Genomic DNA, 40,887 nt, shown 5'->3' with positions numbered 1-40,887 from the left:
GGTCACCACTGATGTTGCTGCTGGTGCCGCTGAACACTGGCGTGGTGTCGTTGGTTTCTACCGTGTCATTGATGCCGATCGTGGCATCCGTGGTGGTGTCCGGTGCATTTGTCGTTGTTGGTTGCGATTCACCGCCATCATCGGACGCAGTGACTGAAATCTGTTCGCCGTCGACCAGGGCTGGGTTCAGATCCACCGTGTAGTTACCGTTGTCGTCTGCTGTGGTGGTCAGTTCATTACCGTTGGGTAAAGTGACGGTTACTAAAGCGTTCGCTTCTGTGGTACCGCTGACGTTCGAGCCGTCTGCAGCAACCGTTGCTGTCGGCGCGTCAGGCGCATTCAAATCTGGCGCATTGGTCGTGACAGCTTGCGATTCGCCGCCATCATCGGAGGCAGTGACTGAAATCTGTTCGCCGTCCACCAAGGCTGGGTTCAGATCCACCGTGTAGTTGCCGTTATCGTCCGCCGTGGTGGTCAGTTCATTGCCGTTGGGTAAAGTGACGGTTACTGAAGCATTTGGTTCTGTGATACCGCTGACGTTCGAGCCGTCCGCAGCAACCGTTGCTGTCGGTGCGTCAGGCGCATTCAAATCTGGCGCATTGGTCGTGATAGCTTGCGATTCTCCGCCATCATCGGAGGCAGTAACCGAAATCTGTTCGCCGTCCACCAAAGCTGGGTTCAGATCCACCGTATAGTTGCCGTTATCGTCCGCCGTGGCGGTCAGTTCCGTACCGTTTGGCAAGGTCACGGTAACCGAAGTGTTCGGTTCTGTGGTGCCACTGACGTTCGAGCCGTCCACAGCAACCGTTGCTGTCGGCGCGTCAGGCGCATTCAAATCTGGCGCATTGGTCGTGACAGCTTGCGATTCGCCGCCATCATCGGAGGCAGTAACTGAAATTTGTTCGCCGTCGACCAAGGCTGGGTTCAGATCCACCGTATAGTTGCCGTTATCGTCCGCCGTGGTGGTCAGTTCATTGCCGTTGGGTAAAGTGACGGTTACTAAAGCGTTCGCTTCTGTGGTACCGCTGACGTTCGAGCCGTCTGCAGCAACCGTTGCTGTCGGCGCGTCAGGCGCATTCAAATCTGGCGCATTGGTCGTGATAGCTTGCGATTCGCCGCCATCATCGGAGGCAGTGACTGAAATCTGTTCGCCGTCCACCAAAGCTGGATTCAGATCCACCGTGTAGTTGCCGTTATCGTCCGCCGTGGTGGTCAGTTCATTGCCGTTGGGTAAAGTGACGGTTACTGAAGCATTTGGTTCTGTGGTGCCGCTGACGTTCGAGCCGTCCGCAGCAACCGTTGCTGTCGGTGCGTCAGGGGCATTCAAATCTGGCGCATTGGTCGTGATAGCTTGCGATTCGCCGCCATCATCGGAGGCAGTAACTGAAATTTGTTCACCGTCCACCAGGGCTGGGTTCAGATCCACCGTGTAGTTGCCGTTATCATCCGCCGTGGTGATCAGTTCATTGCCGTTGGGTAAAGTGACGGTTACTGAAGCATTTGGCTCTGTGGTACCGCTGACGTTCGAGCCGTCTGCAGCAACCGTTGCTGTCGGTGCGTCAGGGGCATTCAAGTCTGGCGCGTTGGTCGTGATAGCTTGCGATTCGCCGCCATCATCGGAGGCAGTAACTGAAATTTGTTCGCCGTCGACCAAGGCTGGGGTCAGGTCCACCGTGTAGTTGCCGTTATCGTCCGCCGTGGTGGTCAGTTCATTGCCGTTGGGTAAAGTGACGGTTACTGAAGCATTTGGTTCTGTGGTACCGCTGACGTTCGAGCCGTCCACAGCAACCGTTGCTGTCGGTGCGTCAGGGGCATTCAAGTCTGGGGCATTGACACTGGTTTCTGAGCTATTGCCTGCTTCATCACTGATATCAACCGCAACAGTTTCACCATCAACAAGCGCCGGGGATAACTCAGCTGTGAAGTCTCCGCTTTCATCTGCAATGACCACAATCGGAGTTACTGCACCAGGGACCGTAATCGTTACCGTCGCGCCAGATTCTGTACGCCCTGTGACTGCATCACCATTGTCAGTGATAGTGACATCACCATCATTAATTTCAGGGGCCGTAGTATCCGGTGCATCGGCAGTTACGGACGGGGATGTTCCGACTTCATCGCTTGCGGTGACTGAAACGGTTTCGCCGTTGGTAAGAGCCGGCTCCAACGTCGCCTGGTAATTGCCGTTCGCATCCGCCGTTGTTTCAATCACAGCACCACCAGGCAACTCAATAACTATGGTGGTATTCGCCTCAGCGGAACCACTGATGGTTGAGCCATCGTCCGAAATCACAGCGCTCGGTGCTTCAGGAGGCAAAGTGTTTTCTACGGTAATAACGTAGGTTTGAAGAACAGTATTTCCCGCACCGTCACTCACAGCAACGGTAAACTCGTAATCGCCTGGAATCGTTGGGCTACCAGAGAGCGTGCCATTTTCAGTCAACGTCAGCCCTGCAGGTAAATCACTGCCAGCGGACACTTCAAAGGTCAGCTGGTCGTTCTCTTCGTCCGTGAAATCGGTTGTTAGACCAATGGATAAGTTTGCAGCTTCATCAAATGACCCAAGATTACTTTCACCGATAAACACAGGCGCGTCGTTCGTTGCTTCAACAACCGTCAGCGTTAACTTGGTTTCGGTTGAGTTACCGGATTCATCCGTTCCCACGACAACAAATTCATAGTCACCAGGTACAGAAGGTTCGCCCTGCAAAAGGCCAGACTCAGAGATGGTCAAACCTTCCGGTAAATTTTGTCCATCCTGAAGCGTGATCGTAATGGCTTCACCATCGACTTCCTCAAACAAGTTATTGAGATCAATGGTGGTTTGAGTACTTTCATTGATGGAGCCTAAGTCGGATTCCTCGTCTGCTCGAGGCGCATCGTCCACGGCATTCACCGTAACATCAATGACTTGCGTCGTCTGATTGCCTTGGCTGTCCGTCACTATGATTTCAAACTGATCGCTGCCGTTATAATCTGCGGTAGGTGTATAAACAAACTCACCATCGGGATTAAGCGCAACAGAGCCATTTTCAGGAACAGAACCTAACTCAAAGGTGACGCTGCCGCCGTCCGGGTCTTCAGCGTCAAAACGTCCTGTAAATGCAGTGTCTTCATTGACACTGAATTGATTAGCAGAGGTTAATTCCGGGTTGGCAATCAGAGGATCAAGTTCAGAAATATCGGGCGACTGGAGAGAATCTACCCGAGAATCCTGGCCTGGCAAAGTAAGATTCGCGTCTGAATTAACGTTATATAGGAGATCATAGTCATGATGAAGAATGACAGGAACGGACTTAAAACCACCAGCGGATTCACCACCAGCAGCCGTAGCTTCTAATTGAGAGGGGTCGAAGTTTGGATCTTCAAGTAACTGGCGCTGAATCAACTCGGCTTTGGCAAGTTCATCTTCGAGGCCATAACTGCTCAAATCCAGGAGGTCTTGATCCAACAATGCTTCGCTTTGGCGACCTAACGCTAAGCTCTCACCATTAGACAGACCAACCATAACTTGGCTGCCTTCACCTTGAGTGACAATTTTCTCACCAAGATAAACCGAATCACCGAGCTGTAGTTGACGCTCATTGCCCGCCGCATCAACAGCAATCACTGTTCCAATAATAAAGGTAACGTTACCAATAACTTGTGCCATGTCTGATCTCTCAATAGTTCTCCAATTGAGAGCCAACATAACAGATTCATCAAGTTATACTATTGTACCTAGGTACATACCTTAAAGAATTTAAGTAACCGTTTGTTAACAGTATTTTTAGTCGTAATTACGGCTAAATCTGCTCTTCGCCGTCCTCACCTTCATCTTTAGGAATGAGTGATAACCCGTTCAGAGAAAAGGAGGTTTGTTCCTTCGATTTTTCTTTTGGAGCTTCTTTAGTATTTTCAGTGGTAGATTCGGGCTTTGGTGCCTGAGGCGCAGCAGCTGGAGACGGTTTGTCATCGTCCAGGCTGATTTTAAGACGAAGGTTATTTCGGGAGTCGGCATTCTTCAACGCTTCCTCTTCGGTAATCAACCCTTGTTTGTATATCTTTAACAGCGCGGAATCAAACGTTTGCATTCCGATGTTTTCGGACTTATTCATGACTTCCTTAATGGCTTCCACATCGCCTTTTTTAATCAAATCAGCAACACGCGGCGTGTTGAGCAACACCTCAATGGCCGCCGCACGTTTTCCGTCTTTAGTCGGAATCAGTCGCTGAGAAACAATCGCCTGAAGGTTTAATGACAAATCCATGAACAACTGCTTATGTCGCTCCTCCGGGAAAAAATTAACAATCCGGTCAATGGCTTGGTTAGCATTATTCGCATGCAAAGTGGACAAACACAGGTGACCGGTTTCCGCAAATTCCAAAGCATGTTCCATGGTTTCTTGTGTTCGAATTTCACCGATTAAAATCACATCCGGTGCTTGTCGTAAGGTATTAACCAGGGCATCTTCATAGCAATTGGTATCCACCCCGACTTCACGCTGATTAACTATTGATTTTTTATGACGATGAACAAATTCCACCGGGTCCTCAATGGTAATAATGTGGCCTGAACTATTGATATTACGGTAGTCAATTAAAGACGCCAATGAAGTGGATTTACCCGAACCTGTTCCTCCCACAAACAGTATTAAGCCCCTTTTCTGCATAATCAGTTTTGGCAGGATTTCCGGTAAGCCTAACTCCGTAAAACTTGGAATGTCGGTCTTGATGGTACGAATGACCATCGAAAATTGATTTCGCTGTAAAAAAACATTGACCCGAAAGCGGCCAATCCCAACCTCAGAAATGGCCAGATTCGCTTCTGGTTTGGTTTCAAAGTCCCGCTTTTGATCGTCATCCATCATCGAATAAGCGATTTTCTTAACAGCGCCTGCTGGTAGCGGTTCTTTGGATAAGGGAACGAGTTTTCCGTAGATTTTTGCGCTGATTGGGGCCCCAGTGGATAGATACAAGTCGGAGCCGTCTTTTTCCACCATGATTCGCAAATAATCTTTAAATTCCACAATAACGTTCCTTTCTGACAATAATTAAGATGCTCTGTTAGGTGAAGGCATTCGCTTCACGCAACCAAAGTATAGTCAGAAATTAAGAGAGCATAGTTTAAAAACAGGGACTTTAATCACGATATTAATAAAAACTGAAGCCTCGTCGAGAAACCCAAGAAACAATATGAGTTTCAATCAGTTACTAGAATTTAAAGGCAGAGGGTTTCAACTTAAAAAATCGTTAATATTGATGCCATAGTTAACAGGATCAGAAGGTCGGACAATCTGCTCACCAGTAGACTTACGCGTTAGGTCGATCAACTCAACTTTAATAAAACGTTTAAATTTCGTGTGATAAATGGCTTTCACCATCGGTTGTTTCTGATCTTGAGCATTAAGCTCGATCACCACTGCTAATTTCCCACTGGTTAACTCAACCAAGGAGCCAACTGGGTAGATCCCCATCGCTCTTATAAAGGTGTGTAAAATATCTTTATCTAGGTGACTGCCTGTCCATTCCAGCATCCGCTTTAAAGCAATGGTGGGTGGTAACCCTTTGTGATAGCAGCGATCCGCAGTAATCGCATCATAAACATCCACCACCGCTGCCATTTTTGCTTCCAAACTTATGGTGTCTTTATTAAGACCTTGAGGGTAGCCAGTCCCATCCAAACGCTCATGATGTTGATATGCAACATTGAGTGACGCTTGCGGAAGCCCTCCCGATTTAACAAGAATATCCCGGCTGAATGTCGAATGTTTCTTCATTAGACCAAACTCTTCTTCGGTCAGTCTGCCAGGCTTATGCAGCACCTCATCCGGAATCAGAATTTTACCGATATCATGAAGAATGGCACCCAAGACATTTTCAAACAAAGATTGACGATTCAGGTTCATAGCTTTACCCAGGATCGACATCAACACCCCAACGTTAATCGAGTGCTCCAATAAGTAAGCGTCTTTTTCCCGAATACGGCTCAAGCAAGCCAGTGCATTTTGATTGCGGGTAACAGAGTCGATAAAGTCATTGGCCAGTTCTTTAAAGCCATCCACATCCACATCTTCACCGTGCAATGCTTTTTGCATGGCCGTTTCAATCATGCCTTTCGCCCGAGAATGAACTTCACGTGCTTTAATAAGCTCTTCTGATGTTGAGACTTTTTTGTCTACCGCCGGTTTTTCATCCGCATATGCGGCAAAGGTTTGATCGCCTTCACTTTCGATCTGATCTTGAGAAACGCCGGCTTCAACATCCACGCCCCGCTCTGTATCAATGAAAAGTTCTTTGACACCCCGTTTTTTAATCAGCTCAACCGTTTTCCAGTCAGGTATGCGACCTTCTTTTTGATACGATGATTCAACGTCCTGATCCCAGTGAAATCCAGACACATACATTTCAGGCGTTAGGTAAGCAATGGAAATCTTTTTGATCATAAAAAGCCGATACAACTTTAGCGTCAGAAGAAGTTTTATAATTATTTAATCACATCAAACTCAGCGGTTCTGTTTCAATTTGCTTTCAACTGTTTCAAACGTTTTAACATAAACAACCAATGTTTCTTGTGCTCTTCAGTATTGCCGGCAGCTAAGTCACCGTAAGTCAGTGCTTCATATCGTTGAGACAACCAATCCACCAGCGCCTTTTCTTCAGGATAGTTGCTTTTTAGCATATCAAACAATTTTCTGGGGGATAATTTTAGCAGCGCCTGCTGCTCGGGTTCGTTATCATCGTCCGTCAGCAAGCAAAGCAACTGTTGTTCAAATCGTAATTTCCCGGAACGGCGCACAGTGAAATGTCGAAATTGTCGAGCCAATAGCCATAAAACCAAAGGACCCGCAATCGCCGAGGCAATCAGCAGACCGACCATCAACCAAACATGACTGCCCCAAGTTTTCAGCAAATCCGCCCAGAATGAAGACTGCTTTTGAACATCATAGCCAACAACATTTAACGACCATTGATAACTCAGATAGTCCATGGTTTGTCGCATGTCGTTCAACCACTCCACAGCCTTATAGCGATGAGGAGAAAAGAATGAGTCTTCTAAAAAGGTATTCTCTTCACTGACGGCTTCCTGTAACCCCTGTTGAATTCTTTCCGGCGCAACCACTGAAGTCGGGTCTACATTTACCCAGCCTCGACCGGATATCCAAACTTCCGTCCAAGCATGCGCATCGTACTGCCGAACCGTTAAATAACCGGCCTGTTCATTCCATTCCCCACCTAGATACCCCACCACAACGCGCGCAGGAATCCCCGCATACCTCGCCATCAATGCAAGAGCTCCGGCGTAATGAGCACAAAAACCTCTTTGAGTATCAAACAAAAATTCGTCGTTCGCTTTCTCACCTAAAGTGGGTGGCTTCAAGGTATAAACAAAGTCATTTTTGATGAAGTATTTCAAGGCATTATCGATGAACTGCTGAGGCGTTTCTGAGCTGCTTTTGATCTGAAGCGCCAATGCTTCGGTTTTGGGGTTGTGATTATCAGGCAGTTGAAGCTCACGCCTCAGACGCCACTGAAATAACTCAGGTTCGCGAGTCAACGCTGTCGGCATCGAAGACTGATAACGTAACGTTTGCCGAATAGGCTTATCGTATTTTAGTGTAAAGTCCTGAGTCAGACCCACATGCGGTTGTTCTGGCAAGCTTCCATCGAGACTGAACAACCAGAATTGATTGGTCGGCTCCAAAATCACCTCATACGGCAACGTCTCTTCTGAACGTTTTAACAACACCTGCCAAGCAGAGCTTTGATCGCCATACCAGTCTACAATAGCGCCAGCGTAGTTGGCATTGGAATGCGCTTTCCAGCCTCGGCCATCGGTATTATCCAGTACAATCGCTCGCCAATACAATGAGGAAGGAGAGGCAGGTACACCGTCCAAAAACCGGGCCCTGAAAACCAGCTTGTCTGACTGACTCAGTTTCGCAATGTCACCCGGACTTATTTTATCGCTGATGCCGGTGACCGCCCCCTGATTAACATCAATCGACCAAAACGGCGACATTCTCGGAAAAAACACAAAGAAAATCACCATCAAGGGCACAGCAGACAACCAGTACAAAACCGACTGTTTTAACAGAACGGACGCCCGCTGGGTAATACGACTGTGCATGGCAATCAAAGCTGCGGTAATAATCACTGCATTGGCCAATACCACCGACGCCGCAATGATCTCGGTGTAAAACAAAAAGAACAGCGCCGATACTAAAAACGACAAAAAGAGCGAAATATAAGCGTCTCTTCGGGTATGCAACTCAATTAATTTCAGACCATAAGCCAGGATCAGAAAATTAACAGCCGCCTCAACAGAAACTTTCTGAAACGAGACAACAATGCCAACCATACCACCGACGGCTAACCCGGTTTTCAACAATGCACTGGGAAAACGCCACCGGCCCACAATGATTTGCCAACGCCAGACAATGCACACCAACATGAAGGCGGTCAGCCACCACGGCATTCTTGGCAAGTGAATCGAGATAGAAGCGAATTGAGCAAACAACATCCACCGTAAAGCCGATAAATGCAGAGACATATCCAAAGTGCTTTTCATTGGTTTGCCTCAAACAACGCTAGAGCCCGTAAACAATTATTCTGATGAAGCACACCGTTATCCGGCCCGATATCCTGACCGGATAAAACAAGGCCGAATGTTTTTTGCTCTTCAGTCCACCGAATCACCCAGCCTGCCAGTGCAGACAACCTCGTCTCTGTATCCAGATTTGCAAAGTCATCCTCCCTGAGCCAACGGTCATCACTCGACGGCATGATAAATTCTTTAGTTACCAATTCCTCAGTCTTAGCGTAACGCTTCCAATCCACCTTGCTAAGAGAATCACCTTCAACATAAGGCATCAGACTGTAAAAATCACTGCCAGGCTGAAGCTTTTGGGGCTGAGCGTCCTGATCAAACTCATCATCCCCTTCTCCTGCATACTGGGCAGGCAACACATCAAAAATCGGCTTAGGGTATCCCAAAACCGGATGTTTTAACTGCACAACAGACCAGGCCGTCAAAATGCCCAACGGATACTGAGTTCTTATTTCCAGTTTTGGGGTTCTGTTCCATCCTCGGTGCAGGCTTGAAAACGGAAGACGCTCCGTCTTCAAAGCCGAATCCAAATCAAACGACACCTTGGCTTCAGATTCTCGCCAGAGAAGCTCTATTGAGTGGTGAAAACGTGCATCTTTCGCCATCACGTCGGTAGGAATCTGAACGGTACCACCAACAAAACCACTCACCTCTTCCGAAACCGAAAGCTCTATCGACGCCAAATTCCGCCAGGTATGCCAAATCACCACAGCAAAAACACTACCCACCCAAAAACATAGCCCGAAAATCAAACTGTTCTGGTAGTTAATCGCAGTCAGCAGCATCACCAGTAATACGCCAGCCAATAGCCACCCCGCCCGAGAGGGAATAATGTAGATATTTCGATTGGAAAGCAGAGACCGATCCGTAAGAGGTGACCGACTAGAAAACCATCGCTCAATTGCCCGTTTTAAAACTGACATCAACACCTCATAGTCAAACCGGATGATTTAAGGAACACAATCAGATAACCAAAGGCTACCTGGAAGCCAGACACCAAGAAATCAGACACCAAGAAATCAGACACCAAGCAGCCAGCCACTAGATGGCGGCTACTTGTTCCAACATCAGTGAAGAAATTAAAGCATTTTCAGAAGAGACCACTCTATGATCCACCACCGAAGCCAAAACCGACTGAACGTCGTCCGGGATCACATAGTCCCGCCCTTCCAAAAACGCCCAGGCTTGCGCACTTCGTAACAGGGACAAACTCCCTCTCGGTGATAAGCCAATTGAGGCATTTCGTTTTTGGCGGCTGAATTCAACAAGACGCTGAATATAATCCAACAACGCCTCAGACACTTTGACTTGCTTCACAGAGTCCTGAAGCGACATTAATTCATCCGGAGTAAACACAGGAGGCAAATTCGTGGCCATCTGCCTTCTGCTCTGCCCCTTAAGTAATTCCCTTTCTGCTTCCGCAGGCGGGTAGCCCAAAGTCACTCTCATCAAGAAACGGTCCAGCTGAGATTCCGGCAGCGGGTATGTACCGGCCTGGCTCATTGGATTCTGAGTGGCGATGACAAAGAAAGGCTCAGGCAAATGATGTGTTTCACCCTCCACACTGACCTGATGCTCCTCCATGGCTTCCAGCAGCGCACTCTGAGTCTTGGGGCTGGCCCGGTTAATTTCATCGGTTAACACCACTTGTGAAAATACCGGCCCCTTATGAAATTCAAAGGTGTGTTCATCACGATTAAAGATGGTTACACCGATGACATCCGAAGGCAGCAGGTCACTGGTAAACTGAACCCGGTTGTAACTTAGCCCCAGAACATTCGCCAAAGCGTGCGACAAAGTGGTTTTCCCCATTCCCGGCAAATCTTCAATTAACAGATGTCCTTTTGCCATCAAGCAGGCAAACGCCAACTTTAATTGCGTTTCTTTGCCGAGAATAATGCGATTCACATTCTCCAGCGCCAATACTAGCTTCGTTTGTAATTCATTCATTAAGCAATCGCCTGAATGCCTCTTAATAAGTCGGCCTTAATGTCTTCAACATTTTCCAGCCCCACAGAAACACGAACCAAACCCGGTACAATGCCAGCTCGCTCTTTCTCTTCGTCCGATAAACGACCGTGAGTGGTGGTTGCCGGATGAGTGATTGTCGTTTTAGTGTCACCAAGGTTGGCCGTAATTGATAACATCCGGGTATTATCGATCAAAGTCCAGGCTGCATCTTTGCCCCCCTCCACCTCAAACGATAGCACACCACCAAAACCACTTTGCTGCTTTTCAGCCAGTGTATGCTGAGGGTGACTATCCAGGCCACCATAATGTACTTTTGCAATATGCGGTTGTGACTCCAGCCAGGTGGCAATCGCTAATGCAGATTCACAATGCGCTTTCATTCGAATAGACAAGGTTTCAAGGCCTTTTAAGAAAACCCAGGCATTGAAAGGACTCATCGTCGTCCCCGCTGATCGAAGGAAACCATAAACCTCATCCATTTCCTGCTTTCTTCCGGCAACCACGCCCCCAACACAACGGCCCTGACCGTCCAGATACTTGGTTGCGGAGTGCACAACAATGTCTGCACCTAACGCGAGCGGCTGCTGTAATACCGGCGTGCAAAAGCAGTTATCCACAACCAATAAGGCATCATGCTCATGCGCCAGGTTCGCAAGGCTCTGAATGTCGGCCACTTCACCCAGCGGATTAGAAGGCGTTTCTAAAAACAACAGCTTGGTTTGTGGCTCAATCGCAGACTTCCACACGTCAATGTTGGTTAAATCCACAAACGTCGTTTTGATACCAAATTTCTTAAAGTACTTTTCAAACAAGACATTGGTCGTGCCAAATACCGACCGAGAACAAACCACATGATCACCGGATTTCAATAAGCCTGCGACCGTACTCAAAATAGCAGCCATACCGGAAGACGTAGCCACTGCCATTTCGGCCCCTTCCATCGCAGCCAAACGCTTCTCAAACGTCGCCACAGTCGGGTTAGTGAAACGGGAGTAGATATTGCCAGGTTCATCGCCACCGAAACGAGCCGCCGCTTCCGCCGCACTGTTGAATACATAACTGGATGTCGTAAAAATTGGCTCACTGTGCTCGGCTTCAGCCGTCCGAATCTGGCCACCTCGAACAGCGTAGGTTTCGATAGATGAATCAGTAAGGTCTGATTGAATTCGGGAACGATCAGTCATTGTTCTTCCTTAACCTGCTTGAAAAGGTTTCAAAAAGCGTGCTTAAAAAATTAAAAAGCCGAACGATTAGGTTCGGCTTTTCTAATAAAGTTCCAGGCTCAGTAACCCGGAAAAGAATCTTAAGTCAAAGACTAAGATACTTCGTTATGAATACCTACGGTAGCATCATCACTGCTGTCGGCTTCATCTTCATTATCATCCGAGACATCCACTACAATATTAGCTTTCTTATGCTTGGATGCATCATTTCTGGCCTGCTCCAATTTCGCAAGGTACTCAGGAGTTACATCGTCAGTAATGTACTCGCCATTAAATACCGCGCAATCAAACGCTTCAATGCCATCATTAACTCCGCGTGAAGCAACGATCAAATCATCCAGATCTTGATAGATTAAGCCGTCTGCCCCGATCAGTTCGCATATTTCATCAACCGTACGGCCTGAAGCGATCAACTCGCTGGCAGATGGCATGTCAATACCATACACATTCGGGTAACAGACTTCCGGAGCTGCAGACGCCATATAAACTTTATTGGCTCCCACGTCCCTTGCCATTTCAATGATCTGACGACTGGTTGTGCCGCGCACAATAGAATCATCCACCAACAAGACATTCTTACCGGCAAACTCCAGTTCCACCGGATTCAGCTTTTGACGAACGGATTTCTTACGCTCGTTTTGGCCAGGCATAATGAAAGTACGGCCTATGTATCGGTTTTTCATGAAGCCTTCGCGATACTTAACACCCAGACAGTGAGCAAGTTGCAACGCAGATGTACGGCTGGTATCCGGAATGGGAATAACCACATCAATGTCGTTATCAGGCCACTCTCGTTTGATTTTTTCTGCGAGCATCTCACCCATTTTCAAACGCGTTTTATAGACGGAATTACCATCCATGATGCTATCAGGGCGCGCAAAATACACGTATTCGAATATACAAGGGCGTAACTTCGGAGATTCTGCACACTGCATGCTATGAAACTCACCCGCTTCTGAAATAAAGATGGCTTCACCCGGAGCAATATCACGCTCAAGCGTAAATCCAAGCGAAGACAAGGCCACACTCTCAGAAGCAATCATGTATTCAGTGCCTTCCGGTGTTTCCCTTTTACCGAATACAGCAGGACGAATGCCGTTCGGGTCTCTGAAACCCACCACGCCCTGACCAGCAATCATAGCAACCACGGCATAACCACCACGACAGCGCTTATGTACACCTTTAACGGCTTCAAAGATATCATCCGGAGTGGGGGTTTGTTTGCCTTGCTTTTGTAAACCGTGAGCAAACACATTCAATAACACTTCAGAATCAGAAGTAGTATTAATATGACGCAAATCGGTTTCATACAGTTTTTGACCAATCTCTTGAGAGTTAGTCAAATTACCATTATGGGCAAGCGTAATACCATAAGGCGAGTTTACATAAAAAGGCTGAGCTTCGGCCGAAGAGGAAGAGCCCGCTGTTGGATAACGAACGTGACCAATCCCCATGTTACCAATGAGGCGATGCATATGACGGGTTCGAAAAACATCCCTCACCAGCCCATTATTTTTTCTAAGATGGAACCGGCCATTATGGCTGGTAACGATCCCAGCGGCATCCTGCCCTCTGTGTTGTAGTACGGTTAACGCATCATACAAAGTCTGATTTACGTTAGTGAAGGAAACGACGCCAGCAATGCCGCACATGGATAAACTACCTCATTAGCCTTAAGTTAATTTTCTACCTGAATGACTTCTTCTGCGCCATCCATCCATTTCTCAGTGGAAACAGATTCAGTTGTATCTGGAATTTCTGATAAAGCATCCCCGGCTTGCTGGAGTGCTTCACCTGCAACAGCAGGGTCCACCAGACCAGACATGTCCATTTCGGACAGCTGCTCTGATAACAATTTAGTGGTTTCTTTAGTCCAGGCTTCGACTTGAGCAAAATGAGGGACAATTTGAGAGGACTGCCAAACAGGCGAATCAACAAAGGCAGTCAGGCTCAGCAAACCAATGGCAACCACAATAACCAGCGCACCACGAACAACGCCAAAAACCACGCCTAATAACCGATCCCACATCGATAAGCCAACCGCTTTCACAAACTGGCTAATAATGAAATTTATAAACGAACCAACAATCAAAACACCCACAAACAAAACAAAAAAAGCCAGCACAAGTGCTGACTTTCCATCATTTGCAAAATCACTTAGATAATGCGAGAAATCATATGCATAAATACGGGAAATCAATAACGCCGCCACCCAAGTAACAAGCGAAAAAAGCTCCTTCATGAAACCGCGCTTTAAACTGATGAGCGCCGAAACAGAAATTACACCAACTATAGCCCAATCAAACCAATTCATTCTTGCTTCCTATTCTCAGGGCTGCGAATTCTACCAGAGCAATCCAAACTGCAAAACCCATGTTCTTCAATCAATCCAATAAACTTAGTTTTCATTTGTAAATTACAAAACACAAACCAAAATATTAAGGTCGGTATGGCTTGATAAGACCATCTTTCAACTTAAGTTTAGCCGCCAATTGCTTCTTGACGGCCATTAACTTCTCTTTCTTTAATTCTGGCCCGACAAATACCTGGTAGCGAGTTTTACCGGAGGAATCTCTTAATAATTTATTGTAAGAGTTGAAACCTGCCTTCGTTAATTTTTTGCGTAACGCCTGCGCGTTTTTAGGTTGGCTGAACGTCGCCAGCTGCAACGTCCAACCAGGCTCCTGAGCCTGATTCGCAGCCGAAACCAAGGCCTCAGGTTCAGCCGCTTTGGCCAACGTTGTTCGAGGCACCATTGGCTGATCGTATGGCTCCGTTTCTACACTGGCAAATCCGGTTCCTTTAGGGGATGGAGGTTTTAAAATAGGTGCTGGAGGAACTTCCGGGCGATCAGGGATCTCAACAATCGGCGTTGTGTGTATACGTCCACTGCCATCTAATATTTCCGGGCCAAACAAAGCAATTAAGACAAACGTAACCACCGCCCCAAGCAGCCGGTATTTAATCAATTCAGGCGCGTCATCCTGGGTCTGTTTAGCCTTCTGCTCTGCTTTCGGTTTTTTCACATTATCGCTCATAATAAGAGATTGCTTCGGCTACCGTAAAAAATGAGCCTAAAACAACCACCTTCCTTGTTTCTTCTGGGGAGTTTCGGGTTTCCTCAGCTACCGCTTCAAAGGCTTGTTGAAAGTCAGAAAAAGCCGTTGCTGCCTGTCCGCAATTTATCAGCTTATCCTTCAGTTCAGAGGAAGATAGCGCCCTATCAATGGGAAGATCAATACACAGCCAACGATCAAACACAAACTCCAACTGCTTAATAACCCCCGAGATATCTTTGTCCGACATACAACCAATAATGGCAACCGGTTTTCGGGGCAAGTTCTTATGGGTTAGCTGTTCGGCCAAATACGCTGCGGCCTGCGGGTTATGAGCAACATCCAACCACCCCTCGACGCCGTTAAACTCAAACGCTTCCATCCGACCACGAATTGAAACCTGTTCAACCGCCCGGTTAGCTGTTTCCCGATTCAGCGACCAATTTAATGTAGCCATCGCACAAAGCGCCGCCGCCACATTCTGCACCGGAAACCCCGGATAACTCAGCCCCACAAGAGAGCTTCCGTTTTTCATTGACCAGGTCCAATGCCCTTCCGCCGGATCAAACTGATAAGCATTGCCCGCTTGATAGAATTCCGCCCCAATTTGAGTCGCATGCGCCCCGACGGAAGCAGGCCCGTCGCTGGCACCAAAAACGGCAGGACGCCCAGATCTAAAAATACCCGCCTTTTCATAACCGATAACGTCTATATCAGACCCCAGCCAGGACTCATGATCAATGCCAATCGAAGTCACCACAGACACATCCGCATCGACAATGTTCACCGCATCCAGGCGACCACCAAGCCCGACCTCTAGGATTGCAACATCTAAGTCAGCTTGTTTAAACAACCAAAACGCAGCCAACGTCGTAAACTCAAAATAGGTTAAAGAAATTTCTTTTCGGGCCGCTTCAACACACTCAAATGCCTTTAAAAGCGGTTGATCACCAACCTCTTCATTGCGGATTCGAATCCGTTCATTAAAGCGTATTAAGTGCGGAGAAGAATAAACACCTGAGGACTTACCTAACTGTGAAGCATAAGACTCAATATACGCGCAGGTTGTCCCCTTGCCGTTAGTCCCTGCCACCATAATAACTTCACGAGCCAATGGAAATAAACTCAGCCGATCTGCAACTTGTTTTATTCGGTCCAGACCCAGATCAATTTCAGTGGGATGCATGCTCTCAAGATAAGAAAGCCATTCATCTAGTGTATTCATTTTTATCATAAAGAACGTTCGGAAGGAGGCTGCATATGCCACGTTAAATTAGACAACAAACGGGAAATCTTAGCTCTTAACTGCTGACGATGAACAATCATATCCACCGTTCCGTGCTCCAATAAGAACTCACTGCGCTGAAAGCCTTCAGGCAGTTTTTCACGAACGGTTTGCTCTATCACCCGAGGACCGGCAAATCCGACCAAAGCATTCGGCTCTGCAATATTAATATCACCCAGCATCGCCAAACTGGCCGATACGCCCCCAAACACGGGGTCTGTCATGACAGAAACAAAAGGAATGCCCTTACGTTTCATCCGTTCCAAAACCGCAGAAGTTTTCGCCATTTGCATCAAAGAAATCAGCGCTTCCTGCATCCGCGCCCCGCCACTGGCAGAGAAACAAATAAACGGAATATTATGATCCATTGCCAATTTGGCCGCCCGCACGAATTTTTCACCGACAACCGCCCCCATGGAGCCACCCATAAACTTAAACTCAAACGCAGCAACCACAATCGCCTTACCTTCAAGGCGGCCATGCATAGCGACCAAGGCATCGTTTTCACCCGTTTCTTTCTGGGCCGAACTCAGTCTGTCTTTATAACGCTTAGAGTCTTTAAATTTAAGACGGTCTTCTGGCTGTACATCGGCAGCGATTTCAACACGATCTTCCATATCCAAAAATAAATCGATACGACGACGCGCACTGACTCGCATATGGTGATCGCATTTAGGGCAAACATCCGAGTTTTTCTCAAGTTCAGGGCGATAAAGAATAGCATCACACTTAGGACACTTTTTCCACAGCCCCTCAGGAACGCTGGACTTTTTTTGGGTATCCGAGCGAACAATGGAGGGAACAATCTTATCTAACCAGCTACTCATTTATCGTATAACCCTGAACCTGAAATAAAACTTAAGATTTATCCATAGCGATGCGCATTTCTTCAATGATCGCAGAAACTTTTTGACAAGTTTCTTCAATGCTCAGTTCCTTAGAAGCACACTCAGCAATTGTATTCACCAATACAGAACCCACAATGACACCATCGGCAACGGCAGCAACACTGGCGGCGGTATCTCCGTCTTTAATGCCAAATCCAACACCCACAGGCAATTTCGTTTGCGCCTGAATTGCACCGACTTTCTGAGCCACCTCTTCGGTGTTCAAAGCGGATGAACCCGTCACCCCTTTTACAGACACATAATAAACGTACCCCGTGCCTTGCTCACAGATCAGTTTAGTTCGTGCTTCAGACGTTGTCGGAGCCAACAGAAAGATGGAATCAATGCCCTGCTCATCAAACAACGGTTTCACATTAACGGCTTCCTCCGGAGGCAAGTCAACCAGCAGCACACCGTCTACACCCGCCAACGCTGCTTTTTTTGCAAATTCCGGATAGCCCATAGCTTCAACCGGGTTCAGATACCCCATTAGCACAACCGGCGTGGTGCTATTGCTCTCACGAAATTGAGCAACACAATCCAACACATCATTCAGACTTGTGCCATGAGCTAAAGCTCGTTCGCACGCCAACTGAATCGCTGGGCCGTCCGCCATCGGATCTGAAAAAGGAACCCCCAACTCAATAATGTCTGCGCCCGCATCAACGAGACTATGCATCATTGGCACTGTATGCGCCAACGATGAATCCCCTGCCGTGATGTACGGGATAAGCGCCTTTTTACCGGCTTGATTCAAACTTTCAAAATAAGAATTAATTCTGCTCATTAGTCTTCACACTTATACAGTTATGCCGTCGATGCCGGCAATGGTATGAATATCTTTATCACCACGTCCTGACAGATTTACAATAATCATCTGATCCGGAGACATGGTTTTTGCTAGTTTCTCTGCATAAGCAAGCGCATGACTCGACTCCAACGCAGGCATGATACCTTCAATACGCGTTAGCTTACGGAAAGCATCCAGTGCCTCATCATCCGTAACCGCAACATAAGTAGCCCGGCCAGTATCTTTCAAATAACTATGCTCCGGCCCAACACCAGGGTAATCAAGCCCTGCTGATACCGAGTGAGTACCGATGATCTGACCATTCTCATCTTCCATCAGGTAAGTTCGGTTTCCATGCAACACGCCTGGCTTACCAGCGGATAGTGGCGCTGCGTGTTCACCTGTTTCCAAACCGTGACCACCCGCCTCGACGCCGTACATCGCAACCGACTCATCTTCAAGGAATGGATGGAACAAGCCAATAGCGTTCGAACCACCACCAACACACGCCACCAAGGCATCCGGCAATTTACCCGCTTGCTCCAGAGACTGACGACGAGCTTCACGACCAATAACCGAGTTAAAATCACGCACCATCATTGGGTATGGGTGAGGGCCTGCTGCTGTGCCAATGATGTAGAACGTCGAGTCCACATTCGTCACCCAATCTCTCATTGCTTCGTTCATCGCATCCTTCAATGTGCGCGTACCGGCTTCAACAGGAACCACCTCGGCCCCCAAAAGCTTCATTCGATACACGTTAAGTGTCTGGCGCTGAACATCTTCTGCCCCCATAAACACTTTACACTCAAGACCCAGTCGAGCTGCAACCGTAGCCGTTGCTACACCATGTTGTCCTGCACCAGTCTCAGCAATAACACGAGGCTTACCCATATGCTTTGCAAGTAACGCCTGGCCGATGGTGTTATTTACCTTATGCGCACCTGTGTGGTTTAAATCTTCTCGCTTCAGGTAGATCTTTGCGCCACCAACTTCTTTTGTCCAACGCTCAGCAAAATACAAAGGCGAAGGTCGCCCTACATAATGAGCCAGGTCATGATCAAATTCAGCCTGAAAATCGGCATCATTTTTCAATCGATCATAAAGTGCTGTTAAATCATCCAGAGCACTCATCAACGTTTCGGAAACAAAACGGCCACCGTATACACCAAAGTGACCATTCTCATCTGGCAATTGAGCCTTATCTGTCATTTCAAAACCTCATTCATAAACGCGATCATTTTTTCGTTACTTTTAACCGCTTTTTGCGCCTCAACTCCGCCACTTACATCAACCGCATATGGGTTAACCTGGCGAATAGCAGACGCTACATTCGATGCATCCAGACCACCAGCCAAAATAACTGGAACGCCAAGATCATCGGGAATCAGAGACCAATTGAACTTCTCTCCTGTGCCACCCGGCACCCCTTTTTTATAGGTATCCAATAGCAAAGCAGACGCTTTATCATACCTTTTGGCTTCATGGTAAAGGTCTGTATCGTCTTTCACTCGAATGGCCTTAAACCACGGCAAACGGAACTGTTCGCAATACTCCGGCGGCTCATCCCCATGAAACTGAAGGCAAGTCAGCCCGGCCTCCTTAATAGTTTGTCTAACCAAATCGGGTTCTGCATTGACAAACAACCCGACCACAGAAACAAAAGGAGGGAGTTGTGATGTTATTTCGCCAACCACAGCCGACTCAACAAACCTCGGGCTTGGAGGATAGAAAACAAAGCCCAGCGCATCGCAACCAAACTCTATTGCCTTTAACGCATCCTCTGTCCGGGTAATACCGCAAATTTTGGCTCGTGTTCTTAACACAAGACCTCCATGGAAAATCCCAAATACTAACAGAAAGACATTCTAAGCTACAGAGAGTCCGGTTTAAAAAGATGATTTGCAGGTGAAACCAATAACGGGCCTAAACTATCCGCCATGACAGGCAGGCCATACTTGCCATCATAATCCACATCAACAAAGTACAAACCATGAGGCGGCGCTGTAATACCCGCCTGAACCCGGTCTCTGGCAGCCAAAACTTCAGCAACCCATTCCACGGGTCGTCGCCCATCACCCACCTCGCACAAAACACCGGCAATGTTTCTGATCATGTGATGAAGAAATGCATTCGCCTTCACATCTATCACCACCAAAGGCCCGACTCGTCTCACCATCAAATGGTGAATATTTCGCATTGGCGTGTTTGATTGGCATTGTTTAGCCCTGAAAGATGTGAAATCGTTTTCACCAAGCAATGCCTGTCCAGCTTCATGCATAGCCTGTTCATTTAAAGGCACATGATGCCAGGTAACCCCATATTTATTAATCACTGGTGCTACCGGGCTATTATCAATCACATACCGATATCGCCGAGCGGTTGCAGAAAACCTAGCATGAAAAGAATCATCGACTCGCCGAACCCACTTTACACCGATTTGGTCTGGCAACAGACTGGTGACACCGCGAACCCAAGAATTATCATTCCTATACACCGGGCTATCAAAGTGCACAACCTGATGAACTGCATGAACACCTGCATCCGTGCGGCCAGCACAAGTAATTTCAATAGGGCTATTAGCAATACGACTGAGCGCAGTTTCGATTTCTTCTTGAATGGAAGGTTTGGCAGAAGGTTGGCGCTGCCAACCTTTAAAGCCATAACCAAAGTATTCGATGCCGAGCACGATTCGCTCGGCAGTAGAACTGTTTGACAAGTTAGTATCCTTAGAAAGCTTATCTAATATGCATTAGCGCCTATGATAAACTATTTAAAAGATCCCCTGCCTCACTTTTTTGCTCCTCACTCCCTTCAAGCACCACTTCTTCCAGGATATCACGAGCACCATCAACATCGCCCATGTCAACGTAAGCTCGGGCTAAATCAAGCTTGGTTGCAACCTCATCAGTTCCCACAAAGAAGTCCAGTTCGTCCTCTGCCAAGCCAGAACCCACTGATTCATCCAACGTAGCAGCCGCTGCAGGAATCTCATTGACATCCTGAGATACTTCCTCAGCCACAGAGGTATCCACTTCTTCAGCCATATCCAGCGAAGGCAGGTCATCAGAAGAGGCTGTTGGCTCAGAGGTCACATCAACATCAAGCGACAAGTCTTCTTGTGCCTCTTGCTCATCAACAGCCGGCTTTGCTGGCTCAGCGGCTACAACCGGAACATCGGTCGCTGATGCCAACTCTGCATCCAAATCCACTTCATCAACAGAGTCCACACCAAGCGACTTAGCAAGATCCTCAAGATCAACCCCTACATCAAGAACCTCACCAAGCTCATCTTGCGATAGCTCAGCTGAAGCTGTCTCCGTCTGTGTCTCAGAATCTAAAGAAATCTCATCCAGCTCTGGTTCGATGATAGACTCATCCTGAATTGAGTCTTCAGAAACGTCATCACCCATATCAAATTCTGAAAGAACATTATCTTCCGTCGCTGGCAGTTCAAATGAATCCAGTTCATCAGCCACTTCATCCAATTCAAGACCAGAATCCAATTCAACAGGTTCCTGTGCCGCACTTGAAGAATCACCTTCTAAATCCAGGCCAATTCCCGCACCGGCATCACCAAGGTCGGTATCCAGATCATCCAGATTCAGATCATCAAGAGCATCGACTTCAGAAGCATCCAAAGCACCGTCGACTTCCATATCCAACGAGAACTCATCACCTGCGCTCTCTTCATCCAATGAAGCTTCTGACACTGCATCATCAGTAATGCCTAGTTCTTCTTCAAGGTTAAAGTCCAGATCATCCAGAGCATCAGACGCAGGGGCAACATCTCCACTCAAGTCACTTGCCAGTTCCGACTCCAGATCTTCCAGGGAATAACTAAACTCATCGTCTTCTTTATTGCCTGAAGACAGATCAAAGTCAGCATCACCCATCAAGGGCTTGCCACCCACCAAGCTCTCATTACTGTCAAAGGCATTAACCGAAGCCTCACCCATATAACCTGGCAGTTTCTGCTCCAGAACTTCAATCTGAGCCAATACATCATCTGCACCAAGCCCAAGTATTTCTTGTTTCTGGCGAGCAAAGCCCTGGCTATCTTGCATCTCAGAGTAGACTTCCAACATTTTCAAGCGAAGATCTACTCGCCCTGCTTCTTTATTGATCGCTTCATTCAACAACACCACCGCATTATCAAACTGGCCATAAGCAATAAAGCTGTCAGCACGGGCCACGATATCGTCTGGCTGCATGGCATCTTCGCTGTCTAGAGACACCTGACCAAAACCCTGACTCTCAAGGTCAAGACCATCAAGCTCCTGCTCGATATTATCCATTTCAGCCTGAACGTCTGAACTTTGCTGGTCTGCTTTATTTTCTTGTTCTAAAACGTCAGACAACTCGCTTTCACGCTGATAACTTCTTCTGGACAACATGAACAACAAGATGACAAAGAACAACGAACCCGCACCAATGGCCACCAGCCAGATTGGGTTACCGGTAATAGACTCAAACAAGCTAGGTTGTTTCGGTGCAGTAACACCAACAGCATCAACTTCGGGTTTGACAATTGGCTTGTCTGCAGGCGGCGGAACCTCCGCAACAACGGGTTCCTCTATCACTTCAGCAACGCCTGGTTCCTCAAGAGCGACAGAGGGTTGTTCGACCTCCCCCGCTATGCCTTCCTCATTGGCAATATCAGCGCCATCAACTTCGGCACCATCAATTTCAGCAGACAGTTCAGATTCAGCACCATCAGTGCTTTCCGCCATCGCAGGCGACTCGCCCATAACTTCCGAATCAGTCGCCACTTCATCAACCATGGCGTCTGCCGGGTCCTCACCAGACATGGCCATACCAGTCTGCAATTCAGCCATCTGGGTATCTTTCAACGTCACCAAACGAGAGAGCTTTTCAACTTGCTCCTCAAGAGAAGCCAGCTTGCTGTTCAGCTTTTCATTCTCACGACTGGCTTTATCCAAATTCTCCTGAGTAATTGCCAACTCATTCTGTAACGACTCAACATTAGATGAACTGGATTCATCACCGCTCGCTGAACCACCAGAAGATGCAGAAACATCGGATCTAACAATCTTCAAACGAGCCGATTCAGGAGCCTGTACTTCTGACTGAACCTGCTGATCAACCGCACTCAACTGAACCTGACTGGTTGAATCACTCCCCGGAGTAATAGAATCTTTGTAGCGCTTATTATGAGCGGCAACCTCTTCTACAGCAGAACCATGCTGCCAGTTTTCAACCTGATCCAATGTAGGGACACGAAGAACAGATCCCTTCTTAATTTTATTAATGTTACCGGCAACAAATGCATTCGGGTTTAACTCTCGAATGGCCATCATTGTCTGCTGAATGGTCACAGAGCGTGAAGGCCTGACTTCCGTTGCTATGTCCCAAAGGGTATCACTTGCGCCAACCGTTCGGGTATCACCACCCTCATACGTACTGGCTGAAGGCGTAACCGTTGCGGAGCTATTTCTTTGGGGAGCTGACTGTCTGACAGGCGTCACAGAAACCTGAGATTCAGGCTGAGCTGTAGTCCGCGTAGGAGTAACCACAATCCCCGGAGCTTCATCTTCATAAACCGGAGGATCAAGAAGCACCGTGTACTCCCGTAAAACCCGACCAGTTGGCCAGTTCACTTCTACCAAGAAGTTTAGGAAAGGTTCCTGAATGGACTGTTTAGTAGTAAGTAACAAGCTGCCTTTACCATTGCCTGTCAATTCTACGTCAAAAGAAATATCACTTAAGAAAAAGAATCGCTCAACGCCTGCCCGATCAAATTCTTCTTCACTCGCCATCGACGGAAGTATTTCCTCTGTCACCAGTTCACGAGTTTGTAAGAGTTGTATCTCAGCCTGCAAAGGTTGGTTAAGTGCAGACTTTAATTTTAAGTCTCCTAACCCCAATCCTAATGCAAAAGGAGAAGTTAGTACGCCAGCTGCAACTAAAGCAGAGGTGAGTTTACGAAGCTTCATGCGTCGATCCTTTGTTGTTATTTGCCCGCAGCGGCATCTGAATCCAACCATCCAGAGCACCAAACAACGTCAAAACAATTCATTAAAAGTCAAAAGTTCATTTAACACAGTTTAGACGTTTTTAGCCCACTATCAGCCATTATTAATTAATTGAAAAAGTATCGAACATAAATGCTGATTTATCAACAGCTTGTCATCCTGAATTATCAAACAACTTCAAAAACAGAAGACAAAAAAAGGCCGAATACCAAAGTATTCGGCCTATATGTGATCTTCTTCACATTTACTTCAGGCTTCAGGTAAGAAGAATAGCCTACTTTTCTAATAAGATGCGCAACATTCTGCGAAGCGGTTCTGCCGCCCCCCAAAGCAACTGATCACCCACAGTAAACGCTGAAATATACTCAGGCCCCATCGAGAGTTTACGAATTCGGCCAACCGGAATACTCAATGTACCCGTAACTTTTGCCGGCGTTAATTCTTCCATTGTCGCATCACGATCATTCGGAATCACTTTAACCCAATCGTTATGCGCAGCCAGAATCGACTCAATCTCTTCCACAGGCAAATCTTTCTTCAACTTAATGGTCAGTGCCTGACTGTGACAACGCATCGCCCCAACCCGAACACAAATACCATCAATCGGCGTAGCGTTCTCAGAAGTACCTAAGATCTTGTTCGTCTCCGCCTCGGCCTTCCATTCTTCACGACTCTGGCCTGATTCAAGCTGAGTATCGATGTATGGAATTAAGCTTCCAGCCAAAGGGACGCCAAACTGATCTTTAGGGTAATCATTGCTGCGAATGAATTCTGCCGTTTTCTTGTCTATATCAAGAATTGCAGAGGCCGGATCATTTAATAAATCCTCAACGTTATCACGAACCGCGCCCATCTGAGCAATCAGCTCTCGCATGTGCTTAGCGCCTGAACCCGAAGCCGCCTGATACGTCATCGGACTAACCCAATCCACCAGGTCTTTCTCGAACAAACCGCCAATTGCCATCAACATTAAGCTGACAGTACAGTTACCACCCACGTAGTTTTTAGTGCCAGCATCCAGCGCACGCTTAATTACGTCCTGATTAACCGGATCAAGTACAATTACCGCATCATCCGCCATACGAAGTGATGATGCTGCATCAATCCAGTAACCATCCCAACCACTTTCACGCAATTTAGGAAACACAGCTTTAGTGTAATCACCACCTTGGCAGGTGATAATCACATCCATGGTGCTTAGAATACTAATATCTGTCGCGTCTTGTAGTTTCGTTTCTTGCGCAGGGGTCGCTTTACTAATAATAGGAGCGTCCTGACCTGCCTGAGAAGTGGTAAAAAACACAGGCTCGATCAGATCGAAATCTTTTTCTTCCTGCATGCGTTGCATAAGCACGGAGCCTACCATGCCGCGCCAACCTACTAGACCGACTTTCACTTTAATATTCCTCTCTACCTTAGGATCACGGAACAGCCCTGCTCAGTAATTCGTAGCAACATGCCTCAAAAGCCATAATTACAACTTACTACCACACCTGGCGTTCCAAAAATTTAGGAACCCTGAATGACAAGGTTCTGGCGACAGTATATCGAATCTTAAAAAAAGAATCAGGATATAAGTCAACAAAGCCACAAGTCTGTCATTACCCCCAAAAGCAACGACAGAATGCAGCACTTCAACCATTAAGACAGCGCTTTTACAACCGCTTCACCCATCTGCTCAGTGGACACTTTTTCCATTCCATCAGAGTAGATGTCTGCTGTGCGCAAACCCTGATCAAGCACCTTACTGACCGCTTCTTCAATTGCATCCGCCGCAGCCACTTCATTCAGCGAATAACGTAGCATCATTGCTGCAGACAGAATAGTTGCCAGCGGGTTGGCAATCCCCTGACCAGCGATATCCGGCGCAGAGCCATGACACGGCTCATACATACCTTTATTGTCTTTGTCCAAAGACGCTGATGGCAACATACCAATGGAACCGGTCAGCATTGCCGCAGCATCAGAAAGAATGTCGCCGAACATATTGCCTGTTACCATAACATCAAATTGCTTAGGCGCACGAACCAACTGCATGGCCGCGTTATCTACATACATATGAGATAATTCAACATCAGGATAGTCTTTAGCAACCTCCTCCATGATTTCACGCCACAACACAGTCACTTCAAGCACGTTTGCTTTATCTACTGAGCACAACTTCTTGCCGCGCTTCCGTGCGGATTCAAATGCAACTTTTGCAATTCGGCGAATTTCAGATTCAGAATACACATACGTGTTGTAACCTTCGCGCTCACCGTTTTCCAGAGTTCGAATGCCCCGAGGCTTACCAAAATAAATGCCACCTGTTAGCTCACGAACAATCAGAATATCAAGACCAGAGACAATCTCCGGTTTCAGGCTAGACGCATCCGCCAACTGAGGATAAAGAATCGCAGGACGCAGATTACCGAACAACTCCAAACCAGAACGAAGCCCCAACAACCCCTTTTCAGGACGCAGCTCACGATCTTCCAGGTTATCCCACTTAGGACCACCCACAGCCCCCAACAAAATGGCATCAGACGCTCTTGCCTTACCCATTGTCTCTTCTGGCAACGGTGTACCGTGTACATCATAGGCGGAACCACCAACCAAGCCTTCTTCCAACGTCAACCCAAGATCAAATTTGTTGTTCACTGTATTTAAAACTTTAACCGCTTCAGCAACGATTTCAGGACCAATACCGTCACCAGGCAAAATCAGAACATTCTTTGACATTTTTTCACTCCCACCTGAAGGTGTTTCTCACCCTCAAAAACTCATAATAAATACGGAAGAGCTCAGCCCTTCCATCTTGCCGTTTTCAATAGCGAATAAAGTAACTACTTTACCGCATCAAACAACCAAGGCTGAGATGCCCTGCGTTTCTCTTCATATGCACGAATATCGTCCGCATCTTGCAACGTCAAACCAATATCATCCAAACCGTTAATCAAACAATGTTTACGGAAAGGATCTACCTCGAAAGCAATTTTTTCGCCATTTGGCTGAATCACGTGCTGGTTTTCAAGGTCGATCGTCAATTGATAGCCTTCCTCATCCGACACCGCCTTGAATAACTGGTCAACAACGTCTTCATCAAGAACGATAGGCAGCAAGCCATTTTTAAAACAGTTATTAAAAAAGATATCAGCATAGCTTGGGGCAATGACCGCTCTAAAGCCAAAGTCCTCCAGTGCCCACGGAGCGTGCTCGCGGCTAGAACCGCAACCAAAGTTCTCACGAGCCAGCAAAACAGAAGCCCCCTCATACCTTGGCTGATTCAAAACAAAATCCGGGTTCAAAGGACGCCCGCTGTTATCGGCATCCGGCTGACCTTCATCCAAATAGCGTAATTCATCAAATAAATTAGGACCAAAACCACTGCGTTTGATCGATTTCAAAAACTGCTTCGGAATGATCATGTCGGTATCAACATTGGCACGATCCATTGGGGCCGCAATACCCTGATGAGTAGTAAACTTTTTCATTTTTAATCTCCTTAGGTATCCGGCTTAAGCACTTACCGATGCTTCATTCATAAAAGTATTTACATCCACAAAGTGACCTGCAATCGCAGCGGCTGCCGCCATCGCCGGACTCACCAAATGCGTCCGACCACCATACCCCTGGCGACCCTCAAAGTTACGGTTAGAAGTAGATGCACAATGCTCACCATTGCCCAGCTTATCCGCATTCATTGCCAGACACATTGAACATCCAGGCTCACGCCACTCAAGGCCAGCTTCAATAAATACCTTGTCCAACCCTTCTTTTTCCGCCTGCTCTTTTACTAAGCCCGACCCCGGTACAACCAATGCCTGCTTTAAGGTGGAAGCAACCTTCTTACCTTTCACGACATCAGCGGCTGCGCGTAAGTCTTCAATTCGGGAGTTAGTACATGAGCCAATGAAAACACGATCCAATTGAATGTCCGTAATTTTCTGGCCCGCTTGCAGCCCCATGTACACTAACGCACGCTCAATTGCCGAGCGCTTCACCGGATCAGATTCACTTTCTGGTGCTGGCACCGTATCATCAACAGACACTACCTGCTCAGGGGATGTCCCCCAAGTGACTTGCGGCTTAATGTCTTCCGCTTTAATTTCCACGACCTTATCAAACACAGCATCATCGTCAGAAACCAAGTCTTTCCAACAATCCACAGCCTGATCCCACTGCTCTGCGTTAGGCGCATAAGCACGACCTTTTACGTAATCGGCAGTAATGTCATCGAACGCCACCATGCCTACGCGTGCACCAGCTTCAATCGCCATGTTACACATAGTCATACGACCTTCCATGCTCATCGAGCGAATCGCACTGCCACCGAACTCCATTGCGCAGCCATTGCCACCCGCCGTACCAATCACACCGATCACATGAAGCACCACATCTTTACCAGTAATACCGGCCCCTAGCTGGCCATCAACCCGGATCAGCAGATTCTTCATTTTGCGCTGAATCAAGCACTGGGTAGCCATCACGTGTTCAACTTCGGAGGTTCCGATACCATGAGCCAAAGCCGCAAACGCACCATGCGTGGCCGTGTGTGAATCACCACACACTACAGTCATACCCGGCAAAGTTGCACCTTGCTCTGGCCCAACAACATGCACAATCCCCTGACGCTTATCCTGCATTTTGAATTCAACGATTCCGAATTCATCACAGTTCTCATCCAGAGTTTTAACCTGAATTTTAGAAACAGGATCAACAATCCCTTCAATACCTACTTCACGCTCATTGGCTGTTGTTGGAACATTATGATCAGGCGTAGCAAGGTTAGCGTCCAAACGCCATGGCTTACGACCTGCAAGTCGTAAGCCTTCAAATGCCTGTGGAGAAGTCACTTCATGCAGCAACTGACGATCAATATAAATCAGCGCAGTCCCGTCTTCGCGCTCTTTAACAACATGTGACTCCCACAATTTGTCATATAACGTCTTGCCCGCCATTTTATTTCTCCTCATCTTTATCAATAACCTGGCTACAAATCGACCAACACAGTTACTTATATGTTTAAGTTTTCACTGCCTGGTGCTCATCAATAAGCGCATAGTAACCACCCACATAAATAAAATAAATTCATATTTTTTATACATTGAATTACTTTATGTTATAGATTGAGATTATTCTGAAATCCAACCCAGCAAAAGAAAGAGCCATGGATACCAACACACTGAAAGCCTTCATCGTAGTCGCCAAACATCAATCATTTTCTGAAGCCGCTGAAGAACTCCACCTGACACAGCCTGCCGTCAGCAAACGAATCATTTCATTAGAAGGGCAATTAGGAACCAGCCTGTTCGACAGAATAGGAAGAAACATTCACTTAACCCCTGCCGGAGCCGCTTTACTCCCAAAAGCGAAACAAATACTTCACTTAATGAAAAGCACACAGCAAGAGCTTCACAACCTTTCTCAATCTGTCAGTGGCTCTCTTGAAATCATTTGCAGCCACCATATAGGGCTGCACCGCCTACCCCCTATACTAAAAGAGTACTCCATACGCTATCCCGACGTGGATCTGAAAATAGAGTTTGGAGAGTCTGAAAGCGGCTACGAACAGGTCGTTCAGGGCGACAAAGAAATGGCTTTAATCACATTAGCCCCGGAGCCCAATAAGAGCCTGATCAGCCATTCTATTTGGCACGACGACATGAAATTTGTATGCAGCAAGGAGCACCCTCTTGCCAAAAAAGGCACGACAACCATCGAAGACCTGGCCAAACACAAAGCCATATTACCAAGCCACAACACCTTCACACGCCAACGGGTTGAGCGCTTGTTTGCAGATACGGACGTAAAACTGGATGTAGTGACCTCAACCAATTATCTGGATACCATCCAAATGATGGTATCCATTGGTTACGGCTGGAGTGTATTACCTGAGTCTCTGTCAAAGGAGCTTTACGAAATGAACATTCCGATAGAAATGAACAGCCGGCAGTTAGGATACGTTATCCACAAGCACCACTCACTAACGAATGCAGCAAAAGCACTGATTGAACTGCTGAATGAAGCTAAAACATAAAGAAGCGCCGACTCGAAAGTCGGCGCCTTTTCATCACAGACTTGTATTCAGGCTAGATAACAAAGGCTCGCTGATAAAGATGCCAAGTAGCATGAGCCAAGAAGGGGAACAAGATTAAAAAGCCTACCAAACCTGTGACAAATCCAACCACACAACACAATCCGACAATCATAGCCCAACCAACCATAACGGCTTTATTGTCTTTCACTGTTTTTAAACTGGCCACACTCGCACTGACCACATCTACCGGCCGATGAACCATCATAGGCAAAGAAAAAACAGTCACACCAAATACTAAAACACAAAACCCGACACCCACTATGGTGCCCACCGCCAAAAACGGCAGCAATTCAGCAATGCTCAGCGTCTCAGGCATGAAGACATGCACCACACTCGCCATCCTCATCCAAAAAATCATAATCAGCATCAAGCCAAAGCCCAGTGCGATCACATCAAAAAAAGCACCAGAGCGCATTGCCTTTAAAGAATGCATCAAGGTCGGAGCTTTCCCTTTATGTAGCTGACGACTCAAGTCATAAATCCCCACAGCAAACAGAGGCCCAGCAAGCATAGCGCCAATAAACAAGGCAAAAAACAGATAAGGTTTGTCAGATGCATAGGTCAGAGCAATCATCAAATACCCTGATAAAACAAAGACTAAGCCATACAACATACTGACCCATTTCGTGGCTCTGAAATCAATCCAGCCGTGATGTATCGCTTGCTGAATATCATGCATTGAAAGTGGTCTTGCTGCACTCGGCGCTTCAACTCTTGCAGGTTCATTCTTATTTACGACTTGTGGCATATCCGTTCCCCCAAACTTCTAGCTGCTACATATATAAAACTAGCAGGCCACCAGCAAACTGTTTACTATTTATACACCTTTTATCGGAAATTCAGGATTCACACCCTGAAAAGCATACCCGCCAAACCTGAATTGGCAAAAAAATTGACCTATTAAACACAGTCAAGGCCACAACTGCACAACAGCCTATCTCAACTTAAATACAAACAATGAAAGCCGAACCTTGGCATGCACACTCAAATATCCGTCACAAATGAAAAAACAATTTCATTAATTACCCTAAGCAAAACAAGTTTTATGTAAAGAAAGCCAAAATGATGCCGACAACTAGACTAAGCTTTAACAGCGTAATATCAGACAATTGTTTAGCAGGATATGAGCATTAGGCCCCTAATAACGCCCATTCAGACTCTATTTCATCAGAGTACGGCTTATCCAAAGGTATCCTAATAATCCGTTTGTATTAAATGCATCCGTTTCAGTCCAGAACAGCGAAAGGATATAAATATGTGGTTTGGCAACAAACAAGAATTAGAAAACCTCAAAGACAAAACAGCTGATCTGCAGCAAGAAGTTAATCAACTTTCGCTGACCTGCAAGCAAAAAGATCAGGAAATTGAAGAACTGCGTAAAGAGCTTGATAAACACGCACAAACAACCGATGAAAGCGGAATGGTAAAACTGCTGCTCTCATCCAATAAAGCCATGGACGAAGTCAGGCATTCAGTTGCTAATACCAGCAGCCAAATGTCAGCCGAGCGCGAAAAGCTCAACGACTCTCAAAAACTGTTTGATGAAAGCTCAACATTACTTACCGCCACCAAAGGCGCAGTAGAGTCTATTCGAGACACCGCAATGGACAGCGTGACAAGCATTCAGCAACTTAGAACAGTTGCAGAGCAAATCAGCACCTTTGTTGGCGCCATCAACAACATCTCAGAACAAACCAACTTATTGGCATTGAACGCTGCGATCGAAGCAGCTCGAGCCGGAGAACAAGGGCGAGGCTTTGCTGTTGTGGCCGACGAAGTCCGAGCGCTGGCACAACGCGCAGGGGAAGCCGCTTCAGAAATCTCCAATCTCGTTGAAAACATTGATAAACAAACCCGCGAAGTTGATTCACGAAGCCAGCAAATGGCAGAAAAGTGTGAAGATGTTGCCATCAATAACGACCAGATCATTGGCTCAGTCAACGAAGTCATCAACCTCGCACGCACAATGTGCACCACCATCAGTGATTGCAGTGACCAATCTTTTGTTCAAACCGTATCGTTAGATCACGTCATCTGGAAATCAAAAGTTTACGAACTGATTTCTGGGCAAAGCCAGATTAATGAAAATGAACTGGAAGATCATCGAGGGTGCAGTTTTGGCGAGTGGTACCACCATGGCGCAGGCAATCAAAAATACAGCCACTTACGCTCTTTCCAGCGACTGGAAGAACCCCACAGACAAGTGCATGAGTTTGGTAAGTCTGTGATTACTGCTTATAAAAGAAATGACACTTCCGACATCCATAATCAGTTACGAATGATGGAAAGCTCAAGCGATCAAATGCAACGTTGCCTTCAAGACCTCTTAAACGAAATAGCTGGAAATTAAGCCTATCAATCTTACCGCTTGGGCACTTATCAAAATCATAAGAGCCCAAGCCTTCTCGGTTTTTTCATTATTTACTTAGAATATCGCCAAACTCACATACAAAACTAAAGTCTTATTTTTGATCAAAATTAAGACTTTCCTCACAAAACAACGACAACTATTACTCAAAAAATAGACAATGACACCTCTCACAATATAATGACGTAAAAAAACATTTACTGGAGAGATCATGCTTAAACACACAAAATTCAGGCCCTACGTTCGTCGCTTGAATGGCCATGAAGTAGCGCACGATCTAGAAACCAGCATTAAATTGAGCTTTCTTCGTAAACAAATCAAAGCCAAACGCCTTAAAAAAGCCTATGTATTAACCCAGCGCGGTTTTTCAAATCATGTTATGGCGGTTTCAGTTAACAAACGCGACTTACAATGTTCGTCCGCAAAAACAAGCAAACACTTTAAAAGCTGGTCCCTGCAAATACAAAAACAAGCCTTTGGCTCCAGCAAAGAGCACGCTTTAATTAAGCTTCCCATTCAAGGCTAAGAAAAGCCCCTAAGCCCAAGTTGCAAGAAAAAAGAAACAAGTGTACGCTGAACCACCCAAAAAACAGGTGTTTCCATGCTTTATACGTTAAGAATTATCCTCGTTACTTTTTATTTTTTAGCCATTGCTGCCATAGGCACCCTTCTTTGCCTACTGAGACCCTTCCATCCCGATAACACACGTATTTTTGCTCTGATATACTCAAAGATTGGCGTTAAACTTCTTGGCATTAAATTAACGGTCGATAAAGAGGTGAGTAATCACATAAAAGAGACTGCAGTTTATGTAGTAAACCACCAAGACAACCTCGATCTTTTTATCTGCGGTGCGGCGGTTCCAAAACGCACAGTCACCATGGGCAAGAAAAGCCTTAAATTTCTCCCCCTGTTTGGCCAGCTATACTGGCTTGCCGGAAACATATTTATTGATCGAAACAACAAAACCAGCGCATCAGCAACAATTGAAGCCTCAACCAATGCGCTATTAAACGAAAACACCTCCATTTGGGTATTTGCAGAAGGGACACGCAACAGAGGCCAGAACATGCTTCCTTTCAAAAATGGCGCTTTTAAAATGGCCATTGAAGCACAAGTCCCAATCATCCCTATTTGTGTAAGCAGCTACAGTGCCAACCTGAATCTCAATCAATGGCAAAGCGGTAAAGCGGCCATCAAAACGTTACCGCCCATTTCAACCCAAGGGTTAACTGCTGAAGATTTAGAAACACTTAAAGAGAAGTGCTGGAACGAAATGATGCTCACCATTGAAAATTTAGATAATGAACTTGGCATCAAAACAGAGAGAAGAGAATTGGTAAGCTAAAAATTGCTTTCAGAAAAATTGGTCGGAGTAAAAGGATTCGAACCTTCGACCCCCGCCACCCCATGACGGTGCTCTACCAAGCTGAGCTATACTCCGATTTTCTGAGATTCAATAAAAAAGCGTTCGTGAATCACGAACGCTTATAATAAAACTTTTTCTATATAATTCAAGTAGTAACAAGACTAAGTTTTCAAAACATCCAAAACTTCTTCCAGCTCTGAAATGGTTTGCCTAATTAACTGCTTAAAGTGAGATTCTTCTCCGCCTGAATCCTCTCCTGCAAGCCGCTGTCTTGCGCCACCGATGGTGAAGCCCTGATCATATAAGAGACTACGAATTTGTCGAATCATCAACACATCCTGGCGTTGATAATATCTTCTGTTACGTCGTTTGACCGGCTGCAACTGAGAAAACTCCTGCTCCCAATAGCGCAACACATGGGCCTTAACTCCGCACAACTCACTCACTTCACCAATTGTGAAGTAGCGCTTTCCCGGTATCACCGGCAATTCATTATTGTGACTGGCTTCCAGCATAGGCTTCTACTTTTGTTTTTAATTTTTGTCCCGGCCTAAAAGTAACAACCCGACGTGCAGAGATAGGAATCTCTTCACCGGTCTTAGGGTTCCTCCCTGGTCGTTGACTTTTATCTCTCAAGTCGAAGTTACCAAACCCTGATAACTTCACTTGCTCATTCACTGACAGACTCTCTCTGACCTCTTCAAAGAACATCTCAACAATTTCTTTCGCTTCACGTTTGTTGAGACCAAGCTCTTCAAAAAGTCGCTCAGCCATATCTGCCTTTGTCAGAGCACTCATCCGCTAACTCCTTAGCTTGGCTTGATACTGTTCGTCTAGCGCAGTAACTACAGCGTTGATTTCCTGATTAACTTCTTCGTCATTCAGAGTGCGCTCAGGGTGCTGCCAAGTCAAGCCCAAAGCAATACTCTTATGACCATCATCAATGCCTTTACCTTGATAAACATCAAAAATGGAGACCGAATTCATAAATTCGCCTGAATTCTGCTCAATACATTCCTTAATCTTAGACACATTTACAGATTCCTCAACCAAGATTGCTAAATCTCTGCGAACTTCTGGAAATTTAGAAACTTCTTTAAATTCAGGAACCTTGCCTTGAAGTATTAACCCAAGTTCTAACTCAAAGGCAAAAACCGCACCAGGTAAATCGGCTAACTTTTCAATGTTCGGGTGAATGGCACCAATATAACCCACCAGATGTCCATCTTTAACAACTTTGGCGGACTGTCCAGGGTGTAGCGCAGCATGCTCTTGAGTGGCAATAAACTCCATCGTATCCAAAGCCCCTGTCAACCCCAACAAGGCCTCCACATCACCTTTAAGATCAAAGAAATCTACAGATTCTTTTACTCCATGCCAGCTTTCAGGTGCACGAGCACCGTACACGACACCAGCTATACGATCAATTTGCTGAAGCTCATCACCTTTAGGGATAAATACCTGACCCGTTTCAAACAAACGAATACGGCTTTGTTGACGGTTAGCATTATATTGCAGCGCCTTAGCTAAACCCGGAATGAGACTGGTTCTCATAACGGCCATATCGGCAGAAATTGGGTTCGCCAATGCCTTTGGCTCAATCTCAGGATCAAACAGTTTTTGTAATTTAGGCTCAATGAAGCTGTATGTAATGGCTTCCTGAAAACCTGCACTCACTAACTGAGAACGCACCGCCGATAACGGCGATTCCACTTCCGGCTCAGCCAACAGTTTCATATCCGCAACCGGATAAGTACGAGGCAGGTTGTTATAACCGTAAATACGACCAACTTCTTCGATTAAATCTTCTTCAATACTGATATCAAAGCGATAACTAGGAATTTCAAACACCCAGCCTGAGTCAGTGCTTGAAGCAACAACAAGACCTAAGCGAGTAAGGATTTCCTGAATTTCTTCATCTGAAATTTTCAGGCCTAAAAGCGATTCAACTTTCGCTGACCTCAACTCCACAGTTCTTCCTGCTGGCACATGTTCGGTATTTTCAGAGACAAAAACCGGACCAACTTCACCACCCGCAATATCAATTAACAAACGGGTAGCACGCTCAATCGCTTTTTCTTGAAGCTGGAAGTCCACACCACGCTCAAAGCGGTGTGAAGAGTCTGTATGTAAGCCGTATGAGCGGGCCTTACCGGCAATTGCAATCTGGTCAAAGAAAGCACTTTCAAACAATATATCTACCGTCTCTTCGGTGACAGATGAAGCTTCGCCACCCATAACGCCTGCCATTGCCAGTGCTTTAGACTGATCAGCAATCACCAAAGTACCGTCTGTTAACGTAACATCTTGACCATCCAACAGCGTCAGCTTTTCACCCGCCGCAGACATACGCACCTGTATATCACCGTCCAGCTTCGCCAAATCAAAAGCGTGCATTGGCTGGCCAAGCTCAAGTAACACATAGTTAGTCACGTCAACGACCGGATCAATCGAGCGAATGCCGCTGCGACGCAGCTTTTCCTGCAACCAAATAGGAGTCGCCGCTTTCACATTGACATTTTTAATGATTCGGCCGGCATAACGAGAACAAGCATTTCCAGCGTTCAAAGCAACCTGTCGAGTCTCATCATGAGATGCAACCACCGGATTTATTTCTGGTGCATTCACTTCTGTACGGGTTAATGTTCCCACTTCACGGGCCAGACCCGCAATGCTCAAACAGTCTCCACGGTTAGGCGTCAAATCCACATCAATTGCAGTGTCATCCAACCCTAAATACTCACGAACACAAGTGCCTACTGGCGCATCCGCTTGCAATTCCATCAAACCTGTAGAGCTTTCTGCCAAGCCCAGCTCTTCTTCCGCACAACACATACCAAACGACTGGACACCACGAAGCTTGGCTTTTTTAATTTTAAAGTTACCCGGTAAAACAGCACCCACTTTAGCAACAGGAATTTTCATTCCCTGCTTCACATTCGGAGCCCCACACACAATTTGGCTCGGTTCTGTTTCACCAACATCAACCAAACAAACGTTCAACTTATCAGCATCCGGATGACGCTCAAAAGACAAAATCTGGCCAACAACGATACCAGTGAAGTCACCAGCGACTTTTACAAACTCATCCACTTCAAGGCCAGCCATCGTCAACTGATGCACCAACTCTGCAGTATCAATAGTAGGGTTGACCCACTCTCTTAACCAACTTTCACTGAATTTCATATCTAATCCTAATTCACTTAATTCTTTTGTTACGGCGTTCTATATAGAAAGAAAACTGTTCTTCTACTTCGACATTACTTAAATTGGTTTAAAAATTTCATGTCGTTTTCAAAGAACATACGTAAATCATTCACGCCATAACGAAGCATGGTTAAACGCTCAACCCCAAGACCGAAAGCAAAACCTGAATATTCTTTTGAATCAATTCCTGAGGCTTCAAATACTTTCGGATGAACCATTCCACAACCCATCACTTCCAGCCACTTAATACTGCCGTCCGCATTTCTGCCCCATTCAATATCAACTTCTGCAGATGGTTCAGTAAACGGGAAGTACGACGGACGAAATCGAACTTCTAAGTCTCGCTCGAAAAACACTCTCAGGAAGTCTTCAATCAAGCTTTTTAAGTCAGCAAAGCTGACATTTTTGTCCACATACAAACCTTCCACCTGATGGAACATCGGTGTATGCGTCATATCTGAATCGCAACGATAAACTCGGCCAGGGCAAATAATACGAATCGGCGGTTCGCTTGTTTCCATTGTACGAACCTGAACTGGCGATGTATGGGTTCTTAACAAGGTATTCGCATCAAAATAGAAAGTATCATGCATCGCTCTGGCAGGATGATGGCCAGGAATGTTTAACGCCTCAAAGTTATGGTAGTCATCTTCAATTTCAGGCCCCTGCTCCACCTGAAAGCCCACGTTTGCAAAAAACGATTCAATACGCTCCAGAGTTCGGGTTACCGGATGAATTGACCCTGGCGTTTGGCCTCGACCCGGTAAAGTAACATCAATGGTTTCGCTGGCCAGTTTAAGATTCAGTTCAGCAGTTTCCAGTTCATCTTTACGTGCATTAATTGCCGCCTGAACTTCCTGTTTGGCTTCGTTGATCTTTGCACCAGCTTTTGGGCGCTCCTCAGCACTTAAAGCACCCAAGCCTTTCAACAGCTGAGTCAGTTCGCCTTTTTTACCCAGATATTGCACACGAATCTGATCCAAAGCCTGAGCATTATCAGACTCTTTTACTGTATTTAACGCCGTCTCTACGAGTGGCTTCAAGTTCTCCATGAAAGGTTCCCGTTGCGAAAATAATTGACAACCGACAGTATTAAAATTGCCGAGAAAAATGACAGGTAATATTACCTGAGAAGTAGTAAAAATGGTACATAAGCCCAGTTAAAAACCTGAAATTCAGGCATAAAAAAAGAGGGCCTAAGCCCTCTTTTTAAAAGCAAACTCTAAGACTTACGCCAAAGCAGTTTTTGCCTTCTCAACTAACGCTGTGAAAGCGGCTTTATCATTAACAGCAAGATCAGCCAGGATCTTACGGTCAATCTCAACGCTGGACTTTTTAAGACCAGAGATGAAACGGCTATAAGACAAACCATTCAAACGCGCACCAGCGTTAATACGAGCAATCCATAGAGCACGGAATTGACGCTTACGCTGACGACGGTCACGGTATGCATATTGACCAGCTTTGATTACCGCTTGCTTAGCAACGCGAAATACACGACTACGAGCTCCGTAGTAACCTTTAGCTTGCTTTAAAATCTTCTTATGGCGACGACGCGCCTGAACACCACGTTTTACGCGAGGCATAACTTAAACCCTCTTACCAATCAATTTATCTTACGTAAGGAACCATACGCTGAACCAACTTCACATCTGACTTCTCAACCTGATGCTTTGGACGAAGCTGACGCTTACGCTTAGTACTCTTCTTAGTCAAAATATGACTGGTATGAGATTGACGGTGTTTAAAACCGTTTGCAGTCTTTTTAAAGCGCTTAGCTGCACCGCGCTTTGTCTTCATTTTAGGCATTTCTAAAACTCCGCATTCAGCATCTCTTTCAATACGCTAACCATTAACGCAAGAAAGGAGCTCAGTTAAATAAATCAATAGGCAAAAGCAAGCAAAGCCCGACCCTCAACAATAAAATTATTGAAGCCCAGGCTGTTACTTACGAAATTACTTATTTCTTCTTTTTGGGGGCCAAAACCATGGTCATTTGACGACCTTCCAGTTTCGGGCGCTGCTCGACGGTGCCGTAAACTTCGAGATCTTTTTCAAGTCTCGTCATCAACTGCATGCCGATGTCCTGGTGCGCCATTTCACGGCCTCGAAATCTTAACGAAATCTTAGCCTTATCCCCCTTCTCAAGGAAACGTATCAGGTTGCGTAGTTTTACCTGATAATCCCCTTCTTCAGTGCCAGGACGAAACTTCATTTCTTTAAGCTGCGTCTTAGTTTGCTTTTTCTTAGCCAACTTCTGACGCTGCTTATCTTCGTACACCTTTCTTCCGTAATCCATCACCTTACATACGATTGGATCACCGTCTGAAATCTGTACCAAATCCAATTCGGCTGATTTGGCTGCTTGTAGTGCTTCCTCTAAAGGTACTACCCCAACCTGATCGCCATCCGCTCCTATCAAACGAACTTCTGTTGCGCGAATATTCTCATTAATAGGAGTCTGATCTTTACCGCTACGTGCTTTTGGATTTCTAATTGCTATATCTCCAGTTATTGCTTACGTCCGCGCTCTGCTATTTTAGCATTCAGAAGATCTTCCAAGGCCGCAATCGACATTGTTCCAAGGTCTTCACCGTTTAGAGCACGCACCGCTACTTCTTCGTTTTCCATTTCCTTATCGCCTACAACAATCTGATAAGGAACTTTTTGTAGAGTATGTTCGCGAATTTTAAAGCCGATCTTCTCATTTCTCAAGTCCGCATTTACTCTAAATCCCTTCTCGGTCAGTTTTTTCGCAATATTTTCGACATATTCAGACTGTCTGCCCGTAATATTCATCAAAACAACCTGAACCGGCGCTAACCAAACCGGGAATTTACCTTCATAGTGCTCGATCAAAATACCAATAAATCGCTCGAACGAACCAAGAATAGCACGATGAAGCATAACCGGCGCTTTTCTTTCACCGTTTTCATCGACGTATTCAGCACCTAAACGCCCCGGCATTGAGAAATCGACCTGAATCGTACCACACTGCCATACCCGACCCAGACAGTCCTTCAGGGAGAATTCAATCTTAGGCCCGTAAAACGCACCTTCACCTGGCAACTCTTCCCAAGGTAAGTCCTTTGCATCCAAAGCATCGCCCAGCGCTTTTTCTGCTTTATCCCAAATTTCATCAGAGCCCACTCGATTTTCAGGACGAGTCGACAACTTATAAATCAGCTCTTCAAAACCAAAGTCGTCATAAACCTCATGCAAGAAATCAATAAACTCAGAAACCTCTTGCTGAATGGCATCTTCAGTAACAAAAATGTGCGCATCGTCCTGAACAAAACCTCGTACACGCATAATACCGTGCAACGCACCGGACGGCTCATTTCGATGACAACAACCGAATTCAGCCAAACGCAAAGGCAAATCCCGATAGCTTCTCAGCCCCTGATTATAAACCTGAACGTGACACGGACAGTTCATTGGCTTAATCGCATAATCACGACTTTCAGAACCCGTCGTGAACATATCCTCTTTAAATTTATCCCAGTGACCGGATTTCTCCCAAAGAGAACGATCCACCACCTGCGGTGTTTTAATTTCCTGATAACCTTTTTCACGTTGCTTTTGGCGCATGTACTGCTCTAAGCCCTGATACAGTGACCATCCCTTAGGATGCCAAAATACCATGCCCGGCGCCTCTTCCTGCATATGGAAAAGATCCAGCTTCTTCGCCAGTTTTCGGTGATCACGCTTTTCAGCTTCTTCAATGCGCTTTATATAAGCCTTCAGCTCTTTCTTATCCGCCCAAGCCGTCCCATAAATACGGGTTAACATCTTATTATTGCTGTCTGCACGCCAGTAAGCACCCGCCAACTTGGTTAACTGGAATGCCTTTAAGAAACGAGTATTCGGTACGTGCGGACCACGACACATATCCACATATTCTTCATGATGATAAAGACCCACTTGCTCAACTGACTCATCCAGCTGATCAATAATCTCCATCTTGTACGTTTCATTACGCGATTCAAACAGCGCTCGCGCCTCAGCGACGGGCGTCCACTTCTTAACAACATCGTAATTACTTGCTATCAGATCTTTCATACGC

Annotated in this window: 34 protein-coding genes, 1 tRNA gene and 1 pseudogene (1 of these 36 cut by a window edge); 5 read left to right on the top strand and 31 right to left on the bottom strand. The window is 46.2% G+C overall.

Annotation, left to right across the window (positions count from 1 at the left end; all coding sequences use genetic code 11):
* From ABD744_RS01185 to leuC, 21 genes are all read right to left on the bottom strand, one after another.
* Window positions 1-3,652 (bottom strand): retention module-containing protein (locus tag ABD744_RS01185; protein ID WP_344794599.1); only part of this gene is annotated, 3,652 nt, incomplete at its 3' end.
* A gap of 133 nt (window positions 3,653-3,785) precedes the next feature.
* On the bottom strand, window positions 3,786-5,009 hold the full coding sequence (locus tag ABD744_RS01180; protein WP_344794597.1) for a PilT/PilU family type 4a pilus ATPase: 1,224 nt from the start codon (window positions 5,007-5,009) through the stop codon (window positions 3,786-3,788).
* A gap of 207 nt (window positions 5,010-5,216) precedes the next feature.
* Entirely contained in the window at window positions 5,217-6,425 is a 1,209-nt protein-coding gene (locus ABD744_RS01175; RefSeq protein WP_344794595.1) for an HD-GYP domain-containing protein, read from the bottom strand.
* Between the two features lie 74 nt (window positions 6,426-6,499).
* The gene (locus tag ABD744_RS01170) at window positions 6,500-8,551 is read right to left on the bottom strand and encodes a transglutaminase TgpA family protein (protein ID WP_344794593.1); all 2,052 of its coding nucleotides are present in this window, start codon (window positions 8,549-8,551) and stop codon (window positions 6,500-6,502) included.
* Entirely contained in the window at window positions 8,548-9,513 is a 966-nt protein-coding gene (locus tag ABD744_RS01165; protein WP_344794591.1) for a DUF58 domain-containing protein, read from the bottom strand. Before ABD744_RS01165 ends, ABD744_RS01170 begins: the two co-directional genes overlap by 4 nt.
* A gap of 118 nt (window positions 9,514-9,631) precedes the next feature.
* Window positions 9,632-10,540, bottom strand: coding sequence for an AAA family ATPase (locus ABD744_RS01160; protein WP_344794589.1), 909 nt, complete (start codon window positions 10,538-10,540; stop codon window positions 9,632-9,634).
* Window positions 10,540-11,745 (bottom strand): O-succinylhomoserine sulfhydrylase, encoded by a 1,206-nt coding sequence (locus ABD744_RS01155; RefSeq protein ID WP_344794587.1) that lies wholly within the window; start codon window positions 11,743-11,745, stop codon window positions 10,540-10,542. Before ABD744_RS01155 ends, ABD744_RS01160 begins: the two co-directional genes overlap by 1 nt.
* Before the next feature lie 131 nt (window positions 11,746-11,876).
* Window positions 11,877-13,436, bottom strand: a complete 1,560-nt coding sequence (purF, locus tag ABD744_RS01150) for an amidophosphoribosyltransferase (protein ID WP_344794585.1) — start codon at window positions 13,434-13,436, stop codon at window positions 11,877-11,879.
* Window positions 13,437-13,462: 26 nt separating this feature from the next.
* Complete coding sequence (locus ABD744_RS01145) at window positions 13,463-14,098, bottom strand: CvpA family protein (protein ID WP_344794583.1); 636 nt, start codon at window positions 14,096-14,098, stop codon at window positions 13,463-13,465.
* Between the two features lie 124 nt (window positions 14,099-14,222).
* Complete coding sequence (locus ABD744_RS01140) at window positions 14,223-14,810, bottom strand: SPOR domain-containing protein (RefSeq protein WP_344794581.1); 588 nt, start codon at window positions 14,808-14,810, stop codon at window positions 14,223-14,225.
* A 1-nt stretch (window position 14,811) separates the two neighbouring features.
* Window positions 14,812-16,065 (bottom strand): bifunctional tetrahydrofolate synthase/dihydrofolate synthase, encoded by a 1,254-nt coding sequence (gene folC / locus ABD744_RS01135; protein WP_344794579.1) that lies wholly within the window; start codon window positions 16,063-16,065, stop codon window positions 14,812-14,814.
* Window positions 16,066-16,070: 5 nt separating this feature from the next.
* The gene (accD, locus tag ABD744_RS01130) at window positions 16,071-16,952 is read right to left on the bottom strand and encodes an acetyl-CoA carboxylase, carboxyltransferase subunit beta (RefSeq protein WP_344794577.1); all 882 of its coding nucleotides are present in this window, start codon (window positions 16,950-16,952) and stop codon (window positions 16,071-16,073) included.
* A gap of 31 nt (window positions 16,953-16,983) precedes the next feature.
* A complete protein-coding gene (gene trpA, locus ABD744_RS01125; RefSeq protein ID WP_344794575.1) occupies window positions 16,984-17,799 on the bottom strand; it encodes a tryptophan synthase subunit alpha in 816 nt (271 codons plus the stop codon).
* Window positions 17,800-17,811: 12 nt separating this feature from the next.
* Window positions 17,812-19,014, bottom strand: coding sequence for a tryptophan synthase subunit beta (gene trpB, locus ABD744_RS01120; protein ID WP_344794573.1), 1,203 nt, complete (start codon window positions 19,012-19,014; stop codon window positions 17,812-17,814).
* Window positions 19,011-19,628 (bottom strand): phosphoribosylanthranilate isomerase, encoded by a 618-nt coding sequence (locus ABD744_RS01115; protein WP_344794571.1) that lies wholly within the window; start codon window positions 19,626-19,628, stop codon window positions 19,011-19,013. The genes trpB and ABD744_RS01115 overlap by 4 nt, the downstream gene beginning before the upstream one ends.
* Before the next feature lie 47 nt (window positions 19,629-19,675).
* On the bottom strand, window positions 19,676-20,521 hold the full coding sequence (truA, locus tag ABD744_RS01110; protein WP_344794569.1) for a tRNA pseudouridine(38-40) synthase TruA: 846 nt from the start codon (window positions 20,519-20,521) through the stop codon (window positions 19,676-19,678).
* A gap of 40 nt (window positions 20,522-20,561) precedes the next feature.
* On the bottom strand, window positions 20,562-23,759 hold the full coding sequence (locus ABD744_RS01105; RefSeq protein ID WP_344794567.1) for a motility hub landmark protein FimV: 3,198 nt from the start codon (window positions 23,757-23,759) through the stop codon (window positions 20,562-20,564).
* A gap of 313 nt (window positions 23,760-24,072) precedes the next feature.
* On the bottom strand, window positions 24,073-25,194 hold the full coding sequence (gene asd, locus ABD744_RS01100; RefSeq protein WP_344794565.1) for an aspartate-semialdehyde dehydrogenase: 1,122 nt from the start codon (window positions 25,192-25,194) through the stop codon (window positions 24,073-24,075).
* Between the two features lie 245 nt (window positions 25,195-25,439).
* Window positions 25,440-26,519, bottom strand: coding sequence for a 3-isopropylmalate dehydrogenase (gene leuB, locus ABD744_RS01095; RefSeq protein WP_344794563.1), 1,080 nt, complete (start codon window positions 26,517-26,519; stop codon window positions 25,440-25,442).
* A 104-nt stretch (window positions 26,520-26,623) separates the two neighbouring features.
* Window positions 26,624-27,271, bottom strand: a complete 648-nt coding sequence (gene leuD / locus ABD744_RS01090; protein WP_344794561.1) for a 3-isopropylmalate dehydratase small subunit — start codon at window positions 27,269-27,271, stop codon at window positions 26,624-26,626.
* Between the two features lie 24 nt (window positions 27,272-27,295).
* The gene (gene leuC / locus ABD744_RS01085; protein WP_344794559.1) at window positions 27,296-28,738 is read right to left on the bottom strand and encodes a 3-isopropylmalate dehydratase large subunit; all 1,443 of its coding nucleotides are present in this window, start codon (window positions 28,736-28,738) and stop codon (window positions 27,296-27,298) included.
* A gap of 209 nt (window positions 28,739-28,947) precedes the next feature.
* Between leuC and ABD744_RS01080 the strand changes: the two genes are divergently transcribed.
* On the top strand, window positions 28,948-29,817 hold the full coding sequence (locus ABD744_RS01080; protein WP_344794557.1) for a LysR family transcriptional regulator: 870 nt from the start codon (window positions 28,948-28,950) through the stop codon (window positions 29,815-29,817).
* 52 nt (window positions 29,818-29,869) lie between these two features.
* Here ABD744_RS01080 and ABD744_RS01075 read toward each other — a convergent pair whose 3' ends face one another.
* A complete protein-coding gene (locus tag ABD744_RS01075; protein ID WP_344794555.1) occupies window positions 29,870-30,625 on the bottom strand; it encodes a DUF2189 domain-containing protein in 756 nt (251 codons plus the stop codon).
* Window positions 30,626-31,132: 507 nt separating this feature from the next.
* On the opposite strand from ABD744_RS01075, the pseudogene ABD744_RS23125 reads away from it, so the two are divergent.
* The 4 genes and pseudogenes from ABD744_RS23125 to ABD744_RS01060 form a co-directional block, all read left to right on the top strand.
* Window positions 31,133-31,819, top strand: a pseudogene (locus ABD744_RS23125) (methyl-accepting chemotaxis protein); the annotation flags it as partial.
* A gap of 24 nt (window positions 31,820-31,843) precedes the next feature.
* Window positions 31,844-32,227, top strand: coding sequence for a CZB domain-containing protein (locus ABD744_RS23120; protein ID WP_425562107.1), 384 nt, complete (start codon window positions 31,844-31,846; stop codon window positions 32,225-32,227).
* A gap of 229 nt (window positions 32,228-32,456) precedes the next feature.
* A complete protein-coding gene (locus ABD744_RS01065; protein ID WP_344794551.1) occupies window positions 32,457-32,771 on the top strand; it encodes a hypothetical protein in 315 nt (104 codons plus the stop codon).
* Between the two features lie 75 nt (window positions 32,772-32,846).
* A complete protein-coding gene (locus ABD744_RS01060; RefSeq protein WP_344794549.1) occupies window positions 32,847-33,593 on the top strand; it encodes a 1-acylglycerol-3-phosphate O-acyltransferase in 747 nt (248 codons plus the stop codon).
* Between the two features lie 19 nt (window positions 33,594-33,612).
* Here ABD744_RS01060 and ABD744_RS01055 read toward each other — a convergent pair.
* The 9 genes from ABD744_RS01055 to thrS all read right to left on the bottom strand — a co-directional run.
* Window positions 33,613-33,689 (bottom strand) — tRNA-Pro (locus ABD744_RS01055).
* 86 nt (window positions 33,690-33,775) lie between these two features.
* Window positions 33,776-34,129: a MerR family transcriptional regulator gene (locus ABD744_RS01050; RefSeq protein WP_344794547.1), complete on the bottom strand. Its 354-nt coding sequence runs from the start codon at window positions 34,127-34,129 to the stop codon at window positions 33,776-33,778.
* Window positions 34,107-34,412, bottom strand: a complete 306-nt coding sequence (gene ihfA / locus ABD744_RS01045; RefSeq protein WP_344794545.1) for an integration host factor subunit alpha — start codon at window positions 34,410-34,412, stop codon at window positions 34,107-34,109. Before ihfA ends, ABD744_RS01050 begins: the two co-directional genes overlap by 23 nt.
* 3 nt (window positions 34,413-34,415) lie before the next feature.
* Complete coding sequence (gene pheT / locus ABD744_RS01040) at window positions 34,416-36,800, bottom strand: phenylalanine--tRNA ligase subunit beta (protein WP_344794543.1); 2,385 nt, start codon at window positions 36,798-36,800, stop codon at window positions 34,416-34,418.
* 74 nt (window positions 36,801-36,874) lie between these two features.
* Window positions 36,875-37,873: a phenylalanine--tRNA ligase subunit alpha gene (gene pheS / locus ABD744_RS01035; RefSeq protein ID WP_344794540.1), complete on the bottom strand. Its 999-nt coding sequence runs from the start codon at window positions 37,871-37,873 to the stop codon at window positions 36,875-36,877.
* Between the two features lie 177 nt (window positions 37,874-38,050).
* A complete protein-coding gene (rplT, locus tag ABD744_RS01030; protein ID WP_344794538.1) occupies window positions 38,051-38,407 on the bottom strand; it encodes a 50S ribosomal protein L20 in 357 nt (118 codons plus the stop codon).
* Window positions 38,408-38,432: 25 nt separating this feature from the next.
* On the bottom strand, window positions 38,433-38,630 hold the full coding sequence (gene rpmI, locus ABD744_RS01025; RefSeq protein ID WP_344794536.1) for a 50S ribosomal protein L35: 198 nt from the start codon (window positions 38,628-38,630) through the stop codon (window positions 38,433-38,435).
* Window positions 38,631-38,781: 151 nt separating this feature from the next.
* Window positions 38,782-39,276 (bottom strand): translation initiation factor IF-3, encoded by a 495-nt coding sequence (gene infC, locus ABD744_RS01020; RefSeq protein ID WP_425562106.1) that lies wholly within the window; start codon window positions 39,274-39,276, stop codon window positions 38,782-38,784.
* Between the two features lie 56 nt (window positions 39,277-39,332).
* On the bottom strand, window positions 39,333-40,887 hold the 3' portion of the coding sequence (gene thrS / locus ABD744_RS01015) for a threonine--tRNA ligase (RefSeq protein ID WP_344794534.1). Its footprint extends 365 nt past the window's final position; 1,555 of the gene's 1,920 nt are visible here — the last part of the coding sequence; the start codon falls outside the window, past its right edge — the gene reads right to left on this strand; its stop codon occupies window positions 39,333-39,335.

Origin of the sequence: Litoribacillus peritrichatus, assembly GCF_039537985.1 — a bacterium.
GTDB lineage: Bacteria > Pseudomonadota > Gammaproteobacteria > Pseudomonadales > Litoribrevibacteraceae > Litoribacillus > Litoribacillus peritrichatus.
The sequence above is the reverse complement of the archived record's forward strand: the minus strand, read 5'-3'. Positions and strand labels throughout refer to the sequence as shown.

Excerpts from the sequence above, each read along its gene's own strand:
- leuC (WP_344794559.1), bottom strand. The coding sequence starts at position 28,738 with ATGGCGGGCAAGACGTTATATGACAAATTGTGGGAGTCACATGTTGTT.
- ABD744_RS01050 (WP_344794547.1), bottom strand. The coding sequence starts at position 34,129 with ATGCTGGAAGCCAGTCACAATAATGAATTGCCGGTGATACCGGGAAAG.
- trpA (WP_344794575.1), bottom strand. The coding sequence starts at position 17,799 with ATGAGCAGAATTAATTCTTATTTTGAAAGTTTGAATCAAGCCGGTAAA.
- pheS (WP_344794540.1), bottom strand. The coding sequence starts at position 37,873 with ATGGAGAACTTGAAGCCACTCGTAGAGACGGCGTTAAATACAGTAAAA.
- ABD744_RS01155 (WP_344794587.1), bottom strand. The coding sequence starts at position 11,745 with ATGACTGATCGTTCCCGAATTCAATCAGACCTTACTGATTCATCTATC.
- ABD744_RS01105 (WP_344794567.1), bottom strand. The coding sequence starts at position 23,759 with ATGAAGCTTCGTAAACTCACCTCTGCTTTAGTTGCAGCTGGCGTACTA.
- leuD (WP_344794561.1), bottom strand. The coding sequence starts at position 27,271 with ATGAAAAAGTTTACTACTCATCAGGGTATTGCGGCCCCAATGGATCGT.
- purF (WP_344794585.1), bottom strand. The coding sequence starts at position 13,436 with ATGTGCGGCATTGCTGGCGTCGTTTCCTTCACTAACGTAAATCAGACT.
- pheT (WP_344794543.1), bottom strand. The coding sequence starts at position 36,800 with ATGAAATTCAGTGAAAGTTGGTTAAGAGAGTGGGTCAACCCTACTATT.
- ABD744_RS01080 (WP_344794557.1), top strand. The coding sequence starts at position 28,948 with ATGGATACCAACACACTGAAAGCCTTCATCGTAGTCGCCAAACATCAA.
- ABD744_RS01075 (WP_344794555.1), bottom strand. The coding sequence starts at position 30,625 with ATGCCACAAGTCGTAAATAAGAATGAACCTGCAAGAGTTGAAGCGCCG.
- ABD744_RS01160 (WP_344794589.1), bottom strand. The coding sequence starts at position 10,540 with ATGAATGAATTACAAACGAAGCTAGTATTGGCGCTGGAGAATGTGAAT.
- trpB (WP_344794573.1), bottom strand. The coding sequence starts at position 19,014 with ATGACAGATAAGGCTCAATTGCCAGATGAGAATGGTCACTTTGGTGTA.
- rplT (WP_344794538.1), bottom strand. The coding sequence starts at position 38,407 with ATGCCTCGCGTAAAACGTGGTGTTCAGGCGCGTCGTCGCCATAAGAAG.
- accD (WP_344794577.1), bottom strand. The coding sequence starts at position 16,952 with ATGAGTAGCTGGTTAGATAAGATTGTTCCCTCCATTGTTCGCTCGGAT.
- leuB (WP_344794563.1), bottom strand. The coding sequence starts at position 26,519 with ATGTCAAAGAATGTTCTGATTTTGCCTGGTGACGGTATTGGTCCTGAA.
- ABD744_RS01145 (WP_344794583.1), bottom strand. The coding sequence starts at position 14,098 with ATGAATTGGTTTGATTGGGCTATAGTTGGTGTAATTTCTGTTTCGGCG.
- ABD744_RS01170 (WP_344794593.1), bottom strand. The coding sequence starts at position 8,551 with ATGAAAAGCACTTTGGATATGTCTCTGCATTTATCGGCTTTACGGTGG.
- folC (WP_344794579.1), bottom strand. The coding sequence starts at position 16,065 with ATGAATACACTAGATGAATGGCTTTCTTATCTTGAGAGCATGCATCCC.
- ABD744_RS01060 (WP_344794549.1), top strand. The coding sequence starts at position 32,847 with ATGCTTTATACGTTAAGAATTATCCTCGTTACTTTTTATTTTTTAGCC.
- ABD744_RS01065 (WP_344794551.1), top strand. The coding sequence starts at position 32,457 with ATGCTTAAACACACAAAATTCAGGCCCTACGTTCGTCGCTTGAATGGC.
- rpmI (WP_344794536.1), bottom strand. The coding sequence starts at position 38,630 with ATGCCTAAAATGAAGACAAAGCGCGGTGCAGCTAAGCGCTTTAAAAAG.
- ABD744_RS23120 (WP_425562107.1), top strand. The coding sequence starts at position 31,844 with ATGTGCACCACCATCAGTGATTGCAGTGACCAATCTTTTGTTCAAACC.
- ABD744_RS01165 (WP_344794591.1), bottom strand. The coding sequence starts at position 9,513 with ATGTCAGTTTTAAAACGGGCAATTGAGCGATGGTTTTCTAGTCGGTCA.
- ABD744_RS01175 (WP_344794595.1), bottom strand. The coding sequence starts at position 6,425 with ATGATCAAAAAGATTTCCATTGCTTACCTAACGCCTGAAATGTATGTG.
- ihfA (WP_344794545.1), bottom strand. The coding sequence starts at position 34,412 with ATGAGTGCTCTGACAAAGGCAGATATGGCTGAGCGACTTTTTGAAGAG.